This window comes from Patescibacteria group bacterium, from assembly GCA_041662965.1.
In the GTDB taxonomy this organism is placed as follows: Bacteria; Patescibacteriota; Patescibacteriia; order Patescibacteriales; family GWC2-42-12; genus JACPHD01.
Genome location: JBAZRI010000001.1, coordinates 186,669 through 243,919, shown reverse-complemented (window position 1 = coordinate 243,919; position 57,251 = coordinate 186,669). Strand labels below are relative to the sequence as shown.

The following is a 57,251-nucleotide window of genomic DNA, read 5'->3' as shown; positions in this document are numbered from 1 at the left end:
AGTGTTTTTCGTCGTTTAATAATATCTCCGGATTTTTTCTTTTAAATTCTAATAATTTACTGATTAATTTTTTTAATTTAAAATAATTTTCTTTTTTAACCCATAATGGATAATTATTTTCTTTATAATCTATATTTTTATTGCCGTAATCGTAGGCATCATAAGGCTGGATAAAAACCATCGCGCCAATTTCTTTTGCTTTCATGAGCAAGGGGCTTATTTCATCTAAATTTTCATTAGTCAACGTAATGTTAATTTTTAAATTTATATTTTTATATTTATTACCGCTGGATATTTTCATCACTGCCATGGCGTTTTTATAAGCGCCGGGGAATCCGCGCAAGCTGTCATGTAAAATTTCGCCCGCGTCCAAAGACAGTGAAATATGGCCGCCGCCGAAGTTATCATATTTTTCTAAAAATTCTTCGGTTAATAAGCTGCCGTTGGTCGCGAAATGGGTATAGAGACCTTGCTCATTAGCATATTTTAACAGCCTTAATAATTTGTCTTTAAAAATTAAAGGTTCGCCGCCGGAAATTCCAAATTCAAAAATTTTTAATTTTGCCATTTCTTTAATTATCTCTTTAATTCTGTTTTCGCTAATATAACCACTAATATTTTCACCTTCTCCGATTTTCCATTGCGGGCACATTTGACAGCGAAAATTACATTTATTTGACATCAAATAATATAATTTAGTCGGCCGGGGCATAAATAATCCTGTCCTTAAATAAATATTGCCAACAAATATATTCTTTAATTTGGCTAAAGCAATTTTACCGTATTTAATTGTTTTATGTTTATTAAACATATTTTATTGCTTCAATTTACGTTTAATTAACCAAAGCCCTGTTTTTAGCCAGTGTTTTTTTATCCCCGGCTTGGCCGTGCAGACCATCCAGCAGGCAGTCGGACAATTTTTTGTTTTACATCTAATTTTATCAGCCGCCCGGCTTTGCCAAATATTCTTAAAATCTGCCTCAAGTAAATTGCCGGCGATATCGGTTAAAATATTACAGGGATAAATATTGCCCCGCGGATCTATGAAAAATGACCCGCGCATAGCGTCACAATTAACTAACGCTTTCCCCGTCCTGGCATAATAAGCTAAGCCATGCATATAATAGCATTTGCCCAGCTCATTTTTTTTAAACGATTCTATTTTTTCACCAATATAATAATCAGTCTGCTTTTTAATTATTTTATAATCAGGTTTTTCATTATTGTCCGTAGAAAAATAATTTTCCGCGTTATGGGCGATAGTCGCGCCGAAATTTAAGTTATTCTTCTTGGCGAATTCATAGACGGGTAAATACTGATCTTCATTCCCGGAGATAAAAGTAAAACCTAGGCCGATATTATTAAAGCCGATTCTTTTTAATTCGGTTATTGTGTTAATAACCAGTTCAAAAGCATTAACGACTCCCCGGATTTCATTATGCTTTTTGCCTAGAGCGTCCAGAGACAAAGCGATAATAACGCGGTCGGCATAGCTACGCTTTAAGATTATTTTAGCTAGACCGACTATCCGGTCGGTTAAAAAACCGTTGGATGAAATAACCAATCTTTCAGGGTTGCATCTTTTAAAAATACTATCCAATATCTCTAATAAATCATCCCTTAAAAATGGTTCGCCGCCGGTAATATTTATATCATTTAAACTTTTCGGCAATTTTAAATAGTCAGCCGGCTTTAGGCTGTCGGCAATTTTACTTCGCCAGATATTGCACATCCGGCAACGTGAATTGCATCTATAAGTTACGGCTAAAGTCGCGGTGCGAGGTTGTTTATTTATTATTTTCATATTTAAAAAAATCGCAATAGTAACAACGGATATTTAATGATTTATCTTTCTCGCCGTTCTTAAAATACCTTCTGGCGGCGCGGTATTTTTTATTATTCCATATTTGTCTTACGCTACTCTCCTTAATATTCCCAAAATTATTATCTTCCTTATTATAATAATAGCAGCATGGCTGGACTTCGCCGTCCCAACGGAATGCCGGGTGGCCATACAACCAAAAGCATCTTTTACCCGCCGGCCGCGGATTATTATAATAAGAATTTAGATCATCTTTAAAAGTGAAATAATCCGCGCCCAATTTTTCGGCCAGTAATTTAATCTTCTCTTTCTCTTCGCTTGAATAATATGAAAAATTGATTGTTTGTATTTCAACCAACGGATATTTTGATTTTTGTTTATTTTTTTCTATCTGAATTTTTTTTATATTCTCAACAACTTTTTGAAAACTGCCTCCTCGCCTGTATCTCTGATATGTTTCTTCGTTATAGCCGTCAAGACATACTATCAAATGAGTTAATCTATTGGCGACCAGCTCTTCGGCTAATTTATCCGGCAGATAATTAAAATTAGTGCTAATAACACTGCCAATATTTCTATCGGATAAATATTTAACCATCTGACTGATTTGCCCGTTGATTAGAGATTCGCCCTCAAAATAAAGAGAGACTTTTACCAAATACTTTTTCAACTCATCAATTATTTTAGCGAATGCGGAAAAATCCATATCGCCGAAATAGCCGCCTGGCATATGATCTTTTTCCCCAAGCGCTTGCCGGCAGCCGGGGCAACGTAGATTACATTTATTTGTCGGCTCAATCTTTATAAAAAAAGGTTTGGGCCTGATTATTTCCAAACCTATAGCCTCTCCTATTTTTGATAGCAAAATATTTAAAAATTTGCTAATATTTAAATATGGCAGACTAGTCTTAATATGCCTTCTAATAATCGAGATTTTGGAGTAATATTGATTGTATTGGTGTTTCTTCATCTATTTAATTATACATTTTTATGACCTTACATAATAATATATTTTATAAAAAAAGTCAAGGGCAACCAGGCGTGCTAGCAATAAGTTATTTAATATTAGCCTTAATATTGTTTTTTGCCGTTCTCTCGCTTGATGCAACTATTTATATGAAATTAATGCTTGGGTTGCTGCTTGGCCTATCTCCTCTTTTTTTATATAAACCAATATATTTTTTATTCTTCATTTTTTTAATCACGCCGAGTTTAAGAGACATATCGGAAACGATAATCGTGGGCAATTTTAATAATATTTCCTTTAATTTTAACTTTGTTATAGATTTGATGGTTTTAGCCTTCGGCGGTATATTTTTATTAAGAAACATTAAGCCAACAATCGAGTTAATAAAAAAATACAAAGTAATAACTTTATTTTTTTTGTTTTTAATAACCTCCGCTCTAAGCGTCATATATTCAATAGATAAAACATCATCCGCCATAGAATTATCCCGGATCATTATTATTTTTATTTTATTTATTTATTCCATATTGGCGGTAAAAAATAAAAATAATTTTTATCAACTTATCGCGGCAATATTATTCGGCTCTCTATTTCCCTGCTTAATCTCTTTTTATCAATATTTTACCGTTAGCGGGTGGTGGGATAAAACTATAATGGCTTACAGGGTTGATGGCACCTTCTCGCATCCGGCTACTTTAGCCTTTTATCTCATATCTACTCTGCCTATTATTTATGCTTTATTGTCCAATAAAATTAATAAAAGCAAAAAAATTCCCTTGGCTGTTTTACTGCTTTTAAATTTATTTATTGCGCTTATAACTTTAACGCGCGGCGCCTGGATTGGTCTTTTAGCAATGTCTTTAGTCTTCGGCTTATTTAAAAGCCGTAAATTTCTAGTCGCTATTACTGCTTTAATTTTTCTAGCTTATCTTTTCACTCCCGCGATAAATGAACGCGTCAACGACGTTTTTAACCCAAAATATAATAGTTCCCTTATTACCCGGCTTAAAATTATTGAGACTACCTTGCCGGCCTTTACGAACGCCCCGGTTCTCGGCTACGGTTTAGGCAGTTTTAAAAATATAAATTTAAAATATAATGATGAAGCAAAAACTTATGAATCGCTCCAGGCTCATAATGATTACCTCCGCCTCCTGATAGAGTTGGGCATTATCGGCCTGGCAATATATATAAGCATATTTATATCATTATTTATTTTAATCTATAAACTTTATAAAACGGACAGCAAATATATTAGAAATTATCTCTTTAGTTTAATTATTCTTTGGCTGGGCATCTTAGCTATATCATTAGGCGACAATATTCTTCGCACCATGCCTTTGCAATTTTTGATTTGGAGCTACACCGGCGCCGTCATAGCTTACGCGAATTTAAAAGAAGTCTCCTAAAAAAAGAGGGTAACCCGCGTGACTGCAGGTTACCCATTTGGCTTTGCTTCGCAAAGCGATTTATTTCATTTTGGCGGCATGGTAAACGGCCGCCGGAATCCAACCTCCCTTTTTTGCCTCATCAACGACGGAGCGCACGATTTCCCCTTCCAGCTGGAAGAATATCATGTGCTCGCCGTCCGGGTGGGCGTTGTTCGCCCGTGCGAAGAATACTTGGCTGGTCCAGGGCGGACACAGCCAGATTGACCGCTGGTCGTTTACCGACCCGTTGCTCACGGCAACATTAACCGGTTTACCAACCACTGAAGGGTTGACCGCAAAAACATAAACCGCCTTGCCTTCCCCTGCCTTGACATCATAGGACGCACTCTTGGCGTTGCCCTTTTTACCATCCACGACCCAACCGGCCGTGGAGATCAGCGATACGCCCCCTTTTTCCTGGATCCAACTACTAGCATCCGGCCCCGTAAATGGTGCTGACAATTTTGTAAACCTGTCAATAACCGTAACGGTAAAACCCGTCGCAGTTGCCTCAATAATAAAACCGTTTCCTTCCTTGTCAAGATCCCTTAACTCGGCCGCCATTGCCAGGTTTGCACCAACGGCGATGACTGCCAACATTACTGCAATTATCAATAATCTTTTCATGTGCACCTCCCTAATGAATATTTTGCCTTTATTTTTTTCACGGAACATCCGTGAATATTTTTAGGCTTGTTAAAAGAAACGTAATTTTAGATAAATTATTTACCTAAACTTATCTTTCTTCTAGCTTATATTATTAAATATAATTTTTCTTGATTTGTAAAGAAATTGGGTGGGTGGCGATTTCTTTTTAAAGAAATCGCCACCATATATTATAACAGCGTATTAAGCTGATTCTATGCATTGTAATGTGCTACTATTTCCTTTAACAATATTGTCTACTGTTTCGGCTCCGTCTCTTGATTTTAAACCAATGACTCGGCTCGGCCGCCACGTAATTTAAATTACGCAGCTAAGCTCTGAAACTCAACAATATAATTTTCGGAAATTATGACCCTTGCGCCTTAATTTTCTAATAACGCGCCAGGGTCAGTGAAAACATCTCCTCCACCAGCCACCGATGTAGATCCGTAAAGCACGGCATCAGGGTTGATGAAAATGTTCATTTCGGGTTGGGGAATCCCGCTGTCCCAGCCTTTATACTTTAAATAATCATATAGCTGGCCCAGATTAAGCTGCCAAGCAAACCCACTGCCAAAGGCATGACTGCCATTGGTGTTTCGGCCGGTAGCTTGATACCCGATTTTTAAGGAATCGCCCAAGATTCCGAAATATGGGGTCAACTTATAAACCGAATCACCGTCAAACAGAAAATTAACCCAACTCTCAAGCGATAGCGTGACCAGCTTGCGCTTGTCACTAAAAATTCTTATTTCGCTTTTAAATTCCAGCCCGGAAGTTATGTCAGGCTTTTCATTAAGGTTAATCACCTGACCATTTAGACTATTGGTCCAGGTTGAATACCTGCTTGACGACAGCTCGGTAATCAGGGCTACGCCGACCTTAAATCTTGAGAAAAACAATTCGTTAATACGGGAATTGTCGTCGATCTCGGATTCAAACACCAGGGCCTTATAGTTAGTCTCCGTTTGATATCTGCCGTAGATATCGCTTGAAGCGCCAAGATCTTGGCGCGTGCGATAACCGATACGGAAAATATACTCTTGGTTGTCCGGTGTTTGGATTCTATGCTCAACCCCGAAGGTTTCAATTTTCCCTTCAAAATCAAACGTTTTCTTCCAATCACCTTCCCACTTGCTGCCGTTAATATATACGCCGGCTTTGTGGATATTGCCATCCTTATCGGTCCAAACTTGGCACCTAACTGCGGCATATAACCAGGTTGAATAATCTTGCGCGTCATCAGTATAATCCTGATGCACCTTGCCGACTGCTAAATCAAACTCGCAGTTCGGGCAAACCGCCTCCCGATACAAGACCGTTAAAAACCGTTCCAACGGCTTACTGTACAACTCTGGCGGTGGTAATATCGGCGGCATCGGCGGAGGCGGCGGTATTTCCACTTTAGGCGGTGGCGGCGGTATTTCCACTTTAGGCGGTGGCGGCGGCGGAAGCACTTTTTTCACAAGCTGGATAATGACGTTCTTACACTGCTTAGCAAGTGTTGCTAAAGCAGCGTAATTTTCATTAATGCTTGTAATTGTACTTTTGCCCGATACCTCGCCTTTTGCCACAATTTTTGTCCATCCTTGGGCCGACTTGCCATAAGTCGTCGCGGCCACAATTTCACCGTTTAATTGATGAATTGTTTCAGAAGACTCTAGCCCTATAACAACCTTTTGAGCTAAGTCGTCCGGGATGGACATTTTTATATCCGCTTGTCGCAAGCTTTTTTTCAAAGCCGCTACCGCATTGTCCGCGGCTTTTGGCAATGAAACAGTCGTTCGATTAGACACGACCGAAGTTTGCAACATGATTAAGGGTTTATAGATCTTGATTACCTGCCCCGCACGAATGCGGTTCGGATCCTTTATCGCGTTTAATTCTGCCAAACGGCGGCATTTATTCACCGATGGATTCTCGCCATAGTATTTTTTAAAAATACCCCATAACGATTCGCCATATTTTACTCGGTGTTCAGCCGTCGCTCTAACTTCCGGCGTAACCAGCTCATATTGAACCTTGCCTTCATCGGCAAGGGCAAGATGAGAGGTCGCGCAGAGAAATAGAGCCGCAAAAAATAAAATCAATCGTCTCATCTGTCCACCTCTCATCTTTCATTAAGGTTTTTTATTTTCCTCCAGCCGTAACTGGTACTGCTGCTGAAGGGCCTCTTGAGCCTTAAGCACACGATTGTGCTCGGCCAGAATCTTGAGATATTCCCTGACCTGCACCTCATCGCGCTCGGCCATCATGCTCTTTATCGGCGCAATCTCCTCGGCTAATGTTTTTCCGAGGTCGTAGTTCGTGATCACGGATTGCTCCAGATGTGGACCATTAGGCTCTCCTGCACCGGCGATCTCCATGATTACAGGGAAAATTCGTACTCCGAACATAAATATTAGCCCCTCTACTCTGGGTACCAAGCCTAAACCAATGATCAGATCTTGGCTGGTTATAACACCAATCTTTCTTAGCACCCGCTCTGTTAAATTAGGAATATTTAACTTATCAACCTGGGCTGCGATTTTATTCAAGGACTCGCTGATCAACTTATCATTCGCGTCGTCGGGTTGAACTTCCAGCCGGATAACGCCACTTTCCTTAAGGGACTTGATCTTCCCCCAGTTAAAGCGTTCCTCGTACTGCCCATAGACGGTCTTGCCGTCCAGGCCGTATTGACGGAGTTGGCCTGCTTGGTCGCGGGAACCGATATACCCTTTTCTGTCCATATTAATCTTATTATTGAAGTCAGTGACCAGGATATGCAATTTCGTTCCCCAAGGAATCTTAGTGCCAATATAGTTCTCGCCGGAAAGTTTCTCTGGTTTGCTGCCCTTCTCTTCCAGGTACAAATCCTGGCGGATACCGAACCTACTGGCAAACTCCAGAATCGGATTCACAGGAATCAAATAAGCCACATAAGGCTTTTTTTCTGGAACAATCGCCTGTTTTCCCTTTTCGGTCTGAATAAGCACCGAATTCGGGTTAGGGGGCAATTCAAACGACTCTTTTACCGTCATGTTCTTCGCGGCGCAACCTGTAACTAACAGAAGCGCCAACAACAATCCTATAATCTTCTGTGTCTTCTTCATTTTGTTACCTCCTCGCTTCCATTAGTATTGTTTTTGTTTCATCTGCGTCTTTCTCAAAAAGCGGAGACTTAACGCACCTGCGAAGGTGCCCGACGTAATTTTTCCCGCCTACTTCCATTCCGCAGAACGGGCAATTTTTCACGTCTTTTCCGTTCAATTTTTCCAGAAACATCTCCGCGATCTCCGAAAGTTCCCGGGGCCAAACAAGTTTAGCCTTTATGAAAAATTTACGCAAAATCCATATCAGTAAACCAAGAATAGAGCAGAGACCGATTATACCCACGACTATAAAATAAAATCCATACTTGTTGAGTAAATAATCTTTCTGCTCAACCACAACTGCCGGAGCTACCTTAACAGGCGTGTAAATTCTGATCTCCCCGCTCGTGGCATTAACCGACTTGTCGTCGGTATAAGGCATGCCCTTCACTACCCGAATCTTAACTTCAGGCATTACCCCTTTAACCACGCCAGCGATAGTCTCAGATCTTTTTTGAGCCAACGGAATATTAATATCCGCTCGCCCTCTCTCGTCAGTATACCCGTATATTTCTACGATGGAATCCGACTTAATATTGACCAACTTATCCAAAACCTTTTGCTTGTCGACATCAGATTTGCCCACTTGAAAATAGACAAAATGACGCTGGAGATTATTCTCCGCCATTACTATGGCTGTAAAACCAAAGACAATAGCAACCATAACCGCTAATACTAAAAACTGTTTTTTCATCTTTCCCTACCTTTCTCCCTCTAGGGGTTTCAACTCGTCCAGCTCCGGCTCAAAGGCCTGCCTTCAGTAGTCAAAAAAAATGTAAAGAACAAAGCTTGAATCCCAACTTTCTTCCACCCGGAAGAAAATGGCCGGCAATAACCGGAAAAAATTCAGACTCCCAAAATAAGACGATTATTAAAAATCGTCCCGGTTTGGATTTCTGAAAATATTATTTATGCTTCCTTTTATGGAAATATCTTGAGGTTCATTCCCGCCATAATTATTATCCAAATCATCAGAAGATAAAGATTTATAACTAGCGCTTTCTTCGCCGGGTATTTCTAAATCATCGCTATTCAGATTCTCTTCAGTATATTTTTTTGCATCGCCTAAATCTTCCCATTGATTCTTTATATCAGCTGGCTGGACGCTGGATATTTTTTGCTCTTCTATTTTTTTTCTATTCGATCTTGACCATAATCTTAAGTTATACCTATCTTCCGGGAATAAATAAATGTAAGAAAAAGAAATAAGTAGACCAAAAACGATTGCCAGCGCCAGATTAAATATAATATTTGGTCTAACCGGCCATAAAGAAATAATCGGCTTATCAATTATTCTAATCACAACATTGCTTGCCATGCCATGATATTGCCCGTTTTTAGTTTGCAAAACATAATTTACCGCCGAGGCGATCAAGTCTAGCTGTCTTTTATCCGGATGATACGCATTAATTTCAATAATACCGGTATCACCGACAACTTTAGCCTGAACAGTTTCCCGCCATTTCTTCATCTCGCCATTAATATTATTATTCTTTGAAAAATAATTTTTATCAATATGATATCCGGATTCCAAAATATCATCAAAAAATGAACTAGAGGTAACCACGTTAGCTAATATATTGCTTAAATATTCATTAGACTTGGAAATAGCATAAGGGTCGGTATCTACGTCAAAATTTTGAATTACTATAATTCTGGAAGTAGAACCGTATTTTAATGGTTGAATGAACGTTAAAATTAAAGCTAATATTAAAAAAAACATAACAATTAAAAATATTGTCATTTTCTTCCTGCTTATTAGCCCTAAATAATCTTTAAATTCCATAGAGTTCAGATAAAAAATTAATTATAGTTTAACAGCACACCTTAACATTTCTCCTAATTTTTGTCAAGACAGCTATTTTTATAACATATTTTACCAGAAAAAACAAAAAACCGGACTATGCCGGTTAATGTTTTATAGAGTTTTTTCGGGAGATTTTAATTGTTTTTTACCTTAACAATCGTGCCTATTAATTTTTTACTTTGGCTGGCTTCTCCGCCGATAAGCTGTCGCTTTTTAAATAAAATATCAAAATAAAACTCGGTTTTACCGATAATTTCATCTTGCTTTATCCGCTCCACGGTAATCTCCAGCTCCCTGCCCTTGAATTTCTTTTTATAATCTTCAGCCAGCTTAAGGCCAAGCCGCCTTAATTTTTCCGCCCGTTGCGCTTTATTTTTTTCTTTAACTTGGCCGGGGAATTTAGCGGCCGGCGTTTTTTCGTGAGCCGAATATGGAAACACATGCAGACGGCTGAATTTTATCCGCTTAATAAATTTTTCCGTGTCTTTAAAATCTTTCTCGGTCTCGCCCGGGAAGCCGGTAATCACGTCGGTAGTAATGGCAATATCCGGCATAATTTGCCTAATTTTTTTTATCCGGCCAGAAAAATATTTTACATCATATGGCCGATTCATTAATTTTAAAATTTTATCCGAGCCGGACTGCAATGGTATATGCAGATGCTTACAAATTTTATTTGACCCGGCCATTAAATTTATCAGCTCGCTCGATACTTCGGTGATTTCAATTGAACTTAACCTGATCCGGCCGAGATCTTTTATTTTAACTAATTTTTTTAATAATGCCGTCAGCTTGTCATTGCGAGGAGCGCCAGCGACGCGGCAATCTCCGGTTAAGCTCCGAGTACGTGAGATTGCTTCGCTCCCTCCGGTCGCTCGCAATGACAATTGGCTCGTTTTTCCATACAACCCTAAATGGATTCCGGACAGCACGATCTCCCGATATCCGGCTTTTACCGCCCGTTCAATTTCGCGAATAATTTCTTTCTCTCCCCTGCTAATTAATTTGCCGCGCGCGTAAGGGATAACGCAATAACTGCAATACTGCTCGCAGCCGTCCTGAATTTTTATAAAATACCTTGTCCGGCCGGTTAGCGCGAGCTCGGCGATAGCCGGCGTAAAGATCTTATCCTTAAATAGAGAGAAGCGATTCGCAATTTTTTTAATAGCCTCGCCGACCTCGCCTTTGGCAATAATAAAATCAGCGGCAATATTCTTTATTCCATAGGTTTTCGGCCAGCAGCCGGCTAAAACGATTTTAGCTTTGGGGTTTTCTTTTTTAGCCAATTTAACCATGCGGCCGCTTTTAATTATGGCAGTTTTAGTCACGGCGCAGCTATTGATTACGGCTATATCGGCGTTTTTGTCCGCGGTTATAAAGCCGGCCCGAACCAGCTCGCCGGCTAGTTTACCCGAATCATACTGATTAACTTTACAGCCTAAGGTATAAATTTTTATTTTAATATTTTTCATAAAAAAGAGCTCTCTCGCGAAAGCTCTAGGCTATTGTATGTAGCCCTGGTTATCTTTTTTCTGTAATGTGGCCTATTATGCTTAAAAAAGCTAGTCCAACGGCCACATAGAGCAAATCATTAATTGATCTGCCGATTTCCGCCAATGGAGATAAGCCTGGGTTGAGAAAGAAAAAATAATAACCGAATAAAAAAATATAGCTCTCGGTTATCATCTTAGCTTTCCCGAATAGATTAGAGCCATTATGCAAATTTTTCTTAGCCGCCCAATGCCCTAAAATAATAAGAACTGCTTCCAACGCCAACAGACCTAACGAAGTTATAATGATTGAGCGCCAAAGAGACCGTTCAATCAAACCATACGAGCCTGCCAATAAAGAGACAAACAAAGTTAAAGTAACGGCCTTATCCGCTATCGGGTCCAAAATTTTCCCGAATTCGCTAATCTCGCCGTATAGTCGCGCCACATACCCATCTAGAAAATCCGAGATTACCATATAAAAAGCCAGAGCGAATGATATGCTATATTCGCCCATATAATGGTAGATTAGATAGAATGGCAACATCAAAATGCGGGAAGCGCTTATTCTATTGGCTACGGTACTGTTTACATTTTCTAAAATTTCATTTAATGAGCGCATCATCTCTCCTCACCCCCTTATTTAATTGGATTTATATTTATATTTATTTTTTATTTTTCTCAGAGCCGTCTGTCGGATTCGAACCGACGACCTACGGTTTACAAAACCGTTGCTCTACCAGCTGAGCTAAGACGGCAATTTTAACTTTTGATTTAGGACGAAATAAAATGGTGCGCCGTACAGGATTCGAACCTGTGACCTTCTCCTTAAAAGGGAGCTGCTCTACCAGCTGAGCTAACAGCGCAAAATTAAAAAATCCGTGCTGACGGATGTCTTAATTATTATTAAAATAACATATATCTTTAAAAATAGCAAGAAAAACTCCCGCAACTCGCAACCCTGCCCGTATGGCAGGCGGGTCATAACTCACAACTCCTTATTTTGCGGCATTTTTAGTTACGAGTTGCGAGTTATAGGCTATGGGCAGTAGTGGAAAAAACGTGGATGAAAAGTTTAAAAAACGGCAAATTTTACTCTTGCTTAAACCGGCCCTGCAAGGTATTATAAAAATATGGCAGACAATAAAACTTCTATCTTAAAATTACCGCCGCAAAATATTGAGGCCGAGGCCTCTCTTTTAGGCTGTTTAATGATTGATAAAGACGCGATTTTTAAAATCGCCGATACTTTGCGCCCGGAAGATTTTTATAAAGACAGCCACGGCATTGTTTATGAAACCATGCGGGAGCTTTACGCCCGCCATGAGCCGATTGATATTTTAACCTTAACCTCAAAACTTGAAGAAAAAAGCAAATTAGCAGACGTGGGCGGACGGACTTATATAGCCGAATTGGGCAATACTGTGGCCACTTCGGCGCACGTAGTCCATTACTCCGCCATTATCCAGCGCAAAGCCACTTTAAGGCGCCTGTTATCCGCTTCGGCCGAAATAACCGAACTTGGCTACCGCGAAGACGAGGAAATTGAAAAACTGCTTGATGAGGCCGAACAGAAATTATTTGGCGTTTCGCAAAAATATTTAAAAAATGTTTTTCAGCCGATTGATAACTTATTAACCGAAGCTTTTGACAGAATTGACGAACTGCATAAGCAAAGCGGAAAATTGCGCGGCTTGCCTACGGGTTTTCATGATCTTGATAACTTGCTCGCCGGTTTGCAAAAATCGGATTTAATAATTTTAGCCGCCAGGCCGAGCGTGGGAAAAACTTCTTTAGCCCTTGATATCGCCAGACAATCAGCCCTTATCAGCAAAGTTCCGGTCGGCATATTTTCTCTAGAAATGAGCAAAGAGCAATTAGTCGACCGCATGCTTTGCGCCCAGGCTAACGTCAGCTTATGGCGCATGCGCACGGGAAAATTATCGGACAAAGAAGAAGATAATGATTTTTCGCGCATCGGCGACGCTATGGGCCGATTATCCGAAGCGCCGATTTATATTGACGATTCAGCCAGCTCCAATATTATGGAAATAAGAACTAAAGCGCGCCGGCTGCAAGTTGAAAAAGGCTTGGGCTTATTAATTATTGACTACTTGCAATTAATGGAAGGCCGGGGCAAATACGGCGATAACCGCGTGCAGGAAGTTTCGGAAATCACCCGCGGGCTTAAAGGCATCGCCCGCGAACTTAATATACCGGTCTTTGCTTTATCGCAATTATCGCGCGCCGCGGAAATATCCAGGCCGGCCATACCGAAACTATCCCATTTAAGGGAGTCGGGCTCAATTGAGCAGGACGCGGACGTAGTTATGTTTATTTATAGGAAAGCCGCCGACCGAGGCTATAATTACGATGAACTGTCCGAGAGCGAGAAACATCTGGCTGAAATATATATTGCCAAGCATAGAAACGGGCCGACCGGCAAAGTTAATTTATTCTTTGACGAAGATACGGTCAGCTTTAAAAATATGGAAAAAACCGGCCAAGAAGCTCCGCCGGAATACTAATTCAATAAACTAAAAAACATGTTCAACAAATTAAAACAGTTTAAAGACCTAAGAAACCAAGCCAAAACTTTACAGAATGCTTTAGCACAAGAATCGGTTGAGTATGAAAAAAATGGCGTTAAAATAACCATGAACGGCAATATGGAAATTACCAGCCTTTCCCTAAGCGCCGAGATTTCTAAAGAAAAGCTGGAAAATATTTTAACCGACGTCATAAACGAAATTATCAAGCGAGCGCAAAAGCTCATGGCCAAAAAAGTGCAGGACATGGGCGGCATAAGCGGAATGTCAAATTTCCAATGACAAATGACAAATAATTATTTGACATTGGTATTTTGGCATTAATTTGTCATTAGAAATTAATCATTTGTCATTTATTATTTATATGCGCTACCCTTCTTCCATCCAAAACTTAATTGAATATTTTTCCAAACTGCCGACGGTCGGCCCGAAAACCGCCGAACGTTATGTTTTTTATTTATTAAACCAGCATCCGGAATGGCTGCAGCAATTTGCTCAGGCTATCGCCGAAGTTAAAGAAAAAACCGCGGTCTGCCAAACCTGTTTGTCTATCGCCGAAGCCAATCCTTGCCAAATCTGCTCTGACGCGAAAAGAAACCGCTCGGTTATTTGCTTGGTCGCGGATACGCGGGATATGCTGGCCATTGAAGCCACCAAGCAATACAGCGGGCTTTACCATATTTTAGGCGGAGTCATCAATACCATTGAAGGCGTAAAGCCGGACCAGCTGAATATCAAAACTCTGTTAAACCGCTTAAAGCAAAATAGCGCCAAAGAAATTATTCTGGCTTTTAACCCGGATCTAGAAGGCGAAACCACGGCCATGTACATCGTGAAATTATTAAAGCCTTACAAAATAAAAATCACCCGCCTGGCCAAAGGCCTGCCCATGGGCGCGGACCTTGAATACGCGGACGAGATAACTTTATCCAACGCGCTGAAATACAGGAACGAGATGTAATACTTTTGTCATTGCGAGGAGCGATAGCGACGAAGCAATCTCACGGACAATTTAATATAATAAACCTTTGTGTTAAAAACAAATCTATAATTTAATAAAATAGTTCGTTAGATTGCCGCGCTCCTTGCAGTCGCTCGCAATGACAAACAAATTTAAAAATCCCGCTAAGCGCGGGATTTTTGTTATGCAATCTTGGTTATTTCCACTTTGGTATACGGCTGACGATGGCCGACGTTTCTTTTATATCTGGTTTTGTTTTTAAACTTTACCACGCTGACTTTCTTGCCCTTGCCCTGCTCTAAAATTTTGCCTTCAACTATCTCGCCCAATAAAGGCTTGCCCAAGTTAATATTTTCCTCTTCGGCTATAAGCAAAGCCGGAAACTTTAAAACCGCGCCGACTTCGGCGTCAATTTTCTCAATTTTCAAATTCTGCCCTTGGCTAACTTTATATTGCTTGCCGCCGGTTTTAATAACTGCTATTTTTACCCCGTTAGATATCTCATCTTTTTTAATTGCCATATAATTTGATAAACCCCGATTGTTATATTGATAACATTATAATTATCAATTATATCTAACGGGGTGAATAAAAACATTATTTAAAAATAAAAGCTCACGAAAGTGAGGCGTTATGAGATAATATTAAACTACTTTATTCTTTCTGTCAAGATAAGCGAAAAACATAATAACCGATATCATAATAGCCAAGAGCGCGGCTAAGGCCAGCGCCTTGCCTTGGCTTTGCAAAAATAAGGCGGATAAGCCGAAAATAATGGAAACGCCGTAAAAAAGTAAAACTGATTTTTTAACGCCTAGGCCCATATTTAACAAGCGAAAATGCAGATGCTTATTATCCGCGAACCTAAAAGGATTTTTACCGGCAACCAAGCGCCTAATGATAGTCCAGGCCACGTCTAATACCGGTATGCCCATAACCAATAAGGCGATGGCGATTTTACCGCCCGAGATGATTGAAAGCACGCCTAGGGCGTAGCCTAGAAAAAGCGACCCGCCTTCGCCTAAAAATATTTTCGCCGGATGCCAGTTAAAAAATAAAAAGCCGAGCGTCGCGGCCGCTAAAATCAAAGCGGCCAGACCGATGTCGGGCTGATAATATTTCTCGCTCATGGTAAATAAAAAAATCACTAGCGCGCCGATAGCCGTCATGCCACTGACTAAGCCGTCAAGCCCGTCCAAAAGCTTAGTCGTATACATCATGCCTAAGAGCCACAAAGCGATTAAAACAGCCGACAAAGCGCCCAAATAAATAAAACCGCCGAAGGGATTGGTAATTTTTTCAATCTGCACGCCGCCGGCGATAACGCTCACGATCGCCAGCGCCGGCCAAATAATCTGCCAAGCCGGTTTTAAATTATATTTATCGTCCAGCCAGCCGCCGATCATTAAAAAACAGGCGCCGCTAAAAAATCCCAGCCAGTGCCGCGGCAGAAGATCGCCGGTCAGAAGCTTGTCATGGGTAAAATATAAAATAATAAAAAAAGCCGCGAAGATAGCCAAGCCGCCGAGTAGCGGCGTTGCCCGATCATGAATTTTTCTCTCCCGATCAGGCTTGTCAACGATTTTCAGTTTCTTTGCCAGTTTCATAACTAAAAAAGTCAGCCCAACGGTTAGAAGCAAAGTTGTTATGAAAATTTGAAGATAAAACAGCATATATTTAGTTTTCCACAATATAAATTTGCTTTTTTTCTGAAATTAAGCTATAATATATTTTTATGGATAATTTAATTAATTATCCTAATCGCACATAAAAAAGGAGGTGAAAATTAGATTAATTAAGAAAAACGTTGTTGAAAACTTGAAAACACTTACTTTTATTGCAAAACAGGAGGGGTAATAATGAGGATCTCGGCTAATACTGACCTGGGCGGAGCAAAAGTGGCATTTGTAGCAGCTGCTACAGGTAGCAAAGTTGGCGGCAATTTTGGTTTGGTTATGGAAGCGATGGGAAAAATCGCAAGAGAAAACAAAGGCACAAAAGCTGTAATGATAGACCCAGACAAGGCCTTATGTAAATTAAGAAAGCTTAATGGCACCCCCCCGACCGGTCAGAAATTCCTCGAAGTAACAGATGGAGGAAATATTAACGAAATATCCATCAGTTAATATTTCTTCCAAAATTTCCGGGACGACATGGCATATAAATTTTCTTACGTGGAAAATTTATGCCAAGTCGTCCTTTTCTTTTTCCCTTGTTTTTTCTATTATGCAGTTGGTAAAATTATTTATAACTCTCTCCCCTTTTTCACGCTGATTTTAACTTCGCCGTCAATCACTACCGTATCCCTTCTTTTAAGCCCGTCGGCCAAAACTTTATTGGCGATTTCGTTTTCAATTTTTTCCTGAATCAAACGCCTTAAAGGCCGAGCGCCGAATTTAGGGTCAAAGCCTAAAGCGGCGATTTTTTTTATACCGGCTTCATCGCACTCCAAGCCGATGCCTTTGGCTTCCAGCATTTTTCTAACTTTATTTAGCATCAGTTTAGCAATGCTTTCAACTTCCAAAATCTCCAGCGGCTTAAAGACGATTACGCCGTCAAAACGATTTATTAATTCCGGCTTTAAATATTTGTTAAGCTGATCGTTTATGAGCGATTGCTTTATTTGCTCTAAAGCGGCGCCGGCCTTAATTTGGTCCTGGATATAAACCGCGCCGATATTGGAAGTGGCGATAATAATGCTATTAGTAAAATCAATCGTCCGGCCCGATCCGTCGGTTAAGCGGCCGTCGTCCATAACTTGCAAAAATAAATTTAAAATTTCCGGATGCGCTTTTTCCAGCTCATCCAACAATATCAAAGAAAACGGCGCTTTACGCACGGCCTCGGTTAAATAGCCTAAAATTCCGTCCGGCGAACCGATCATTTTTTCTATTGACTCCGGCCGCTGGTATTCGCTCATGTCCAGCCTAACCATATAATCCTCGTCGCCGAAATAAACTTCGGCCACGGTTTTAGCCAATTCGGTTTTACCGACTCCGGTCGGTCCTAAAAATAGAAAATTGGCGATCGGCCGCTTTTGCTCTCTTAACTCGGTGCGCGCCCGCCTTAAACTCGCCGCCACCATATTAACGGCTTCGGCCTGCCCAATCATGCGGTTATGTATTTTTTCTTCCAAATTAAGCAGAACTTCGCTTTCTTTCTCGGTAATTTTCGTCAAAGGGATTTTCGTTTTTTGGCTGATAATTTCCGCCACGTCTTCAACATCAACCAGGCTGTTTAGGCCTTTGGTTTTAGAAACTTTAACCGCGATGGCTTCTAAAATATCAACCGCTTTAGCCGGCAAATATTTATCATAAATATATTTAGCCGATAATTCCACGGCCTTAGCGATGCTTGAATAGGTAAAATAAACTTTATATTTGGCTTCGTAAAATCCGATCTTGCTTTCCAGCATCTGAATGGCTAAATTATTATCCGGTTCTTCGACTTCCACTTTAGCCATGATATTGCCTAAGGGTTTATTCTCAATATATTTGGCATAATTATCCTGGCTGGCGCTAGCCAGACAAATAAGATTATGCCGGCCAACGGCGCTAACTAAAACTTCCGACAGCTCAAAACTCTCTTCGCCGCCGGCCGTAATGCCCATTAAATTTTCAATATCATTAATATATAAAATAATATTGCCGGCGCGGGCCACTTCATCAATTATTACCAAAAGCCTTTCTTCGGCTTTGGCCGCCGAGGCTCCGCTTAAGAGGCGCGTTATGTCTAATTCCAAAAGCCGTTTGTCTCTTAGCATTTTCGGCACGTCTTCCTCCACCATGGCTTTGGCGATTTGCCCGATAATCATTTTTTTACCAACGCCCGCCGGGCCGGAAAGCAAAACTCCATTTTTACCGCTTTCTAAAATTTGAAAAATTTCTTTAACTTCATCTTCCCTGCCAACGCATAATTCCAGCCGGCCCCATTTAGCGGCCAAAGTCAAATCATAAGCGAAATGGTTTAAGATCGGCGTGGCCACGGCCGTATAAGCGCGGTCCATAGAAGTCGCCGGCTTAAAACGCGAAGCTTTGCGGTACAGGCGGTAATTATCCATCAAACGCTCGCCGATAATAAACCATTGGATAACATTATTTATTTTATCATGGTCAATATCCAGATCGTAAAGCAACTCGCTTAAATTTTTATCCCGGGCTAAAATCGGCAAAATAAAATGAGCCGGCTCTACCCTTTTTTGCCCGGAATTCAAAGCGCTGATATAGCTTTCAAAAAAAATCTCTTTAACTTCCGCCGCTATCACGGTTTGTTCGTTTCCCGCCTCTAAAGCCAATAATTGGTTTTTTAATTTAGCGATTAGCTTAGCCGAATCAATATTCAGTCGGGAAAAAATCGCCGCCACCCCCCTGTCTTTAAGTAAACTAAAAAATAAATGGATCGGCCTGACCCGGCCATGCTTAGCGTAATCGGCCAAATTAAAAGCTTGCTCAATCGCCTTAAGCGCGGACAGGCTGAAACCGCTGGAAACTTCAACTTTATATTTGCCCTTTACTTTATTAAATTCAGACCAATTATTCGGAGAATTATATTTTGCCGTTTGATCATACTTAGGCTTGGTTATCTTCCGCCGCGCCGCTTCCGCTTGGCTTAAGCGGTAAATTACAAACATATCAGCCAATAAGCTGATCCAAAAAGTTAAAATCAGCGGGCTTTTCACGCGCCAAAAAGAAAAAGCTTCCAGGGTCTGCGTATGTTCGCTCGCTCGCCAAACCCAATAAGCTAAAGCCATTAAGCCGGCTAAGCCTAAAATATAGGCCAATGAATTCACAACTAAATTTAAGCCATTTTTTAAATGCCGCAATTTTATGGCCGGGACGCTTATAAGCAGATTCCAATAAAAAAATCTGCCGGCGTAAAAAGCTATCACGCCCGCGCCGGAGCAATTTTTGCAAGCCGAACCGGAGCCCGACTTGCCGGCGCCGGCGCAGAAGTCGCAAACTATAAATTGAATTTTTGATTTTTTATTTTCTTCGGGCATGAAAATTTAGCTTAATGCGCAAATACAATTTATAAAAACTGAAAAATAATTTCATAAATAACAAAAACCGGAAATAAAATCCAAAAAATAATAACGGCCAGAGAAAAAATAAGCCATAACAGCATAACAATGCTTCTGAAAATAATCTGCACCAGGCGCATAAAAAAACTGATCAGCATACCCTGCCAATCATATTGAGCGTACATCGGGCGGAAAATATTTTTTACCCAGACGAAAAGCGCCAAAGATTTTTGCTTGTTTATTAAAAAATTCATCACGCCCATGATTATATTTAACAGCCCGCGCGAATACCACCAGGCGGGAAAATATAAAATATCCTGAATCAATTCAATTAATATCTGCAGGCCGTAAAAGATAAAGCTATTTGACATAAATTTTCAATTTCTAATTTCTAATTTCTAAACAATGAATTAATGTTTTAATTTCTAATTAAATTAATTCATTAATAATTATAGCTTTGAAAATTGTTTGAAAATTGAAAATTGAAAATTGAAAATTTCTTAATAATATTATACCATATTTCAGCCAATTAAACCAAGCGCTTGACAGCCTTTTAAGTATTGTGTAAGATATAAACATAAATAAACGCCGCCCGCCAGGGCTGTTTTTTAATAGAACAATATGGATAAAATAATCAATTACATCAAAGCCTCAATTGAAGAAATGAAAAAAGTCGCTTGGCCGACTAAAAAAGAAACCTATAATTATACTTTGCTGGTGATTTTTATCAGCGTGGGAGTGGCTTTGTTTTTGGGCCTTCTAGACCTCATTTTTACCAAAGGCCTGGAATATTTAATTATCAATAAATAATCGTCTCCATATGGCTAAACAAACATTAAATCAAGGCCGGCGCTGGTACGTTTTACACACTTATTCCGGTTATGAAGAAAACGTCTCGCAGAATTTAAAACAAAGAATCGAATCCATGGACATGGAAAATAAGATTTATAATATTTTAATCCCTACGGAAAAAAAGATTAAAATTAAAAACGGCAAACGGAAAATCATTGAAGAAAAAATCTTTCCCGGCTACGTTTTAGTGGAAATGATCGTTAACGACGATTCCTGGTACGTAGTCAGGAATACGCCTAACGTCACCGGCTTTATCGGCACCGGCACTATTCCGACCCCGATCTCGGAACATGAAATAAAAGATCTGCAAAAACGCATGGGCGTTGAAGAGCCTAAATTTAAAATTGACGTTTCAATCAATTCGCCGGTGCGGATCATTGACGGGCCGTTTAAAAATTTAGAAGGCAAAGTGGCCGACATTGACGAGGCTAAAGGCAAAATCAAAGTCGTGGTTTCCATGTTCGGCCGAGAAACTCCGGTGGAGCTTGATTTCTTACAAATTAAGAAAATATAAATCCCACAAATCAACGAATCTGCTACGAATCTACAAATCAAGCTTCTTAATATTTGTAGTATTTGTAGTTAATTTGTAGATTCGTCGGGGTTGGAAGATTATTAAATAATAAAAACTAACCAGTATGGCCAAGAAAATATTAACCAAAATAAAATTGCAAATTCCGGCCGGCCAGGCTAATCCCGCGCCTCCGGTAGGTCCGGCTTTAGGCCAGCACGGCTTAAATATCGCGCAATTCTGCCAAGCTTTCAACGAAAAAACCAAAGATAAAATGGGCGATATCACGCCGGTGGAAATTACTGTTTTTGAAGATAGAACTTATACTTTTATCCTAAAAACTCCTCCAGCTTCGGAATTAATCAAAAAATTGGCAAAAATCCCCAAAGGCTCGGGCAAGCCTTTAACGGAAAAAGTCGGTTCAATCACCAAGGCCCAGCTTAAAGAAATCGCCGAGATTAAAATGCCCGACCTTAACGCCAATGATATTGAAGCGGCCATGAAAATTATCGCCGGCACGGCCAGGCAGATGGGCGTAGAAATAAAATAATTGAAAATTTAATCACTAATTTGTGGGAGCCCCGCAAACGCGGGGCGCTAATACCACGAAAAAAATTATGACAAAAAAAACTAAAGCCACGGTTGAATATGACGTCAATAAAGCTTATCCGATCGCGGAAGCCGTTGAATTGACCAAAAAATTATCTAAAACAAAATTTGACGCTTCGCTGGAAATCCATTTCCGCTTGGGCATTGACACTAAAAAAGGCGAACAGCAAGTCAGACTGGCCGTTTCCCTGCCTAACGGCACGGGCAAAACCATTAAAGTGGCGGCTTTTGTCACCCCGGCCAAAGAAGAAGAAACCCGTAAGGCCGGCGCTGATTATGTCGGCGGCGAAGAATTGATTAACGAAATTAAAAAAACCGAGAAAACCGATTTCCAGGTAGCCGTAGCTGAACCGGCCATGATGAAAAATTTATCATCAATCGCTAAAATTTTAGGCACCCGCGGCCTGATGCCTTCGCCTAAAAACGAAACTGTTACGCCTAACCCGGCTAAAGCCGTTCTGGAACTGAAAAAAGGCAAAATAAGCTTAAAAAATGACGATACCGGCAATGTGCACGTGGCTATCGGCAAAATTTCTTTTGAGACCGGCAAATTAACGCAAAATTTTGAAACGCTTTTAGAAGCGATCAGAAAAGCCAAACCGGCGACTTCCAAGGGCATCTATATCAAAAAAGCTTACATCAGCTCAACTATGGGTCCGGGGATAAAAATCGCTTTATAAAAATCTCACATAAAAAAACGCTCCGCGATTCGCGGAGCGTTTTTTATTTTAATAATCTGCTAATTATTATTTTGGCGTTGAAGTCGCGGTTAAGGGCGCGGCCGGACGCAATTGAATGGACTGCGCGGTTAGACTGCCGTCCGAATTAGCGCTGCCGGTTATCATAACATTTTCCCCCATCTCCAAGTCAACCAAAGAACCATCAACCGATTTCATTATTTGCGTCGCGCCTGATAAAAAAACTATTTTTGATCCGCCATCAGCCGATTTAACCGTTACGCTTTTATCATCTTTGGCGATAATATCGCCATTAACAAACCCGCCGCCGGCTACTCTGCCTTGACGATTAAATTGCCCGCCTTGAGCCGGCCCGGCGCCTTGCCCAAATCTTTGTTGGCGCGCAGCATTATTCTGGGCGCTAGTTTGATTTTTGCCATACTGCATGCCGCCATAAAAAGAGCCGGCTCCAACTACGACTACTGCGATGATAAAACCAATTAACATTTTATTCTGCATAAAAATATTGTAAATTATTATTCAAACCTTAAAGCTTCAATCGGATTTAATTTTGACGCCCGGCGGGCCGGATAATAGCCGAAAATCAAACCGATAGCCGCCGACACGCCAAAAGCTAAAATAATCGACATCGTCGAAACCACAGTAGCTAAACCGGCAAAACTGGATACGGCCAAAGAAATCAGCCAACCCAGAGAAATGCCAATAATGCCGCCCAATAACGTCAGCATAATGGCTTCAACTAAAAATTGGCTGCTAATATCCTGCCTGGACGCGCCGATGGCTTTGCGCAAGCCGATTTCTTTGGTCCGCTCGGTAACGGTCGTCAGCATCATATTCATAATGCCGATACCGCCGACGATCAAAGAAATCCCGGCGATAGCGGCGAGCAGCATAGTAAGAGTGCCGGTAACGCTTGAAGCCGTGGCCACGATATCCGATTGGTTTAAAATATTAAAATCAACCGACGACGCATCGGAAATTTTATGCCTGGCCATAAGCAAACTGTTAACCTGCTCTTGAACCGTAGCCATGTCATCGGAATTTTCAGCCTCAATGCTGATAGTGGAAACATAATCGGCGCCGGCTAAATATCTCTGCATAGTGGATAAAGGTATATAAATTATATCATCTTGGTTGGAGAAACCGCTGCCGCCCTTAGCTTGCGTAATGCCGATAACCTTAAATTCAATTTTATTAATTTTAATCGCCTGACCGATTACATTGGCGGCATTGGCGCCGAACAGATCATCGCGCGTAGTCGGGCCTAAAACCGCGACCTTAGATAAACCGGAATTATTTTGATCGGTTATAAATGAGCCTTGCTCTATCTTTACGCTTCTGACTTCCGCGTAAGCGGCAGTCACGCCGTCAACCGAAGTATTGCTATTAGTGCCTTTAGCCGTGATCTGATATCTTTGGGATAAATCCGGAGCAACCGCTTTAACTGAAACAACTTCTTTTTTAATAGCGTCAGCGTCAGCCTGCTTTAAAGATTGGGCGCTGCCTCGAGCCGAGCTGGCGCCGCCGCCGAAACCGCGCTGGGCGCCCGGCATAACCATAATCAAATTTGAACCGATGGATTGGATGCTGGACTCAATTGAGGCTTGAGAACCCTGGCCGATGGAAACCATGGCGATAACCGAAGCCACGCCGATAACTATGCCTAAAATAGTCAGGCTTGACCTAATTTTATTGCTTGATAAAGCCAGAAAACTTTCTTGGAATAAATCGTAAATCAACATATATTTTTTATTTTATGCCATTTATTCTCCTGTGATCATTCTTTCTGTCGCTCACAATCATCCCGTCCTTAATCATAATTATCCTATCCGCGTGCTCGGCCACGTATTGTTCATGGGTAATTAATATAATCGTCCGGCCTTGCGCGTTTAAACTGCGAAAAGTTTCCAAAACCACATCGCCGGTTTTTGAATCCAAATTGCCGGTCGGCTCGTCGGCTAAAATTATAGCCGGATTATTGACTAAAGCCCGGGCAATAGCCACTCTTTGCATTTGCCCGCCGGACAGCTGGTTGGAAAGATGGCTGAAATGCGATTCAGCCAAACCGGCTTGCGTTAAAGCTTCTCTAGCCTTTTTTTCGCGCTGTTCGGCCGGTATCTCGGCGTAAACCAAAGGCAGCATGACATTGCGCAACACCGTCGCGCGGGATAATAAATTAAAGGCTTGAAAAACAAAGCCGATTTTTTCTTTTCTTATCCGCGCCAACTCATCTTCGGATAAAGCCGAAACGTCTTTGCCGCCTAAATAATATTTGCCGCTGGTCGGAATATCCAGCGCGCCTAGAATATGCATTAAAGTTGACTTGCCTGAACCGGACGGACCGATAATGGCGATAAATTCGCCGTCATTAATAGAAAAAGAAACATCTTTAAGAACTTCGGTTTCAACGCCGCCGGTGCTATATGATTTGTATATATTTTCACATTTAATCATTGGCTTTAATTTGAATAAATTAATCGCGAACCTAAAGCCGCTTTGCCTTAACGGCCGCCGCCGATGCCCGGTATTCTTATGCCTCCGCCATTGCCGGTTTGTGCTGTCGTGGTTTTAGCCGCGCCGGAAGTTATTGTCTGGGTGATAACTTTATCGCCTTCATTCAAGCCGCTGATTATTTCCGTATTAGCATCATTGGCCAGGCCGATCTGAACCGTAATGTTCTGCGGCTGGCCGGCTGAATCAAGCGTCTGAACATAACTGCCACCGTTAGCATCGGTTTTAACCGCCGAGTTAGGCGCCATCAAAACGTCGGTTTTAACGCCTGTAATAATAGTCGCGTTAACGCTCATGCCTGACTTAACGCGGTCGTCTTGCGTGTCAAAAACAATTTTTACATTATAGGTAACCACGCCCTGGGTTACCGTGCCCAGCGAATCAATTTCCGCGGCTTGGCCGCTGATGCTAAGTCCGTCAAGCGCGTCAAAAGTAAGCGTCGCCTTATCGCCTATTTTTATCTTAGCCGCGTCAACTTCATTTAAAGAAATTTCCGCGATGCGCTGCTTAGTCATAATCGTAGCGATGGCGCCTGACGCCGAATCGCCCGCTTTTAAATTAACCGCGGCGATTATGCCGTCAAACGGAGCTTTAACGGCATAATCGGCTAAAGCAATTTGCGCGTCATAAAGCGCGTTGCGTTTTTGCTGGAGCGACAATTCCTGCGATTTGATATCCAACGGATCGGCGCCGCCTTTCAATTCAGCCAGCGCGGCTTGTTTTTCTCTTAAGCTATTTTCAGAGGCGGCTAAATCCAAAGGCTGATTTTGGGTTAATGTTTTTAAATTATTGTTAGCCGCGGCGATGGCGTCTTTATAAGTTTTAATAGCCGCCTGCGCCGACAACAAATTTGATAAAAATGTATTAGTCTGGCCGGCGTAGGCCGCCAAATCAGTTTTATAGGCAGTAACTTGAGTAAAAACAGACTGGTCCCTTAGAACGCGAAAGTCGGACCAAGTGGTTAAATAATTGTTTTCGCTCTTGACCGCTTGGGCAATCGCTTTAGCGGCCGTGAATGTTTTATCCAGCAGATTTTCCACGGCTTGAGGCGCTGAATAAATACTGGCATTTTTAAAATCTTGATAAGCCAGATCGTAAACCTTAAGAGCCGCCGCGTAATCATTTTCCGCGCCTGCCTGATATGATATAATTTTTGACCGATCGATTCCATATTCAAAAGTTGAATTTAAAAGCACGGCGGTATTTATTTGCCCGATGTCTAAAGAAGCCTCGCTGGCGCTTATTTCCTCGCTATGAAGAATATCATCCAGCGAAACAACCATGTCGGGCAAACTTAAAAAAGTATTAGAAATATCATTAAAAGCGTCGCTATAGGCTTTACCTAAATTAGTTTGGGCATTTTGCAAAGAATCTTTGCCGTTTTGATAATCAATCGGCTGGGACAATTTAAGTTTATCCAAGCTGGTTTGGGCGCTGGCAACCGAATTCTCGGCTTGCGAAAGGGAATTAGCGCTAGCCGCCTGCTTTAATTTATCCATGGCCAATTGAGCGCTTTGCAAACTGGATTGAGCGTCTCTAACCGTTTTATAAGCGTCTCTAGCGTCAATCTGCGCGATTAGCCCTCCGCTCTTAACTTCCTGTCCGCTGACGACGGCAATTTTAGCAATATCGCCGGAAACTTTGGCTTTAACATCAACTTGGTTGGAAGCGGAAATCTGGCCGCTGGAAGAAACCGAGGTGATTAAAGTGCCTTGCTCAACGGCTGAAGTAATATAGCTTGGCTGGATATTGCCAGCCTTATATTTATTATAGCCGTAATAACCGCCGCCGCTAATTATTAAAATCATAAAAAAAGCGATTATTTTATGATTCTTAATAGCGCTAAAAATTCTTTGTGTCATATTTTTATTTATATAATAAAGAATGGCCAATATTAAATTGAGCCATCCTTTATCATGCCATATATATTTTTATGATATATGCCCATTATTTTAATTTATTGCCGTAATCGCCCGAAGCCGGACATTCCCCCGCCTCCGCCTAAACAGCCGGCGCCTCTGTTAACGCCTAATTCTTGCCTGATGGCATCCGCTTGCTGCTCCAGCTTATAAGCTTCTACGAAACGATTGAAATTAGCGACGTTAATCTGTTTTAAGATCGGCGCGTTTTCGCCTACCGCCTTAACCCAGGCATTATAGTCGCCGGCGTTTAAAGCCGCTCTGACCGCGTCAACTTTAGTTTGAGCCTCGGCTTGCTTAGCCGTTTTCTGTTCAGCGGTTAAATTGGCGTTTTGCCCCCTGTTTTTCCAAAATCCGCCGAAATTCCCATTAGCGTTGCCGGCCGCCGAAGCGATTGAAACCGCGCTGGCGGCCGCGGCGAAGATGATTAAAGCGGCTACTCCGGAAATAATATAAGATTTTTTCATGATTTTATTGTCTAAAGCTATAAGCCGTTTGGCTTCCCCATTACCCAAGGCGGCATATAGCGGATAGAAATTATTGATTTATTAGAAATCTCCGGGCTTGGCCATCCCCTATTGACTATTACGCAAGAGAAAAAAATTTCTTCAAAAAATCATTAAAATTTCTCCGGCATTCCATTGTATTTTTGGCAATCGCCAAAACGGTCGGCGTTTTCAGCCGCCGGGCAGGGAAATCTCCGCTTCATCAATCCGGCTTTTTCAAAAAAGCCCTTGCCCGGCATCATGGGTAAAATTTCAGTAGCGCTAAATTCGCGTTCGGCCTGAATCTTGCCGATAAAGCGCGCCGGCCGGCCGACTTTTAATTCAACCGCCTCGGCGCCCGGCACCGGCTTCGCGCCCTTAGTCAGCACTTTCCATTCCTGCCTTTCCCTATTGGCTAAAATATAAATGTCATCATCAACTCGCGAAATTATCATGCCCATCAGCCTGCCCTCTTCCGGCTGCGACCAGAAATCAATCCGCGGATTAATCAGGCGGTCGTAAAATGGCGCGTGCCGGCTAAAACTATCGTCTATTTTTTCGCCAAAACCAACGGCGTAAAAAATTCCTCCGAAAATTACGCTGGCCGCTATTATTCCCAAAATAATTAAAAACAGCGGATAGCGATAGCCTTTTTTAGTATGTTTAACATTATAAATAACCGCCAGCGCGAAAATAGCCAGACAGGCAAGCCAAAAAATCGGGATTAACAATAATAATTTCTCCCAAAGCCGGCCGCCGGACCGGCCGTAAACTTCCAAATCATTATAGCGGCTCATATAAAATATCAGCGACACGGAAATCGCCCCGAAGAAAAGCGCTAAAATACCCGCGCCCCAGACAGCATAATTTTTTAATAAAAACCGCCATCTCGGCTTAGGCTGAATTTTTTCAGCTTCAATTTTATGGAGGAATTCTTCCTCAAAATTTTTGTCCAAGGCCATATATTTATAATTTAATATTCTGCCCGATTAATTTTTTCCTAAACTCCGCTTTAGCTCTATTCATCAGCGAGCCGACCGTGCCGACCGGCCGCTTGATAATATCGGAAATTTCCCGATAATCTTTTTCTTCAAAAAATTTCAATATTAAGATTTCGCGGTATTTTCCGTCCAGCTTATCTAAAATCTTTAAAATATTCTCTCTTAAATAGCCCGTGTCCATGTCTTTTTTAATGTCAAAATCAGACATGATTTCTTTAAAATTTTTATCATCAATCGCCACCGCGTGCCCCTCGGCCCTGACTTTAAGCTTGCGATAATGGCTGATCGTTTGGTTGCGGGCGATCGCGTAAATCCAGGAGGAAAATTTTAAATCTTCGTCAAAATCATTAAGATTCAAATAAACTTTCAAAAAAATTTCCTGCAATAAATCGTCCGCGTCTTCAGAACTTATATTAGACAGCCGCCGGACATATCTTAACAATTTTTCTTTATAGCGGTTGATAATCAATAAAAAATAATCCCGATTTTCCAGGCTTAACCGCGCGATTTCTTCGTCGCTTAATTTTTGCGCTTGCTCATTATTAATCATAAGCTGTCTCGTCTAAGCTCTTACTTAGTAATACGCAGAAAAACAAACTTTCTTCACGGCCGCTTAAGAGCCTTTATTTTAACCAATTAACCGCTTATTGGCAAGCGGCTTAATCTTTAAACAAGGCGGCTATCCGCCATATCGCAAGAATTGCTTTTTTAATTATCTTCTGCTAATATTAAGCTATTATTAATTTACTTGTCCTCCGAAGTTCTAGCGAAGGAGGATTAAATTTAAAATTTATGCCATCATTATTGTATGTCCTGTTTTTTATCATCGTCTTCATTGTTTTGCCAGGTTTTAAAGTGGTCCAGCAGTATGAAAAAGGCGTGGTATTTTTCCTGGGAAAAATTATCTCGGTCAGAGAGCCGGGCTTAAACTGGATCATCCCGTATTTTCAATGGATGCGCAAAGTTGATTTCAGGACCATGACCATGCCGATCCCGCCGCAAAAAATCATTACTAAAGACAACGTCTCGGTGGATATCTCGGCTGTGGCTTATTTTAAAGTTATTGACGCCATAAAAAGCATCGTGGCCATAGAAAACGTGCGCCAGGCCATTGACCAAATCGCGCAAACCACGGTCAGAAATATTGTCGGACGCTTTCAATTGGACGAAGTTTTATCCGAGCGAGACGCCATCAATAAAGAAATCCGCATAGTTTTAGACGCCCATACCGAACCTTGGGGCGTAGTCGTAGAACTCGTAGAAATAAAAGATATTGAACTGCCGGAAAACATGCAGCGCGCCATGGCTAAACAGGCCGAAGCCGAAAGAGAAAAGCGCTCTAAAATCATCGCGGCCGAAGGCGAACTCTTAGCCTCGGAAAAATTAGGCCAAGCCGCCGACATTATGGCCGAGCACCCGATCGCCCTGCAATTAAGGAACTTACAGACTCTGGCCGAAATCAGCATTGAAAAAAATTCCACCATCATTTTCCCGGCGCAGCTAATGAACACGGTTGAAGACATAAAAAAATTCATCGTCAAAGAGCAAGCGACGAAAAATTAACACTTACATAGCAAAAACACCCTGCCTTTGCAGGGTGTTTTTTAATGTTTGACAAGCGGTCTTTCGCGTGATAATCTAATATGTTATTGGTAAATATTACCTTAATCTGCATTTCGCAGAAAAATTGTTCTTTATAAAAAAATTTGACTAACAGGAGGATATCATGACAGAAGTAAGAGCAAGAAAAAATTTAAAAATTTCAGACAAGCAGGCTCTAGTTTCAAAATTAATAAACATGATTTTCGGTATTTTGCGTAATAACCCTAAATGTTTAGGATTAAGCAATAAAGACGCGCGGCTAATTCTCAATAACGAGGTGCGTGCTAAGTACTTACTAAACAGCTTACTTTATTTCCCGCTAAGAGATGTTGCTGAAGACTTACGAGAAGATGCTAAAAATGTATTTAGAAGGTTATCTAAACCAAATTATAATCAAACGGCGCAGAAAATGTTCTCTTTTTTCAGGAAAAATGGTTGGGAGATTGAATTCGATGATGATGTGATTTCGACTATGCCGAAAAATAAAAAAATCAAGATTCCTGTTGAATTTTTCCATAAGGGTGTCAGCCTGCGTTATAACGTAGCTGAAGTTGAGCTTAAAAGCCGTGGCTATAAACGGTGGGCCAATCCTTACGAAGTGGTCGACATACTTAAAAAAAATCCTTCTATTTTTCAGAAAGCGCGCATCATTGATGTTCTCTGGAAAGATGCCAATGGTCGTTTGTGTTTTATTTCGTTCGGGGAATATCATGATGGTAAAAAAATTAAAGCTTACCGCCCAGCAGATCCCGAATATAAAGGTGGCAGCGCAGTTTGGCTCGCGGCTGTCCGCTAGCCCTTTCTAAAAAACTATTAAATTTCAAAACCCACCAAAAAACGGTGGGTATTTTTTTACTACATTAAATAACGCTTTGCGCTGATTTTCTTAAAAAAATTATTTAACTGGGTGAATTTGCCCTATTCTGAATGATTTGGTAAAATGTAATAACGCTTAATACTTATTCACAGACAAAACCATGACTCAATTTGACCAAAAATATAAGGAAGCTATTTGGGAAATAATGAATAACGGCTATGAAGAATATAACGAAAGAACCGGCCATAAAACAAAAATCGTCCCGGGCATTACTTTGCATTTAGATGATGGTTTTCCCCTCTTAACCTTAAGAAAAATACCCATAAAAATTTTTGTAGCCGAACAAATTTGGTTTTTAACAGGTTCCAATCGTCCGGATGAATTTTTAAAAAAATATACTAAAATTTGGGATGATTTTACCGAAGAAGACGGCACGGTGGCCGCGGCTTACGGCTATAGATGGCGTAAACATTTCGGCCGCGACCAAATTGATTCCTTAATTAAGCATTTGCAAGAGCAGCCTGGTTCCCGCCATGCCGTAATTATCACTTGGGATCCGTCCGACGACGGCCTAGGCTCGGGCAACAAAAAGAAAAATGTCCCCTGTCCTTACACGTTTACCGTCAATATTATAGGCAACCGATTGCATATTCATTCCATCGTCCGCTCCAACGACATGATATTAGGTTGTCCGCATGACGTAGCCGGTTTTGCTTTACTGCAATACATTCTGGCGGCTAAACTTGGCGTTAAGCCGGGCCGGCTAACCCACTCCATCAGCAACGCCCACATATATGATATTCATTATAAAGCCGCCTGGGAAATATTGGAACGGGATAACCAGCATCCGAAAATTTCGCTTGAGCCTCAAGAAAATTGGTTTGAGCGGGCGGAAAAAGCCGATGATTCTTTAGTTGAAGAAATTGTCGGTAAATTAACCGCTCAATACCAACCGTTGCCGCCGATTCAGGGTTTAAAAATCGTGCTTTAAATCTTAATTTAAAAATATGTCGCTACTTAGCAAACAGGAAATTTTGGATTATTTAAAAAATAATAAAATCATTTTTGACCCCCGGCTTGACCAATACCAAATCCAGCCTCATGCCGTTGACTTGCGCCTAGGCTACAGTTTTTATATACCAAAAAAATGGAAACTTTCCGAAAACGGCCGGATTGCCATTAACTTTGATTATTTTAACGCTAAAGAATCGGCCCAAGATAATTTTGACTTGGTTAAATTAAAACCCGGGCAATATTTTGAACTGTTGCCTAAAGAATTTATAATTGCTTCATCATTGGAAAAAATAACTTTGAAAGACGATCAAATCATGGCCCAGCTTAATGCCCGCAGCTCTCTTTTAAGGAGAGGCCTGTTTATCGCTAATGGCACGATTGACGTAAAATACCAGGGCACGCTTACCTTCCCTATCGTCAACAATACCGATACGCAAATTATTAAATTATATCCGGGCGAAAGAATTTCTCATCTGACTTTCCAGACTCTATCATCTCCGATTTCCGATGAAGACGCCAAAAAACACGGCTTAAAAGACGCTAAATATTTTGAATCTACACCTTACGGCTTAGAAAGCCGCTCCGACAGCGAAGAAGAAATGGATTTAATCAAACAAGGCCAGTTAGACCAGCTTAAAGAAAAATATAAAATTTAAAAATATGACCGAACCAATAAAATATCCTTATCTCCCCGAAGGTAAAGTCATCCAATTCGTCGCCGAAGATAATCAGTTTATGATTGAAGCGAAAAAAATGGCCGAGACTACCGGCTGTTCTAAACAGCCTACCGGCGCTGTTATAGTAAAAAATGGAATAATTATCGGCCGTGGCTGTAATGCCGGTAAAAAAATAGAAGTTTGCCCGCGAGTTTTAAATGGCAGTAAAACCGGAGAGGACTATCATTATTGCAAAGAGGTATGCTTACAAACTGGACACAGCGAAGTAACTTCAACCAATAACGCTAAAGCTAACGGACAAGATAGTAAAGATGCAGATTTATATTTATACGGTCACTGGTGGTGCTGTAAAAATTGCTGGGACACGATAATTAAAGCGCGTATAAAAAATGTTTATTTGGTTAAAAATTCTTATAATAAATTTAATTTTTCCTCATCCGTGGGAAAAATATACATTAGCGGCGCGCTCACCAACGAAACAAATTCGGCCCATAGGGAAACTTACCAAAAAATCGCCGCAATTTGCTCTAAAATTTGCTCTAATGTTTATGTGCCTCATCTTGGTGGAACTGATCCGATAAAAAACCCCCGGGTCTCGCCTCTGGCGGTCTGGAAAAAAGATCATCATGAAGTCGCCAGCGCGGATTTAATAATCGCTTATGTCGGCTTACCCAGCCTGGGTGTTGGCGCTGAATTAGAAATCGCCAGAATTACAGCTTCTGATATTATCTTATGGTGGTATCAGGGAGAAAAAGTCAGCCGTATGGCGCGTGGTAACCCGGCTGCCGTAAAACAAATCGAGGCCAAAGATGAAAACGACCTGCTTAAACAATTGGATTTATTCTTAAAAAATTATAATAAATAAATGATTTCCGTAACCTTAATGATGGCCATAACGGCCGACGGTAAAATCGCCAAAACCAGCGGCCACTTCCCCGATTGGACGTCCAAAGAAGACAAAAAACTGTTCGCCGAAATTTCTAAACAGCACGGCGCGGTTATGATGGGCGAAAAAACCTTCGCCACTTTCCCCTCGCCTCTTAAAGATCGGCTGAATGTTGTTTTTACTTTAGAAAAAAATCCGCCGGAACGGGCCGGAGTAAAATGGGTGTCGGGCGAGATTGAGCCGGTTTTAGCTGAACTGGAAAAAATGGGCTATGCTTCGGCCTTGCTCGGCGGCGGCGCTTTTTTAAATACCCTGTTTCTAGAAAAAAAATTAATCAGCGAAATAATTTTAACGGTTGAGCCGAAAATCTTCGGCGCCGGCCTGGGATTATTCAATGGAGATTTTAATATTAATTTAGAGCTAAAAGAAATAAAAAAAATAAACGATAACGCTATAATGCTAAAATACAAAATATTATATTAAATGAAAAAATCAAAAAATAAAACAAAAATAGTTGTCTGCCGCGACATAAACGGCAAGCTATATAAAGTAGATGCTAAAAAATTAACTTTTCGCCCATCAATTTACGGAATTTTAATAGAAAAAAATAAAATATTGCTTTCAAAACAATGGGACGGCTATGACTTTCCCGGTGGTGGCGCCGAACTTCATGAAACCATTGAAGATACTTTAAAAAGAGAATTTTGGGAAGAAACCGGATTTAAAGTTAAACGGGGTAAAATTATCTACGTCGGCAGCTCTCTTTTTCATTCAACCATGAGAAAAAAATATTGGAATTGCCAATTATTTTATTTTTTAGTTAAAAAAACCGGCGGCAAATTATCAAAAGATAATTTTGATGAATATGAAAAAAAATATACCGATATGGCCGAATGGATTGATATAAAAAAGCTTAACCGGATAAAATTTTATAATCTCCTAGGCAACCGCGGCAGCGGCAAATTAATAAAAAACGCTTTAAAAAATAAATAATTATGGAAAATAAAAAAATTATTCTCGGCTTCGTCGGGCTATTGGCCGCGGGCAAAGGAACAACAGTTAAATATTTAAAAGAAAAACATGGCGCCAGCCCCTACCGGTTTTCTACCATGCTCAGAGACGTGCTGAAACGGCTTTATATCCCGGACGCCAGGGAAAATATGCAATTTATTTCTACGGCTCTAAGGCAATATTTCGGCGAAGATATTATCGCTAAAGTTATGGCCAGCGACGTAGCCAATGATAAAAATAAAATTGTCGCGGTTGACGGAGTAAGAAGGCTGGTGGACATAAAATATTTAGCTGAAATGGGAAATTTTAAATTAGTCCGCATCGCGGCCGATCCGAAAATAAGATATCAAAGAATTGTTTTACGCAAAGAAAATCCCGACGACGCTGATAAAACTTTTGAACAATTTTTAGAAGACCATAATAAAGAAGCCGACGCCGAAATTCCGATGGTAATGGCTAAGGCCGACCTGGAAATAAATAATAATGGCAGCCTGGAGGATTTATACAAGCAGATTGACCAAATCATTTTAAACAGCTAGATTATAATCAGGATATTTAATAAAGGAGGAGTGCTTAAAAAGCGCTCTTTTCTTATCTAAAAACATGGAAAAACAACGCGGAAAATTTATCGTTATAGACGGCACCGACGGCTCGGGCAAAGCCACGCAAACCCAGCTTTTAGCTGAAAAACTCTGGCGGGCCGGTTTTAACGTGGCTATCGCCGATTTTCCCCAATATAACACTAAATCTGCCGGCATGGTTGAGGAATATCTTTCCGGAAAATACGGCAGTCCGGAAGAAGTCGGGCCGTACCGGGCTTCTATTTTTTACGCTTGCGACCGCTATGACGCCAGCTTTAAAATAAAAACCTGGTTGGCCGAAGGCAAAATAGTCATTTCCAACCGCTACGTTACGGCCAATATGGGGCACCAAGGGGGTAAAATTTCTAACGATCTGGAAAGAAAACATTATTTTGATTGGCTCTATCAGCTTGAATATGAAATTTTTGATATCCCTAAGCCGGATTTAAATATCATCCTCCATGTGGACGCGGAGATTTCCCAGCAACTGGCCCAAAGCAGGCTAAAGCAAGACTGGAACGGCAAAACCAACGACATCCACCAAAACGACCTTAACCACTTGAAAAAAGCCGAACAAACTTATTCGCAAATAGCGCAAAATTTCCCGAATTTTACCTTGATTGAATGCGTTGCCGACGGGCGAATGCTAAGCCGCGAAGATATCAGCAATTTAATCTGGGAAAAAATTATCAGGCTTTTTAAACCCGCGCCCTATTCGGCCAACTTTAAAGAATTACACAATAGCATATCGCCGACCGGCGCCGAAGAAAACATTTTAAAACTTAAAGTTGAAAAAATATCTTCCTGGGCTAAATTGCCGACCCGCGCTTACGAATACGACGCCGGGCTGGATTTATATTCGGCCGACTATCATTCTTTAACTCCGGGAAAATACGCCATAATAAAAACCGGAATAAAAATCGCCCTGCCTAAAGGGTTTGTTGGTTTAGTCTGGGATAAAGGCGGATTGGCGAAAAACGGCATCCACTCTTTAGCCGGAGTGATTGACGCCGGCTTCAGAGGCGAAGTTACCGTAGAGCTCATAAATTTAGGCCAAGATATTTTCCACATCGCGCCCGGACAGAAAATCGCCCAATTATTAATTCAAAAGATTGAATTGCCGGAAATAGTTGAAGGGCGCGTCGCGGATGAAACCGACAGAAAAGACGGCTGCTTTGGCAGTTCGGGGCTGTTTTAATTTTTCTTCATTTTACTTTTGTTAATAATTTAGGTAAAATTACTATATAAATTCAATATGTATGGATTGGAGAAAAAAATTATTAACTATAGCAAAAACTGAATTAGATAACTTGGACGTAGCTCATCGAGCAGACCATGGCTTAAGGATTTATGAAATCTGCAAAATAATCTCTAAAAGTTATAAAAAGGCTAATCTTGATATTTTATATGCCGCTGCCCTGCTCCATGATATCGGCTATATAAATAAAACTCATAATGAGCACAGCCATGAATCGGTTAAATTAGCCTTTAAAATTTTAACTAAAATAAAATTTCCGAAAAATAATATACCTATAGTTTTAAAAATTATTAAAGAACATGATAATTACTGCTGGGTTAAGAATCATTGTAAACATAAGCCAAAAGAATTAGAAATAAAAATTTTCCAAGATGCCGATAGGATAGAATCTCTTGGAGCAATCGGCGTTGGCAGAAATTTTATCTGGGCTGGAAAATATAACAAAACGATGTGGAATAAAAATATTAAATTCAGCCCCCATATTATTTTCGGGGGAAATTTCAGCGTTTTACATACTTTAAATTTTGAATTGTCGGCTTATAAACATTTAAACACTAAAGTCGCCAAAAAAATTGCTAAAGATAAATATTTATTTACTAAATTATTTATCAAACAATTTATTAAAGAATGGAAATAATTAAATATGGAATACGACGTCATTATCGGCCTGGAAATACACGCCGAGCTAAAAACCAAATCAAAAATGTTCTGCTCGTGCGATAACGACGCGCAGAACAAAAAGCCCAATACGACCGTCTGCCCGATCTGCCTAGCGCATCCCGGCACTCTGCCTCTGCCTAATAAGCAAGCCATTGAATGGACTATTTTAATCGGCCTGGCTTTAAATTGCAAAATCAATAAACTTTCCAAGTTTGACCGCAAAAACTATTTTTATCCCGACCTGCCCAAAGGCTACCAAATCTCCCAATATGATTTGCCGATCGCTTACGACGGCTTTTTGGAAGTTGACGATAAGCCGGTTTTAGTGACCAGAATCCATCTTGAAGAAGACACGGGCAAATTAATCCATCCGGCCGGAAAAAAATATTCTTTAGTGGATTACAACCGCGCCGGCACGCCTTTGATTGAATTAGTTACCGAGCCGGTTATAAAAGACGCGGCCACGGCTAAAAAATTCGCCCAAAGCTATCAGCAAATTTTAAGATTCCTGAATATCTCTAACGCCGATATGGAAAAAGGCGAGATGAGATGCGAGGCCAATATCAGCCTGCAGGCAAAAGGCAAATGGAAATATACCAACGGGCAAATCATGCCCATCGGCGATTATAAATTAAATCCCAAGGTTGAGCTGAAAAATATAAATTCTTTTAAGTACATGGAAAAAGCCGTTGATTACGAAATCAAGCGGCAAATTAAAGCTTTAACGGACGGCGGCAAGCTGATTCAGGAAACGCGCGGCTGGAATAATGACAAAGGCATAACTTTCAGCCAGCGGATAAAAGAAACCTCGGCTGATTACCGCTATTTTCCCGAGCCGGATATTCCGCCTTTAAAAATCAGCCAAAAATGGATTGATAAAATAAAAGCCGAGATGGCCGAATTGCCGGCGCAAAAAATAAAAAGGTTTAAAGAGGAATATTGTTTTTCCGATTATGAAGCGGAAATCCTGGCTTCGGACAAAGCTTTGGCCGGCTACGCCGAAAAAGTAATTTCCGAACTGCGCGCCTGGATTAAATCTTCGGGCGATGACTGGGAAAGGCAAAAGCATAAATTAGCCAAAGCCGCGGCCAACTGGCTGATTAACGAGCTGTTTAAACATTTAAAAAATGATAATCTAAGCATTAAAGACAATAAAATCACGCCGGAAAATTTCGCCGAATTCATTTGCCTGGTCTATCAGGATAAAATCAATTCTTCGGCCGCCCAAACCATTTTAGCTAAAATGTATAAAAACGGCGGCGACCCGTCAGAGATAATGGCGGATTTAGGCCTGGAGCAACTTGACGACCGGGAAGCTTTGGAAAAAATCATCGCCGAAGTGTTATTTAAAAACCAGAAGCAAGCCGGCGAGTACAAGGCCGGAAAAACCAATGTCTTACAGTTTCTGGTCGGCCAGGTTATGGCCGCCACGCGCGGTAAAGCCAACCCCAAACTATTAATTGAGATATTGAAGGAGATATTAAAAAAATAAATAAATTCATATAATTTTGCTTTAATAAATTAATAAAAAAATATGCAACAAGAAAAAATTACAGAGATGCTTCCCTGGGACAAAAGAATACCAAATATGGCCAAAGAAAAAGTTATAGAAAAAATTAAATCAGCCGGAATAAATGAAAAAGTTAAAGAAGAAGCATTAAAAACAGTTGAAGAAATTTTTAACGATCAAAGTTTTCCTGACGCAAAACAAATCAACGAATGGGGAAAAATTTTAGCTAAAATCGAACCAGAAAAGGTGGATGATACGGAAAAAGAAATGGCAGAACAATTCGCCCTCATGGGGGTCAAAGATGAACTAAAAAAACGCGGCATTAGCCTGATTATTTAATATATATTTTAAAAATAAAAAATGGGAGCCCTTTATAAATGGCTCCCTTTTAATTTTTGGCTGTCGTGTCATCGTGGACTTGGCAAAAGACAAAAAATATCTTTTCCAAATCTAATGATGAAATACTTTCGCCCAAAGCTGCTTCGGCGATTAACTTTGGGTACATTTTCTTAAAATCGCCGGTAAGAAAATCGGCGTTTAAACTAAGCTCTGAACCAAATTTGGTGATCGCCATTTCCTTAATAATGTGTGCGACATCTTGTTCTTTTATATCACTTTTTAAGCACATGCGCGACATAAAAAATTTTTGTAAGAACAATTGTACTTCGTGACTGATTAAACCTTCTCTGACCATCGCAGTCAACATTCTATTAATATTTTCCATCGCTTTTCCCTCCCACCCACCCGTATTTAAATTATTAAATCAATCAACTATAAACCTTAACTTCTTTATTATAATTTGTCAAGAAAAAAAATACAAAATATTTTTATATTATCAATTTATCACTAATATTAGCTTATTTGACAAATATTTATAATATGCTAGAATAATGACAATGCAAAAAAATAATCGCCTGAAAAAAGAATTTTCATATATGAACTTGGGCTCATGCCCGAGGCAGAAAATTATTTTCTAAAAAAATTCCCCGTTCCAAATAACGGGGAATTTTTTTAGGAGGTAAAATAAAACAAAATACATATTTATTAACTGATCTTTTAAAAAAGGAGGAAATATGAACGGATGCGATAACTGTTCAGTTAAAAAAAACTGTAAAGAACTCTTTAAGGATGCGCCATCGGCAGGCAGATTTTGCAATAGATGGAGAAATCAAGAGGGCCAAACCAGAGAACAAGAATCAATGGAGTATTCAAAAAATAATAATAAAAACAAATAACGATGTTCTTTTGAGGAGAGAAAAAATATGCAAAATTCTATTTGTTACCAAGCTCTTGGTTGCGGACTATTCGGCCTATCGTGTACCAACGAAAGGAGGCTAGTAGATTGCGGAGGCCCCATCAGAGGAATCCCAGTAACACATGCAATTGATATACTGAATGAACTGCTACCCATACCCAAAATAGGAATTTGCAAAATATGCTCGGTAGGAGTTGCCCCAGTTTATGCAGTTAATGGATCATATGATGCCTGCATTAAATGTTTTATCGAATTTATATTGCAGAATCGTCCTATGCCAGAACTAAGCAGGTGTTGTGTCATTCAACAAAAAACCCAAATTAGCGCATAACCTTTATATGTGGCTAACAACAAAGCCGGATGAATTTAACATCCGGCCTTTTTTTATTCTAAAAATCCGCTAACAACTTTTACTGCTTGTCCTGTATTTTTTACCCAATTAATCTTCCTGCCCTGCCTTTGCCAGCGCCTAAACCAGGACAGCTGGCGGCCGGCGAACTGATTAATGGCTATATTCAATTTTTCCGCCGTCTCATCATATCGCAGTTCGCCCTGCAAATACAAAGCGATGAATTTATACTCTAAACCGAAAGCTTCAAGCTTCTTAAAGCTTAAGCCCCGGCCGCGCAAGCGCTTAACCTCGTCCACCATTTTTTCTTTTTCCAATCTATATATCAATCTCTTATAAATTCTCTTTTTCAGCGCCTCGCGGGAGCAGGCCGGACCAATGATTAAAAATTCATATTTTTCTTCGGCTTTCCCGCTTTTAAAATTTTTATCCGATAATAAAATTTCCAGATAGCGGATTAAGCGGCGCTTGTTTTTACTGTCGCTATCATTTATTTTCGCCGCCATTTTAGGCGACAATTTTTTTATTTCAGCGCCAAGCCGGCTAACGCCTAATTTTTCCAATTTTTTTCTTAAATCTAAATCCGGCTTACTGTTTGACAGCTGAAAATTATCAACCACGGCCTGTAGGTATAAACCGCTGCCGCCGGCCAGAATCGGCAGTTTGCCGCGCCGTAAAATACCGTCAATGGCTTTAAAGGCTAATTTTTGATATTTAGCCACATTAAACCTAGCCTTAGGGTTGGCTATGTCTATCAAATGATACGGTATGATTTTTTTGCCGGCTTTATATTCGGCCAAATCTTTGCCTGTGCCGATATCCATGCCGCGATAAACCTGCCTTGAATCCGCGCTGATGATTTCGCCGTTAAATTTATTCGCGAGCTCAACCGCCAATTTGGTTTTTCCGCTGGAGGTCGGCCCGAGAATTACGATGATTTTTTTATTGCCCTGGCGCATAATTGCTTATTGATTATTCAGCCGCGGCTCCAATTAAGCCGAAATCCCGCGCTTTAGTAATTTTAACATTTACAAATTTTCCAATTAGCCCGTCTTTTTTATTTGCCATAGAAAATTTAACATTTTTTTCCGTGGCCGTCTTGCCGAACAGCTCCCCCGCCTTATTCCCGCCTTCAACCAACACTTTTAAAATCCTGTCGATATATTTTTTATTATTATCAAACGCCGTCTTTTTCAGTATCTTCGTCAACTTTTCTTCGCGCCTTTTTTTCTCCGCTTGCGGCACATTATCGGCCAATTTAAACGCCGCCGTGCCCGGACGCGGGCTGTAGCGAACGATATAAGCTAAATCAAATTTAATTTTTTTCATTAATTCGGCCGAATTTTTAAATTGTTTCTCGGTTTCCCCGGGAAAGCCGACGATAATATCCGTAGTTATGCTGACGTCAGGCATGGCGCGCCTGATTTTTTTTATTAAATTCGCGTAATGCTTGATTGAATATTTCCGATTCATCATTTTTAAAATTTTATCGTCGCCGACCTGGGCCGGCAGATGGATATGGCGGCAGACTTTTTTAGAGCCGGCTATGGCTTTTATCAATTTATCCGACATATCTTTAGGATGGCTGGTTATAAACCTAAGCCAAAAATCTCCCTTGATATTATTTACTAGCTTAAGCAAGCCGGCGAAATCAGTTTTGCCTGATTTATAGCTGTTAACGTTTTGCGCGATTAGAACAATCTCTTTATAATTTTTTTCAGCCAGACTTTTAACTTCGCCTAAAATGTCTTTAACCGGCCGATAAACTTCCCGCCCCCTGGCATACGGCACGACGCAATAAGAGCAGAAATTATCGCAGCCGTTGCCAATCGGCACATAAGCGGAAAATTTAGACTCGTATTTCGGCTTTATTTTTAAATAGTCATTTCCGCGTTTCGCCTTTGTTTGAAAATTCGTAATTTCACTAATCGGCAGCCAGACATCCACGTAATTTTTTAATCTATTTCTTACGTCTTTTCTGTTTGCCAGACAGCCGGTTAAAATTATTTTTACTTTTTTATTGGCTTTTTTTATATCCGGGATCAAGCCGTAAATCCTATCCTCGGCCATTTGCCTGACGCCGCAAGTGTTAACCACCGCTAAGTCGGCCCGATATTTATTATCGGTTTTTTTATAGCCTTGTTTTTCCAGCACACCGGCTAACCGTTCACTGTCAGACTTGTTCATTTGGCAGCCGATGGTGATAATATGGTAAGTTTTCATGATAAATTTTAAGCCCCCAATTCTTTTAATAATTCTTTCTGCTTGCGGCTTAACCCGGCCGGAGTTTTAACAATCACCTCAACTAAATGATTGCCGCGGCCGCGGCCGTTTAAATAAGGCACGCCTTTATCGCGCAAGATAAAAATTTTGCCTGACTGCGTGCCCTCGGGAATTTTTAAATCAACCGGCCCGTCAACCGTAACGATTTCAATTTTATCGCCTAGAGCGGCCTGGGAAAAGCCGATTTCCGCGCGGGATTTTATATTAGCGCCGTCGCGCTGGAAGCGCCTGTCCGGGTTAACCCTTATTTTTAAATACAGATCGCCGGCCTGGCCGCCTTTGGCCGCGGCTTCGCCCTGGCCGGATAATCTTATGGTTTCATTATTATCAATGCCGGCCGGAATTTTAACTTTTAAATTGACTATTTCCTGGACTAAGCCGGCGCCGCGGCAGGCCGAGCATTTTTCTTTAAAGCTTTTGCCTTCGCCGCCGCAATCCTCGCAAGCCATCTGCACCTGCATATTGCCGAGAATCGTCCGCTGAACCCTAATAACGCGCCCTTTGCCGCCGCAAGTTTTGCACGTTATAACTTCCGAGCCCGGCTCCCGGCCCTCGCCCTGGCATTTAGAGCATTTAACGGTTTTTTTCAGGCTGATTTCTTTTTCCACGCCAAAAACCGCTTCGTTAAAATTAATGGCTAAAAGCACCTGGATATCACTGCCCCGCCTGGCGCTTCGCGACCGCTGACCCTGGCCTCCGCCGAAGCCGAAAACATCGCCCAGCCCGCTAAAAATATCGCCCAAATCATCCATATTGACGTTAAACCCGCCGGAAAAATCACCGAAGCCGCCAAAGCCTTGCGCGCCGCCGGCCTGGCCATGCTCAAAAGCCGAACCGAATTGATCGTATTGGGATCGTTTTTTAGAGTCGCTTAAAACCTGATAAGCTTCGTTAAGCTCCTTGAATTTTCTTTCGTCTCCGCCCTGCTTATCCGGATGGCATTGATGCGCCTTTTGCCGAAAAGACTTTTTGATTTCCTCGGCCGAAGCATTCTTATCCACGCCTAAAACTTTATAATAATCCTTATTCATAATATTACTCCCTCTCCTTGATAAGGAGAGGGTTGGGGTGAGGTCTGGTTTTTAATTCACTTTCTCTTTTTTCACATTGACTATTTATTTCAGTTAAAACACCATCAATCTCATAATAAATGTCAAAATTGATAAACCTAATTATTTTAACGCCAAACCGATTAATAAAATTTTCTTTTCCAATATCTTTTTTTATTTCAATTTTATTGCCATGAGTTGCTCCATCAACTTCAATGCCTAATTTAACTTTCGGACAATAGAAATCAAGCACATATCTGCCGACGCTGTATTGTCTTCTAAATTTATATTTTAGTTGTTTATTTCTAATTTTATTCCACAACACTTTTTCAGCGGGAATATCTTGCTGCCTTAATTTTTTTCTTATGCTTTTTAGACAAGGCTGATTATAAACTAAATTGTTTTTTGCCTTTTCCATGCCACCTCCCCTAGCCCCTCCTTAGCAAGGAGGGGAAAATGTCATTTACTTTATTTCTTTTCCGTAAATTCGCCTTCAATCGGCGGTTCTTCTTTTTTCGGCTCGCCGGCTCCAGGTTGTTCGGCGCCAGACTGTGCGCCAGCTTGATTTGCTTGGCTCGCCGAAGCTTCAGCGGAGGCGGCCTGATACATAGCCGCGCCGATCTTTTGCGCTATGGCGTTAACTTCTTCAAGCTTTTTCTTAATGCCGTCAAGATTGTCAGTATCTTTTATTTTCTTCAAATCTTCAATTTTATTCTGCAACTCTTTTAATTCTTCGGGTTTAATTTTATCGCCCGCGTCTTTAATTAATTTTTCGGTCTGAAAAATTACCGCCTCGGCCTGATTTTTAGTTTCCACCTGCTCTTTTTTCTTTTTATCTTCCTCGGCGTGGAGTTCGGCTTCTTTTTTCATTTTTTCCACTTCTTCTTTAGATAAGCCGGAAGAGGCCGTTATGGTGATTTTTTGCTCTTTACTCGTCGCTTTGTCTTTGGCCTTAACATTAAGAATGCCGTTGGCGTCTATGTCAAAGCTTACTTCAACCTGCGGCACGCCGCGCGGCGCCGGCGGAATGCCGTCTAAGATGAAGCGGCCCAAAGTTTTATTGTCGGCCGCCATCGGGCGCTCGCCTTGCAGAACATGAATTTCCACGCTGGTTTGGCCTTCGGCCGCGGTGGAAAAAATCTGCGACTTTGAGGTCGGGATAGTGGTATTGCGTTCAATTAAAGCCGTAGCCACACCGCCCAGAGTTTCTATGCCTAAAGTCAAAGGCGTAACGTCTAAAAGCAAAACATCTTTAACGTCGCCTTGCAAAACTCCGGCTTGCACGGCCGCGCCTAGAGCCACGACTTCATCCGGGTTAACGGTTAAATTCGGCTCTTTGCCGCCGAAAAACTCTTTAACTTTTTTCTGGACTAAGGGCATGCGCGTCATGCCGCCGACTAAAATTATTTCCTGAATATCTTTAATGGTAAAGCCCGCGTCTTTTAGAGCCGACTGGCAGGGCGCGATGGTTTTTTCAACCAAATCCCCGACCAGTTCCTCAAGTTTGGCGCGCGTCATTTTCATGACTAAATGTTTCGGCCCGTTAGCGTCGGTCGTGATAAACGGCTGATTGATTTCCGTTTCCATGGTAGTGGAAAGCTCAATTTTAGCCTTTTCCGCGGCTTCTTTTATCCTTTGCAGAGACAAAGTGTCTTTAGATAAATCAATGCCTTGGTCTTTTCTGAATTCTTCAATGATCCAATTAATAATTCTTTGGTCAAAATCTTCGCCGCCCAGATGAGTATCGCCGTTGGTTGATTTTACTTCAACCGTATCGGCCGATACGTCTAAGATGGAAATATCAAAAGTACCGCCGCCTAAATCGTAGACCGCGATCTGCTCGCCTTTCTTTTTTTCAAAGCCGTAGGCGAGTGCCGCGGCCGTTGGTTCGTTGATTATTCTTTTTACATCTAAGCCAGCGATACGCCCAGCGTCTTTAGTCGCCTGCCTTTGCGAATCGTCAAAATAAGCCGGCACGGTAATAATGGCTTCAGTAATTTTTTCGCCCAACTTAGCTTCGGCATCGGCTTTAAGTTTAGCTAAAATCATAGCCGAAACTTCTTGGGGCGTAAATTCTTTATCTCCCATTTTTATTTTAACGCCGCCGTTAGCCTTAACTATTTTATAAGGCGAAATTTTAATGTCGCGCTGAACTTCGTCCGACTCAAAACTGCGTCCGATTAAGCGCTTGACCGCGTAGACCGTATTTTCCGGATTGGTCACGGCCTGCCGTTTAGCGGTTAAGCCGACTAATCTTTCGCCGTTTTTAGAAATCGCCACGATAGAAGGCGTAGTCCGGTTGCCTTCGGCATTTTCTAAAATTTTCGGCTGCCCGCCTTCAATAATGGCCATAGCCGAATTAGTAGTTCCCAAATCAATACCTAGTATTTTTGACATAATATTTTATATTAATTTAAATTATTTATTAATTTATTTTTTGCTAGTTTTTATCTTAATCGTTTTCGGCTTGGTGCCCAGCGCTTTCGGAACGACAATTTTTAAAATTCCGTTAATCGCTTCGGCCGAGGCCTTTTCGCCTAAAACCTGCGACGGTAAAGGCACGCTCCTATAGAAACTGCCGCGCCTGATTTCCTTCCGGTAATAATTTTTGTCTTCAACTTCACTTTTCTTTTCGCTTTCGCCCTTAATGGTTAAAACATTATTATTGATGGAAATATCAACTTTTTCCGGATCAATCCCTGCCAATTGCGTTTCAATATAGACTTTATCCTTATCCTGATAAACGTCTATGGCCGGAACATAGCCGGCGAAACCGGCGCGAGTCGGCATGTAATCTTCAAACATTTTATCCATATCCTCGAAAGATTCAAGGGATGGCATCCATTTTATGATTGGTGACATATATTTATTCTCCTTTTTCTGTCATTGCGAGCCCAGCGTTTGGGGGCGAAGCAATCTCTGGTAAAAATCCACGTACGTGCCGTTTAACCGGAGATTGCTTCGTCGCTGATGCTCCTCGCAATGACAAATTAAAAATTATTTTAATTTATAAACTATTACTTTTGCCGGCTCAATCACTTTCCCGTTCAGCTTGTAGCCGGCTTTTACCTGCTTGGCCACTTTCCCGTCCAAGCTTTCATCTTCAGTCTCTTCGTTGCTTAAGGCTTCCATTAAATTATGGTCAAACTTTTTTTCAGCCGTAATTTCTTCCACACCGATTTTTTCTAAAACATCTTTAAACTGCTTGACGACGAACTTCACTCCGGTCAGCCATTCATCTTTTGACTCTTCACTGTGATGCTCAATGGCCATTTTTAAATGATCATACACCGGTAAAATTTCTCTTAGCATCTGCTCGTTGGCATAAACCGCGAATTCCATTTTTTCTTTGGCCGTCTGCTTAAGCAAATTCTGGTAATCGGCTAGAGCGCGCTTATAAAGATTTTCACAATCCTTCTTTGGCAAAAATTCATTTAAATAATATCCGATTATTTCTCTTGTTGCTGGATAGACATCTTTTTCTTTAAACCATTCTTCGGGCTTGCGCCAGTCAAATTCGCTATGTTCATCATTCAATTTAACGTCATCGTCGTCGGCCGTTGCAATAAATTCATTAACCACCATATGTAAATTAGGCCTTTCTTCAGTTCTATTAAGTTCTATGGTTGTTAAATATTCTATATTGCTTATATCTAAATTTAATTCCTCCTTCATTTCACGTTTAAGAGTTTGTTCCATACTTTCACCGAAATCTACTTTACCTCCCGGTACTACCCATAAATTACCCCATTTCGGCGACCTAGTTAAAAGTAATTTGCCATCTTTATTAAAAATAAACGCGCTGACTCCGGTAATAGCATATTTACATCCGAAATTATCAATCTCTTTTTCTTCACTCATAACATTATATCTGATTATTATTTATAAAATACTTAATCATCGGCTCAACGGACGAATCGGTAACTTCTTCTTTTTGCTTTAGCCATTCTTCGACAGTCTGCCACTTGAAACTACTACCTTCTTTATTTAATATAACTTTTTGGTCTCCTTTGGCTCTTACCTTATAGAGGAAAGATACTAAATGATTTACCGGACCGGTAAATTTAGTCTTTAAATTATTCATATTTTCAAAATCCAAAAATTCTATGTCTTTTATGTCTAAGTTAGTTTCTTCTTTAACTTCCCGCTTAACCGTTTCTTCAAATTTTTCTCCGATTTCAACATGACCGCCCGGTATGGTAAATTTATTCTGCCAATACCTATGAGCCATTAAAAAAAGTTCCGACTTATCATTAAAAATAAACACGCCAACGACTACTTTAGGATATTTTTTCTCTTCACTCATAATATTACTTCTCCATTAATATATTATTTAGAAACTTTATCAAAGCCAGATTTTTTTCATAATCCATCCGCATGGGCCCTAAAATTCCAAACAAGCCGATATCGTCCTTAAATTTATACTTAGACAAAATCGTGCCGCAAAAATCTCCGAAAGGATTATCGGCGCCTAAAAATATCTGCGGGCCGGCTTCCAGCTTATTGTAAATATTATCTATTATTTCATCCACCCGATCAATAATTTGCGAAATGTCATAAATTAATTTAGTCTCATTAAACTCCGGCTGGGACAATAAATTAGAAATGCCGGTATAATATAAATTATTCCGGTGGAAAGCCCAGAAAACCGCGTTGCCGGAAACCTTAGCCAGCTCTTTGGCCGCCTGTTTAAAACTTATTTCGTCTTTATCTTTTAACAGCCTGGAAAAACTTTTAATTTCCGCGGCGCCTAATTTTTTTTCAGCCAAATTTTCAATATATAAATTATAAGCCTTTTCGGTCGGGATGCGGCCGGCCGAAGTATGCGGCTGGGCGATAAAGCCGGACTGTTCCAATTCAGCCATTTCGTTTCTGACCGTGGCCGAAGAAATATCCAATTTATATTTATCAACCAAAACTTCCGACCCTACGGGAGCGCCGGTTTTTATATGCTCTATAACGATGGTCTTTAAAATTAAAGCCTTTCTTTCGTCCATATTTTTTACACAAAATTTCACTATATTTTACATTTTACACCACTTAGCACTCCTATGTCAAGAGTGCTAATTTTGATATCAAAAAACACTCGTGCCTGCCCCGTAGCGAGCCTGGCGAGCGTACGGGGTCAAGAGAGAGTGCTAAAATATGAGCGGCAGACGTCCGACGTCTCGGAGACGTCGGACGTCTTAGGGTTATTTTTCATGCTCCTGCCGCTTACTTCTGGATCCCGGGTCAAGCCCGGGATGACGAAAATTTAACAAGGCTGGAAAAAATTATTTTTATCGCGCATACGAAATTGTAGCGACCGTAGGGAGCACAAATTTCGTCTAAGCAGAAAAAATAATTTTTTCCAGCCTTAACGTAGCTATTTCTTTTGATTAAAATACCAAGTTAAAACTTCATTAGCGATGGGCACGGCTACGCTTGAACCTTCGCCCCCCTGCTCAATTAAAATAGTTATGACTATTTCCGGCTTATCGTAAGGCGCGAAGCCGGTAAACCAGGCATGGGTCGGCTTGGTGCTTGACCACTGCGCCGTGCCGGTTTTTCCGGCTACGGCTACCGGCACTGATTGCAAACTGCGCGCGCTGCCGGCCGTAACCGTCTGCCTCATGCCTTCCCTAATAATATTTATATTTTTAGAGCTTACAATATTGGCTTTAATCGGCTTATTATCAACTTCACCGATTAATTGATCTTGGCTGTTTAATACCTGCTTGATTAAATGCGGCCGATACAAAGAGCCGCCGTTGGCGAACACGGCCGTATAATCCGCGACCTGCAAGGGCGTGACTAAAGTATCTCCCTGGCCGATTGAGAGATGATAAGTATCGCCGATATACCAAACTTCGCCTTTGGTTTCTTTTTTCCATTCCGCGGTCGGTAAAAATCCGCCGGCTTCACCCGGCAGATCAACTCCGGTTTGCGCGTCCAGCCCGAATAATTTTTCGTATTTTACCATGCGTTCTAAGCCAAGGCCTTTAAAATCCTGATAACCGCCGCCGATATAATAAAAAAAAGTATTAATTGATTCGGCTAACGCCCGTTTAACATTGGTGGTGCCGTGCCCGCCGGCTTTCCAGTCAGGAAAAAACCACTGGCCGATTCTTATGCCGCCCGTACTTAAAAAGCTGGTATTTTCATTGATAATATTTTCTTCAAGCGCCGCGGCCGCGATGACCGGCTTAATAACCGAGCCGGACGGATATTCTCCGGAAATACAGCGATTAATAAAAGGCTTGTCCGGATGATTGGCGATTTTGTCATATTCCGCCTGTGTCAGGCCGCGGGCAAAGTCATTATTATTGTATGAAGGAAAGCTCACCATGGCTAAAATTTCGCCGTTATTCGGATCCAAAGCGATGGCGCAAGCCTTATTAAGATGAACTTTTTGCAGAGCGGCTATAACCGCTTCTTCTAATTTTTTCTGCAAAGTTATATCAATCGATAAAACCAAATTATGCCCGTCTTCTCCGGCTTCCTGATTAATAATCTTTTTTTCTTTGCCTAAGGCGTCAACTTCAATTTGTTTTTTGCCGTTAGCGCCTTTCATTTCATTTTCCCAAAAATTTTCTATGCCTGATTTTCCGATATAATCAATCGGCAGATATTCCGAGCCGAATTTTGCCAACTCTTTATCATTAATTTTCCCCGTATAGCCTAAAATATGGGATAGCGACAAGCTGTATAAATTATATTCCCGCCTGGTTTTATTGGTTATAACCACTCCGGGCATCTTATCGGACTCCAGATAAAGCGCCATGGCTTTATCATAATCAATGTTATCGGCGATAAACAGCGGCTGATATGATTCAAGCGAACCCGGTTTAATTCCGGACAGCAAATTTAAAATATCCTCGGGCTGTAAATCGGCTAAATTTTCGCTGACTCTTTGAATAATGGCTTGGCGCGCCAAACCGTCTTTAGGCAAATCAGCCGGCACGAAATACAATAAAAAATTAGCCGAATTCCTAACCAGCGGCCGATAAGCGCGGTCATAAATCACGCCCCTTTTAGCTTCCAGCCTTTCAACCCTGATGCGGTTGCCTTCGGCCAATTCATAATAGTAGCTTCCCTTAACTACCTGCAGCCAGGCGGCGCGGCTTAAAATAACGCCGATGAAAAAAAGCAAAGCCAAATTTATTTTAAAAATTTTATTGATGTTAAAATTTTTGCCGATAGTTTCTTCGGTGCTTGAAGTCTGCTCCAGCCAGTCCTCGGCCGAACCTCTGTTTAATTTACCAAGCTTAACATCTCCTTCTTTTATGGTAAAAGGGTGGCTTTTTTTATATTGTCTTCTAAATATGGAAGCCATGTTAATATTTTTTTACCCCGTTAAATCCGGCCTTGCCGGAGCGAAGCTATTTAACAGGACGAACTAAAAACACCGGGCTTAAACTTCTGCCTAAAAAATAAATTATATAATAAATAATAAAAGTGAATAAAAGATTCAGGCCGATTTTTTCCAGGAGCGAAAGCCAAAAATTGCTTTGCGTCACCAAAGCGGACGAGCTTGCCTCCGCGAAAATTAAAACGAAAGAATTAATTGCCAATTCATAGATAACGGTTGCCAAAGCGGCTAGAGCCAAAAATGAATAGAGCGAACGGTTAGTCAGAGAATAATTTAACAGCCAATTGGCAATAACGACCGTCAGGCTTAAGCTAATAAGATAAGCGCCAAAGGGCAAGAAGGAAAAAACTTCAAATAAAAATCCCAGGCCGACCGCCCACCAGGCAGTAAAATTAAAACCGGAAAAACCTAAAATGAAAATTAAAACCACCAGGGCCAGATTTAAACTGCCGGCCAGGCCGGGCAAACCGCTAATCAAAGAAATCTGCACGATTCCCAGGCTGATTATTAATATAATATTGGTAATTATTTTTATCGCCATATTGATAAGATATTTTAATATATCTTAACAAAAAAACCATAAAAAAGCCATGCGCGTAAAAAAAGAAGGACAAGCGATGTTTGCTTGTCCTCTTGGCCTCACCCTTAGCGGGTAAAACTCCGAAAAAAGTTTGGCCGTTGTTCTATGGCATTTAGATAAAATTTTTACTGGCCTATTTTTTAAGGCGCTTTTATCTAATTGCCATAGTGCGTACTAGAGAATTTCCACAGGCTTGCTGATTCTTTCAACGCAACCATCGGCCATAAACTCGCCGATTTCATAATATAATATCTGTGGATTTTTCCCTGCGACTCCTATCCCGAGAGGAGTATTAACTGTTTCGACATTAATTATCCCTTCACAGGTTTTAATAAATTCTTTCATTTTTTCAGGCGGAGTTTTTTCGTCTAAAAATATAACTACGCCTCTACCGTCGGGACTTCTCCCGAATCTTACATCGACTTCGCTTTCGTTCATTTTTCACCCCTTTTTGTTTTTTAATTGTTTTGTTTAATTCTGCTATCACCACACATCTATTTTTAAAGACCACCCCCTTTCAAAGATTGAAAAAACACTCTCTACTTAAAACATTCTAATATACCTTAATTTATTAAATTTGTCAAGCGCCGCTATTTTATATCGCCGACGCGCTGAAGATTTAATAATTTATTATATAAGCCGCTTTGCATTTTAGATAATTCATAATGGCTGCCCTGCTCGGCCACTTTTCCGTCTTCCAGGACAATAATTTTGTCAGCCCGCTTAATCGTGCTTAGGCGATGGGCGATTATAACCACCGTCCGGTCTTTACTGATTTTTCCCAAGGCTTCTTGAATTAATTTTTCGCTTGATGAATCAAGATTAGAAGTGGCTTCATCAAAAATCAAAATTTTCGGATTGGCTAAAATCGCCCGGGCGATGCCGAGCCTCTGCCTTTGCCCGCCGGAAAGCTTAACGCCGCGCTCGCCGACTATAGTATCATAGCCTTGCTTTAATTTATTGATATATTCCTCGGCGTTGGCGATTTTAGCCGCCGCTTTAATTTCCGCGAAGCTTACGCCCTTATTAGCGTAAGAAATATTATCTTTAATGCTGGTATTGAAAATTTCCACTTCCTGGGGCACGATGGCTAGGAATCTCCTAAAACTATACAAATCATAATCTTTCAAATCCTTGCCATCAAGCAAAATTTTTCCTTCCGTCGGATCATAATGGCGGTAAATCAGGCGCGCCACCGTGGTTTTCCCGCCGCCGGACGGGCCGACTAAAGCCGTAGTGCAGCCGGAATTTATCTGAAAATTCACTTTATTAAGCGCCTTAACGCTGCTATCTTTATAAACAAACCTCACATTTTTAAACTCAATCTGGCCGCTTAAGCTTTTCACTTTTAAGCCCGCAGCCGGATTAATAATATCCAGGCCCTGATTTTCCAGTTTATACAGGCGATTAATAGCTTCGCTTGAATCCATAATCCGGTCATACAGCCGGGAGATTCTGAACAAAGAAATCAAAGCTTTTTCCGAAATCGTAATTATAAAAACCAGGCTGCCGATAGTAAGGCCGCCGGTCCAAACCAAATAAACGCCCAGGAGCAGAATAAAAATCCGGCCGCCGGTTATAACCGAGCTTCTGAAATAATTATATTTCAACAATTTAAAAAATTCCAATAAAGCGACTTTCTTGGTTTCTTCTTTTATTTCCTTGAATTCCCTGACCTCGCGGTTTTCCTGGACGAAAGATTTTACCGTATTGATATTAATGATCGTCTGAGCCATTTTCCCGGCGGCGTCTTCATACATGTCATGGCGCAAGCGGCGCCAAGGAGATATTTTTTTGTTCAGGCTGGAAGTCAGCAAGATAAAAATCGGGGTAAAAAAAATAAACACCAAGCCGAAGCGCCAATCCATAATAAATAATATCGCGGCCGTGAATATGGTCTGGATTATCGTCGGCCCGACGTCCCAAAAAAAGTTGCCTAAAAGATCGGTTATTTTATCTATGCCTCTTTGGATTTTAAAAATTTTATTGCCGGTATTCTCTTTTTCATGGTAGCTTAAGCCCAAAGCCACCATTTTTTTCTGGGCGTTAACCGATAAATATTTTTCCACATCAACGATAATTCTGAATATTTTTTTGTCGGCGAAATAATCAATCGTATAAACGACAAAATCGGAAACTAAAATCAAGCCGATAAAAATCAGAATATCTTTTATATGCTCGGGCTTAAAATCGGTAATTAGATCTATAATCCGCTTTAAGAAATACGGCCCGATGAATTTTGACAGCTCAAAAAATATTATCAAAACAAACAAATTAATAATTTGCTTATGCGAAGCCGCGATTAATTGCCATAATCTTAACCAGAATTGGCGCATATTAATCGACTTTTTATTTAATTTTAGCTTTAATTCCGCATCGGTCATAAATATAAAAAAACAGGAATATAATATACCTCTTTATAAATAATACGTAAAATTAGAAAAAATATTACAGACAGATTGAGTTTTATTCTTTCACTAAATTTTCCCCTATCCTGAATATATCGCCGGCGCCCATTAGCGCTACGACATCACCTCTCTCAATCCGGCCGCGCAAATATTTTTCGCATTCCGCCAATGTTGAAATATATTTTACCGCCTGCTTAACGCCGGCTAGCTGATTATTGCTTTTTATTTTTTCCACTAAATCCCGGCTGTGCGCCCCGCCTTGCCGCTCGCGCGCCGAACCATAGATATCTATAATAATCAATTCATCAACGCCGCTGAAACTTTCAGCAAAATCATTGAATAGAGCCTTGGTGCGGCTAAAAGTATGCGGGTGAAAAACCACGATTAAATTTCTATCGCCGTATTTCTGCCGCACCGCCTCTACGGTGGCTTTTATTTCCGTCGGATGATGAGCGTAGTCGTCCACTACGACTGCGCCCTTAAATTCGCCTAAGACCTGCATTCGCCTGGCCGTGCCGGTAAATTCTTCCAGATATTTTCTGATTTTGAATAGCTCCACATTTAATTCCACGCAGGTAGCGATTACGGCCAAAGCGTTTAAAATATTATGCCGGCCGGCGAGCTGGATAGAAAAATCGCCTAGCTCCTCGGCGCTTATTTCATCGCCGTCGTCATCAATAGCTTCAACACCCAATTTTACTTTAAAATACTGTTGGCCGTTGTTATTTTTAATGTCATAGGCCACGTAATCGGCCGCTTCGTTGATCGCGTAGGTTATAACCTTGCCTTTGCAATTCACTTGAGCGGTTTTTCTGATTATCGGGTCGTCAAAATTCGCCACTAAAAATCCTTTGCCCGGAATTTTTTTTATGAATTCAATGAAAACGTTTTCATAATCTTCGGGCGTGGGAAAAAAATCCGGATGATCGTAGTCAATATTATTTAAAATTACGGCTTTAGGCTGATAATTGGCCAGCTTGTTTTGATATTCATCGGCTTCTATAACCAAATAATCAGAGCCGCCGATTAAAGAACAGCCGTCAAACTGCGGCACTCGCGCGCCCACCATGACGTTTGGTAGAAGCTCGGCCATTTTCATAACATAGCCCAGCCAGGCCGTGGTCGTGGTTTTACCGTGCGAACCCACCACGGCGATGCCGTATTTCTGGTTGAATATTTCACCCAAGGCTTGAGCATAAGTTAACACCTTCACTGCCGCCTTGGCCGCCGAAGCTTTAGCGAAGGCGGCGGCCACCTCAACGTTGGTTTCCGCGTTATAGGCGGTTGAATAAATTATCAGGTCGGCAGCGCGAGGAATATTCAAGGCGTCAAAATGCTCAATGACTTTTATGCCGGCTTTGGCTAAAACCGCGTCAGTCATATATTTTTCCGGCCCGTCCGAACCGCTGATTTTTATGCGACCGCCTTCGCCAAGGCTATGGCGCGCCGAAGCGGCCAAAAACTGCCCGAGCATAGTCATGCCCACGCCCTTAACCCCGATCATATAAATTTTTTTGATTTTAGAAAAATCCATACTCTTATATTTTAAACTCCCCCGCCTGCTTTAATATTTTTTCTTCATCCAACGTCTTAACTTCCCTATTTTCCATAATAACTTTTCCATTTACAACCACATTCTCCACATCCTCGCCATTAACGCAATAAACCAAATGCGAATATGGATCATAAATCGGCGTTAGATGCGGCTTATTTAAATTTATCGTGATTATATCGGCTTTTTTTCCGATTTCCAGCGAACCGATTTCTTTTTCCCTGCCTAATACTTTAGCTCCATCAATAGTCGCCATTTTAATCACTTCTTTAGCGCTGACCGCCGTCGGGTCGTAATTATTTACTTTATGCAGTAAGGCGCAAGCGCGCATATCGGAAAATAAATCTAAAGTGTTGTTGCTGGCCGCGCCGTCCGTGCCCAGACCGACGGTTATTCCCATTTCCAGCATCCGCTTAAGCGGAGCCGCGCCCGAGGCTAATTTCATATTGCTGATCGGGCAATGCGCGACTTTTACTCCCCGGTTTTTATAAATTTCCAAATCACTGCCCGAAAGCCAAACGCTGTGCGCGGCGATTAATTTTTCCGACAGCAGGCCCAGCTCGTCTAAATATTCAACCGGCGATTTACCGTTATTTTTCAGGCAATCGTCAACTTCTTTTTTAGTTTCGCTGACATGAATATGAACGCGCAGATTTTCCGCTTCGGCCGCGGCTTTAATTTTTAATAAATTATCTTTTGAGCAAGTATAAATGGCGTGCGGCGCCAAAACAATTTTTATAAATTCGTTATTTTTATATTGCTTTGATAGCTTGACCGCTTCTTCCAGGGCGCTATCAGGATCTTTAAAATCTATTCCTGTAATACCGATTAAAGCTCTTAGGTTAGACTTCTCGGCCGGCTCGGCCATGGCTTGGCCGAAAAAATACATATCATTATAGCTTGTCACGCCGGCTTTCAGCATTTCCAAGCAAGCCAGCTCGCCGGCCTGTTTGACGAATTCAGCGTTAACATATTTAGCCTCGGCCGGCCAAATATGCTTATTCAACCAAATATCCAAAGGCAAATCGTCGGCCAGCCCGCGAAAATAAGTCATGGCCGCGTGCGTATGGGTATTTATCAAGCCGGGCATGATAATGGAATTGCCGGCGTCAATTATTTCTTTGGTCTTAAAATCTTTCATTTCCGCAACCGCGCCCACGGCCGATATTTTATTTTTTGACACGGCAACAAAACCGTCTTTTATGACGGATAATTTATCATCCATGGGCAGAATATATTTTCCTTTGATAATTAAATCGCAATTTTTCATAAACTACTACAGTTTGTCATTGCGAGCGACCGGAGGGAGCGAAGCCTGCCTACCGGTAGGCAGGCAATCTCACGTACTCGGAACTTAACCAAAGATTGCCGCGTCGTCTCGAGTACGAGACTCCTCGCAATGACAATTAATTTTTATTTAAACAAACTTTTAATAATTTTTACCATTTCCTCGCTCGCCCCTTGTTTCATGGCGTTTTTCATGTTTACCGCCAGCCGGCCGCGCAATTTTTCATCAGACAGCAGATCTTTTATCATGTGGGTAAAGCTTTCGGCGGTTAAATATTTCTGATCAACCACAATCGCGGCTTTTTTACTTTTAAAAAACTCGGCGTTGGCTTCCTGATGCGAATCCGGCATGGGAATAATTATAGACGGCTTGCCTAAATAAGACAACTCGGATAAAAACCCCAGCCCGGCGCGCGTCACCACCAAATCCGCCGCATTCAGTACGCCCGCCATTTTTTCGGCGTCAAGAAATTCGTATTTTTTGTAATTCGCAATATTATCATTCAATACCCCCTTGTCTTTGCCTGTTATGTGAATAATCTGGCAAAACTTCGTAAATTCATCTAGGCTTTCGAACGCTAGATTATTAATTGCTTCCGCTCCAGTTCCGCCACCCACAATTAATACAACAGGCAAATTAGCATTTAATTGAAAATTGAAAATTGCTTGTCCTGCCTTGTGCAGGGAAAATTGAAAATTTTTTCTAGTCG

General features: G+C 41.0%; 60 protein-coding genes and 2 tRNA genes (2 of these 62 cut by a window edge). 21 read left to right on the top strand and 41 right to left on the bottom strand.

Features of this window, described 5'->3' with window-relative positions:
* From WC639_01030 to WC639_01015, 4 genes are all read right to left on the bottom strand, one after another.
* Window positions 1-811: the 5' portion of a radical SAM protein gene (locus WC639_01030; protein MFA6306378.1), read on the bottom strand. 293 nt of this gene lie to the left of the window's left edge; the window shows 811 of its 1,104 coding nt (coding positions 1-811); the start codon lies at window positions 809-811; its stop codon lies beyond the left edge, outside the window.
* 3 nt (window positions 812-814) lie between these two features.
* Entirely contained in the window at window positions 815-1,804 is a 990-nt protein-coding gene (locus WC639_01025; GenBank protein ID MFA6306377.1) for a radical SAM protein, read from the bottom strand.
* Window positions 1,788-2,792, bottom strand: a complete 1,005-nt coding sequence (locus tag WC639_01020) for a radical SAM protein (protein MFA6306376.1) — start codon at window positions 2,790-2,792, stop codon at window positions 1,788-1,790. The genes WC639_01025 and WC639_01020 overlap by 17 nt, the downstream gene beginning before the upstream one ends.
* 142 nt (window positions 2,793-2,934) lie before the next feature.
* A complete protein-coding gene (locus WC639_01015) occupies window positions 2,935-3,285 on the bottom strand; it encodes a hypothetical protein (GenBank protein ID MFA6306375.1) in 351 nt (116 codons plus the stop codon).
* A gap of 157 nt (window positions 3,286-3,442) precedes the next feature.
* Here WC639_01015 and WC639_01010 point away from each other — a divergent pair, with 157 nt between their 5' ends.
* Complete coding sequence (locus WC639_01010) at window positions 3,443-4,198, top strand: O-antigen ligase family protein (GenBank protein ID MFA6306374.1); 756 nt, start codon at window positions 3,443-3,445, stop codon at window positions 4,196-4,198.
* A 60-nt stretch (window positions 4,199-4,258) separates the two neighbouring features.
* On the opposite strand, the gene WC639_01005 is transcribed toward WC639_01010, so the two are convergent.
* The 9 genes from WC639_01005 to WC639_00965 all read right to left on the bottom strand — a co-directional run bounded on the left by WC639_01005 (window position 4,259) and on the right by WC639_00965 (window position 12,161).
* Window positions 4,259-4,894: a hypothetical protein gene (locus WC639_01005; protein ID MFA6306373.1), complete on the bottom strand. Its 636-nt coding sequence runs from the start codon at window positions 4,892-4,894 to the stop codon at window positions 4,259-4,261.
* A 353-nt stretch (window positions 4,895-5,247) separates the two neighbouring features.
* Window positions 5,248-6,963 carry a LysM domain-containing protein gene (locus WC639_01000; protein MFA6306372.1) on the bottom strand — a complete coding sequence of 572 codons (1,716 nt, stop codon included), beginning with the start codon at window positions 6,961-6,963 and terminating at the stop codon, window positions 5,248-5,250.
* 21 nt (window positions 6,964-6,984) lie between these two features.
* Window positions 6,985-7,959, bottom strand: a complete 975-nt coding sequence (locus WC639_00995) for a hypothetical protein (protein ID MFA6306371.1) — start codon at window positions 7,957-7,959, stop codon at window positions 6,985-6,987.
* A 4-nt stretch (window positions 7,960-7,963) separates the two neighbouring features.
* Entirely contained in the window at window positions 7,964-8,692 is a 729-nt protein-coding gene (locus WC639_00990) for a hypothetical protein (protein ID MFA6306370.1), read from the bottom strand.
* A 177-nt stretch (window positions 8,693-8,869) separates the two neighbouring features.
* Window positions 8,870-9,784, bottom strand: coding sequence for a Wzz/FepE/Etk N-terminal domain-containing protein (locus tag WC639_00985; GenBank protein MFA6306369.1), 915 nt, complete (start codon window positions 9,782-9,784; stop codon window positions 8,870-8,872).
* 155 nt (window positions 9,785-9,939) lie between these two features.
* The gene (locus WC639_00980) at window positions 9,940-11,277 is read right to left on the bottom strand and encodes a MiaB/RimO family radical SAM methylthiotransferase (protein MFA6306368.1); all 1,338 of its coding nucleotides are present in this window, start codon (window positions 11,275-11,277) and stop codon (window positions 9,940-9,942) included.
* Between the two features lie 49 nt (window positions 11,278-11,326).
* On the bottom strand, window positions 11,327-11,920 hold the full coding sequence (locus WC639_00975; GenBank protein ID MFA6306367.1) for a CDP-alcohol phosphatidyltransferase family protein: 594 nt from the start codon (window positions 11,918-11,920) through the stop codon (window positions 11,327-11,329).
* Window positions 11,921-11,980: 60 nt separating this feature from the next.
* Window positions 11,981-12,053, bottom strand: a tRNA-Thr gene (locus WC639_00970).
* Between the two features lie 32 nt (window positions 12,054-12,085).
* Window positions 12,086-12,161 (bottom strand) — tRNA-Lys (locus WC639_00965).
* 267 nt (window positions 12,162-12,428) lie between these two features.
* On the opposite strand from WC639_00965, the gene dnaB reads away from it, so the two are divergent.
* The 3 genes from dnaB to recR all read left to right on the top strand — a co-directional run bounded on the left by dnaB (window position 12,429) and on the right by recR (window position 14,805).
* Window positions 12,429-13,823 (top strand): replicative DNA helicase, encoded by a 1,395-nt coding sequence (dnaB, locus tag WC639_00960; GenBank protein MFA6306366.1) that lies wholly within the window; start codon window positions 12,429-12,431, stop codon window positions 13,821-13,823.
* Window positions 13,824-13,841: 18 nt separating this feature from the next.
* Window positions 13,842-14,126 carry a YbaB/EbfC family nucleoid-associated protein gene (locus WC639_00955; protein MFA6306365.1) on the top strand — a complete coding sequence of 95 codons (285 nt, stop codon included), beginning with the start codon at window positions 13,842-13,844 and terminating at the stop codon, window positions 14,124-14,126.
* An 82-nt stretch (window positions 14,127-14,208) separates the two neighbouring features.
* A complete protein-coding gene (gene recR, locus WC639_00950) occupies window positions 14,209-14,805 on the top strand; it encodes a recombination mediator RecR (protein MFA6306364.1) in 597 nt (198 codons plus the stop codon).
* 182 nt (window positions 14,806-14,987) lie between these two features.
* Here recR and rplU read toward each other — a convergent pair whose 3' ends face one another.
* Both rplU and WC639_00940 read right to left on the bottom strand, forming a co-directional pair.
* Complete coding sequence (rplU, locus tag WC639_00945) at window positions 14,988-15,326, bottom strand: 50S ribosomal protein L21 (protein ID MFA6306363.1); 339 nt, start codon at window positions 15,324-15,326, stop codon at window positions 14,988-14,990.
* 123 nt (window positions 15,327-15,449) lie between these two features.
* On the bottom strand, window positions 15,450-16,478 hold the full coding sequence (locus WC639_00940; GenBank protein MFA6306362.1) for an MraY family glycosyltransferase: 1,029 nt from the start codon (window positions 16,476-16,478) through the stop codon (window positions 15,450-15,452).
* Window positions 16,479-16,664: 186 nt separating this feature from the next.
* Between WC639_00940 and WC639_00935 the strand changes: the two genes are divergently transcribed.
* On the top strand, window positions 16,665-16,931 hold the full coding sequence (locus WC639_00935; GenBank protein ID MFA6306361.1) for a hypothetical protein: 267 nt from the start codon (window positions 16,665-16,667) through the stop codon (window positions 16,929-16,931).
* Window positions 16,932-17,050: 119 nt separating this feature from the next.
* On the opposite strand, the gene WC639_00930 is transcribed toward WC639_00935, so the two are convergent.
* Window positions 17,051-19,804, bottom strand: coding sequence for an ATP-dependent Clp protease ATP-binding subunit (locus tag WC639_00930; GenBank protein ID MFA6306360.1), 2,754 nt, complete (start codon window positions 19,802-19,804; stop codon window positions 17,051-17,053).
* A 29-nt stretch (window positions 19,805-19,833) separates the two neighbouring features.
* The gene (locus tag WC639_00925; GenBank protein ID MFA6306359.1) at window positions 19,834-20,196 is read right to left on the bottom strand and encodes a hypothetical protein; all 363 of its coding nucleotides are present in this window, start codon (window positions 20,194-20,196) and stop codon (window positions 19,834-19,836) included.
* Between the two features lie 250 nt (window positions 20,197-20,446).
* Here WC639_00925 and secE point away from each other — a divergent pair, with 250 nt between their 5' ends.
* From secE to rplA, 4 genes are all read left to right on the top strand, one after another.
* Window positions 20,447-20,635 (top strand): preprotein translocase subunit SecE, encoded by a 189-nt coding sequence (gene secE, locus WC639_00920; protein ID MFA6306358.1) that lies wholly within the window; start codon window positions 20,447-20,449, stop codon window positions 20,633-20,635.
* A gap of 10 nt (window positions 20,636-20,645) precedes the next feature.
* A complete protein-coding gene (gene nusG, locus WC639_00915; GenBank protein MFA6306357.1) occupies window positions 20,646-21,191 on the top strand; it encodes a transcription termination/antitermination protein NusG in 546 nt (181 codons plus the stop codon).
* A 124-nt stretch (window positions 21,192-21,315) separates the two neighbouring features.
* The gene (rplK, locus tag WC639_00910) at window positions 21,316-21,738 is read left to right on the top strand and encodes a 50S ribosomal protein L11 (GenBank protein MFA6306356.1); all 423 of its coding nucleotides are present in this window, start codon (window positions 21,316-21,318) and stop codon (window positions 21,736-21,738) included.
* A 67-nt stretch (window positions 21,739-21,805) separates the two neighbouring features.
* Window positions 21,806-22,477 (top strand): 50S ribosomal protein L1, encoded by a 672-nt coding sequence (gene rplA / locus WC639_00905; GenBank protein ID MFA6306355.1) that lies wholly within the window; start codon window positions 21,806-21,808, stop codon window positions 22,475-22,477.
* Window positions 22,478-22,543: 66 nt separating this feature from the next.
* Here the strand turns inward: rplA and WC639_00900 are convergent, their stop codons facing one another.
* From WC639_00900 to WC639_00870, 7 genes are all read right to left on the bottom strand, one after another.
* Complete coding sequence (locus WC639_00900) at window positions 22,544-22,993, bottom strand: hypothetical protein (protein MFA6306354.1); 450 nt, start codon at window positions 22,991-22,993, stop codon at window positions 22,544-22,546.
* 17 nt (window positions 22,994-23,010) lie between these two features.
* Entirely contained in the window at window positions 23,011-24,237 is a 1,227-nt protein-coding gene (locus tag WC639_00895) for an ABC transporter permease (GenBank protein ID MFA6306353.1), read from the bottom strand.
* Between the two features lie 7 nt (window positions 24,238-24,244).
* The gene (locus WC639_00890) at window positions 24,245-24,949 is read right to left on the bottom strand and encodes an ABC transporter ATP-binding protein (GenBank protein MFA6306352.1); all 705 of its coding nucleotides are present in this window, start codon (window positions 24,947-24,949) and stop codon (window positions 24,245-24,247) included.
* 47 nt (window positions 24,950-24,996) lie between these two features.
* Complete coding sequence (locus tag WC639_00885) at window positions 24,997-26,868, bottom strand: efflux RND transporter periplasmic adaptor subunit (GenBank protein ID MFA6306351.1); 1,872 nt, start codon at window positions 26,866-26,868, stop codon at window positions 24,997-24,999.
* Between the two features lie 95 nt (window positions 26,869-26,963).
* Window positions 26,964-27,392, bottom strand: a complete 429-nt coding sequence (locus WC639_00880) for a hypothetical protein (GenBank protein ID MFA6306350.1) — start codon at window positions 27,390-27,392, stop codon at window positions 26,964-26,966.
* 152 nt (window positions 27,393-27,544) lie between these two features.
* Window positions 27,545-28,372 carry a hypothetical protein gene (locus WC639_00875; GenBank protein ID MFA6306349.1) on the bottom strand — a complete coding sequence of 276 codons (828 nt, stop codon included), beginning with the start codon at window positions 28,370-28,372 and terminating at the stop codon, window positions 27,545-27,547.
* Between the two features lie 4 nt (window positions 28,373-28,376).
* Entirely contained in the window at window positions 28,377-28,961 is a 585-nt protein-coding gene (locus WC639_00870; protein ID MFA6306348.1) for an RNA polymerase sigma factor, read from the bottom strand.
* A 242-nt stretch (window positions 28,962-29,203) separates the two neighbouring features.
* Here WC639_00870 and WC639_00865 point away from each other — a divergent pair, with 242 nt between their 5' ends.
* The 12 genes from WC639_00865 (at window position 29,204) to WC639_00810 (ending at window position 38,766) form a co-directional block, all read left to right on the top strand.
* Window positions 29,204-29,974: a slipin family protein gene (locus WC639_00865; GenBank protein MFA6306347.1), complete on the top strand. Its 771-nt coding sequence runs from the start codon at window positions 29,204-29,206 to the stop codon at window positions 29,972-29,974.
* A gap of 163 nt (window positions 29,975-30,137) precedes the next feature.
* On the top strand, window positions 30,138-30,809 hold the full coding sequence (locus tag WC639_00860; GenBank protein ID MFA6306346.1) for a hypothetical protein: 672 nt from the start codon (window positions 30,138-30,140) through the stop codon (window positions 30,807-30,809).
* Window positions 30,810-30,990: 181 nt separating this feature from the next.
* Window positions 30,991-31,821, top strand: coding sequence for a thymidylate synthase (locus WC639_00855; GenBank protein ID MFA6306345.1), 831 nt, complete (start codon window positions 30,991-30,993; stop codon window positions 31,819-31,821).
* Between the two features lie 16 nt (window positions 31,822-31,837).
* Window positions 31,838-32,500, top strand: coding sequence for a dCTP deaminase (dcd, locus tag WC639_00850; protein MFA6306344.1), 663 nt, complete (start codon window positions 31,838-31,840; stop codon window positions 32,498-32,500).
* A gap of 4 nt (window positions 32,501-32,504) precedes the next feature.
* Window positions 32,505-33,386, top strand: coding sequence for a deaminase (locus WC639_00845; protein ID MFA6306343.1), 882 nt, complete (start codon window positions 32,505-32,507; stop codon window positions 33,384-33,386).
* The gene (locus tag WC639_00840; GenBank protein ID MFA6306342.1) at window positions 33,387-33,890 is read left to right on the top strand and encodes a dihydrofolate reductase family protein; all 504 of its coding nucleotides are present in this window, start codon (window positions 33,387-33,389) and stop codon (window positions 33,888-33,890) included.
* Window positions 33,891-34,400, top strand: coding sequence for an NUDIX domain-containing protein (locus WC639_00835; GenBank protein ID MFA6306341.1), 510 nt, complete (start codon window positions 33,891-33,893; stop codon window positions 34,398-34,400). It abuts the gene before it with no gap.
* Window positions 34,401-34,402: 2 nt separating this feature from the next.
* A complete protein-coding gene (locus tag WC639_00830) occupies window positions 34,403-34,957 on the top strand; it encodes an AAA family ATPase (GenBank protein ID MFA6306340.1) in 555 nt (184 codons plus the stop codon).
* Window positions 34,958-35,021: 64 nt separating this feature from the next.
* Window positions 35,022-36,197 (top strand): dUTP diphosphatase, encoded by a 1,176-nt coding sequence (gene dut, locus WC639_00825; protein MFA6306339.1) that lies wholly within the window; start codon window positions 35,022-35,024, stop codon window positions 36,195-36,197.
* A 61-nt stretch (window positions 36,198-36,258) separates the two neighbouring features.
* Window positions 36,259-36,894, top strand: a complete 636-nt coding sequence (locus WC639_00820; protein ID MFA6306338.1) for an HD domain-containing protein — start codon at window positions 36,259-36,261, stop codon at window positions 36,892-36,894.
* A 6-nt stretch (window positions 36,895-36,900) separates the two neighbouring features.
* Complete coding sequence (gatB, locus tag WC639_00815; GenBank protein MFA6306337.1) at window positions 36,901-38,409, top strand: Asp-tRNA(Asn)/Glu-tRNA(Gln) amidotransferase subunit GatB; 1,509 nt, start codon at window positions 36,901-36,903, stop codon at window positions 38,407-38,409.
* A gap of 42 nt (window positions 38,410-38,451) precedes the next feature.
* Window positions 38,452-38,766, top strand: a complete 315-nt coding sequence (locus tag WC639_00810; GenBank protein MFA6306336.1) for a hypothetical protein — start codon at window positions 38,452-38,454, stop codon at window positions 38,764-38,766.
* A gap of 49 nt (window positions 38,767-38,815) precedes the next feature.
* Here the strand turns inward: WC639_00810 and WC639_00805 are convergent, their stop codons facing one another.
* The 17 genes from WC639_00805 to murG form a co-directional block, all read right to left on the bottom strand.
* The gene (locus WC639_00805; protein MFA6306335.1) at window positions 38,816-39,151 is read right to left on the bottom strand and encodes a hypothetical protein; all 336 of its coding nucleotides are present in this window, start codon (window positions 39,149-39,151) and stop codon (window positions 38,816-38,818) included.
* Window positions 39,152-40,066: 915 nt separating this feature from the next.
* A complete protein-coding gene (miaA, locus tag WC639_00800; protein MFA6306334.1) occupies window positions 40,067-40,990 on the bottom strand; it encodes a tRNA (adenosine(37)-N6)-dimethylallyltransferase MiaA in 924 nt (307 codons plus the stop codon).
* A 13-nt stretch (window positions 40,991-41,003) separates the two neighbouring features.
* A complete protein-coding gene (miaB, locus tag WC639_00795; protein MFA6306333.1) occupies window positions 41,004-42,254 on the bottom strand; it encodes a tRNA (N6-isopentenyl adenosine(37)-C2)-methylthiotransferase MiaB in 1,251 nt (416 codons plus the stop codon).
* A gap of 8 nt (window positions 42,255-42,262) precedes the next feature.
* On the bottom strand, window positions 42,263-43,345 hold the full coding sequence (gene dnaJ / locus WC639_00790; protein MFA6306332.1) for a molecular chaperone DnaJ: 1,083 nt from the start codon (window positions 43,343-43,345) through the stop codon (window positions 42,263-42,265).
* Between the two features lie 4 nt (window positions 43,346-43,349).
* Complete coding sequence (locus WC639_00785) at window positions 43,350-43,781, bottom strand: DUF559 domain-containing protein (GenBank protein ID MFA6306331.1); 432 nt, start codon at window positions 43,779-43,781, stop codon at window positions 43,350-43,352.
* 50 nt (window positions 43,782-43,831) lie between these two features.
* Window positions 43,832-45,760 (bottom strand): molecular chaperone DnaK, encoded by a 1,929-nt coding sequence (gene dnaK / locus WC639_00780; protein MFA6306330.1) that lies wholly within the window; start codon window positions 45,758-45,760, stop codon window positions 43,832-43,834.
* Window positions 45,761-45,793: 33 nt separating this feature from the next.
* On the bottom strand, window positions 45,794-46,225 hold the full coding sequence (locus WC639_00775) for an Hsp20/alpha crystallin family protein (GenBank protein MFA6306329.1): 432 nt from the start codon (window positions 46,223-46,225) through the stop codon (window positions 45,794-45,796).
* A 135-nt stretch (window positions 46,226-46,360) separates the two neighbouring features.
* The gene (gene grpE, locus WC639_00770; protein MFA6306328.1) at window positions 46,361-47,224 is read right to left on the bottom strand and encodes a nucleotide exchange factor GrpE; all 864 of its coding nucleotides are present in this window, start codon (window positions 47,222-47,224) and stop codon (window positions 46,361-46,363) included.
* Between the two features lie 4 nt (window positions 47,225-47,228).
* Window positions 47,229-47,669 (bottom strand): NUDIX hydrolase, encoded by a 441-nt coding sequence (locus WC639_00765; protein ID MFA6306327.1) that lies wholly within the window; start codon window positions 47,667-47,669, stop codon window positions 47,229-47,231.
* A 4-nt stretch (window positions 47,670-47,673) separates the two neighbouring features.
* Window positions 47,674-48,360, bottom strand: coding sequence for a hypothetical protein (locus WC639_00760; protein MFA6306326.1), 687 nt, complete (start codon window positions 48,358-48,360; stop codon window positions 47,674-47,676).
* Window positions 48,361-48,728: 368 nt separating this feature from the next.
* The gene (gene mrdA, locus WC639_00755) at window positions 48,729-50,678 is read right to left on the bottom strand and encodes a penicillin-binding protein 2 (GenBank protein ID MFA6306325.1); all 1,950 of its coding nucleotides are present in this window, start codon (window positions 50,676-50,678) and stop codon (window positions 48,729-48,731) included.
* A gap of 46 nt (window positions 50,679-50,724) precedes the next feature.
* On the bottom strand, window positions 50,725-51,255 hold the full coding sequence (locus tag WC639_00750; GenBank protein ID MFA6306324.1) for a hypothetical protein: 531 nt from the start codon (window positions 51,253-51,255) through the stop codon (window positions 50,725-50,727).
* A gap of 213 nt (window positions 51,256-51,468) precedes the next feature.
* Window positions 51,469-51,732 carry a hypothetical protein gene (locus WC639_00745; protein MFA6306323.1) on the bottom strand — a complete coding sequence of 88 codons (264 nt, stop codon included), beginning with the start codon at window positions 51,730-51,732 and terminating at the stop codon, window positions 51,469-51,471.
* A gap of 152 nt (window positions 51,733-51,884) precedes the next feature.
* Entirely contained in the window at window positions 51,885-53,678 is a 1,794-nt protein-coding gene (locus WC639_00740; GenBank protein MFA6306322.1) for an ABC transporter ATP-binding protein, read from the bottom strand.
* A gap of 82 nt (window positions 53,679-53,760) precedes the next feature.
* Window positions 53,761-55,236 carry a UDP-N-acetylmuramate--L-alanine ligase gene (gene murC, locus WC639_00735; protein ID MFA6306321.1) on the bottom strand — a complete coding sequence of 492 codons (1,476 nt, stop codon included), beginning with the start codon at window positions 55,234-55,236 and terminating at the stop codon, window positions 53,761-53,763.
* A gap of 4 nt (window positions 55,237-55,240) precedes the next feature.
* Window positions 55,241-56,524: an amidohydrolase gene (locus WC639_00730; GenBank protein ID MFA6306320.1), complete on the bottom strand. Its 1,284-nt coding sequence runs from the start codon at window positions 56,522-56,524 to the stop codon at window positions 55,241-55,243.
* 143 nt (window positions 56,525-56,667) lie between these two features.
* Window positions 56,668-57,251, bottom strand: the 3' portion of a protein-coding gene (gene murG / locus WC639_00725) for an undecaprenyldiphospho-muramoylpentapeptide beta-N-acetylglucosaminyltransferase (protein MFA6306319.1). It continues 538 nt past the right edge of the window; the window shows 584 of its 1,122 coding nt (coding positions 539-1,122); its start codon lies beyond the right edge, outside the window — the gene reads right to left on this strand; the stop codon is at window positions 56,668-56,670.

What these genes read in the sequence shown, in the direction of transcription:
- WC639_01025 (MFA6306377.1), bottom strand. Translation starts at nt 1,804, where the DNA reads ATGAAAATAATAAATAAACAACCTCGCACCGCGACTTTAGCCGTAACT.
- WC639_01020 (MFA6306376.1), bottom strand. Translation starts at nt 2,792, where the DNA reads ATGAAGAAACACCAATACAATCAATATTACTCCAAAATCTCGATTATT.
- WC639_01015 (MFA6306375.1), bottom strand. Translation starts at nt 3,285, where the DNA reads ATGATCCGGGATAATTCTATGGCGGATGATGTTTTATCTATTGAATAT.
- WC639_01010 (MFA6306374.1), top strand. Translation starts at nt 3,443, where the DNA reads ATGGCTTACAGGGTTGATGGCACCTTCTCGCATCCGGCTACTTTAGCC.
- WC639_01005 (MFA6306373.1), bottom strand. Translation starts at nt 4,894, where the DNA reads ATGTTCCGTGAAAAAAATAAAGGCAAAATATTCATTAGGGAGGTGCAC.
- WC639_01000 (MFA6306372.1), bottom strand. Translation starts at nt 6,963, where the DNA reads ATGAGACGATTGATTTTATTTTTTGCGGCTCTATTTCTCTGCGCGACC.
- WC639_00995 (MFA6306371.1), bottom strand. Translation starts at nt 7,959, where the DNA reads ATGAAGAAGACACAGAAGATTATAGGATTGTTGTTGGCGCTTCTGTTA.
- WC639_00990 (MFA6306370.1), bottom strand. Translation starts at nt 8,692, where the DNA reads ATGAAAAAACAGTTTTTAGTATTAGCGGTTATGGTTGCTATTGTCTTT.
- WC639_00985 (MFA6306369.1), bottom strand. Translation starts at nt 9,784, where the DNA reads ATGGAATTTAAAGATTATTTAGGGCTAATAAGCAGGAAGAAAATGACA.
- WC639_00980 (MFA6306368.1), bottom strand. Translation starts at nt 11,277, where the DNA reads ATGAAAAATATTAAAATAAAAATTTATACCTTAGGCTGTAAAGTTAAT.
- WC639_00975 (MFA6306367.1), bottom strand. Translation starts at nt 11,920, where the DNA reads ATGATGCGCTCATTAAATGAAATTTTAGAAAATGTAAACAGTACCGTA.
- dnaB (MFA6306366.1), top strand. Translation starts at nt 12,429, where the DNA reads ATGGCAGACAATAAAACTTCTATCTTAAAATTACCGCCGCAAAATATT.
- WC639_00955 (MFA6306365.1), top strand. Translation starts at nt 13,842, where the DNA reads ATGTTCAACAAATTAAAACAGTTTAAAGACCTAAGAAACCAAGCCAAA.
- recR (MFA6306364.1), top strand. Translation starts at nt 14,209, where the DNA reads ATGCGCTACCCTTCTTCCATCCAAAACTTAATTGAATATTTTTCCAAA.
- rplU (MFA6306363.1), bottom strand. Translation starts at nt 15,326, where the DNA reads ATGGCAATTAAAAAAGATGAGATATCTAACGGGGTAAAAATAGCAGTT.
- WC639_00940 (MFA6306362.1), bottom strand. Translation starts at nt 16,478, where the DNA reads ATGCTGTTTTATCTTCAAATTTTCATAACAACTTTGCTTCTAACCGTT.
- WC639_00935 (MFA6306361.1), top strand. Translation starts at nt 16,665, where the DNA reads ATGAGGATCTCGGCTAATACTGACCTGGGCGGAGCAAAAGTGGCATTT.
- WC639_00930 (MFA6306360.1), bottom strand. Translation starts at nt 19,804, where the DNA reads ATGCCCGAAGAAAATAAAAAATCAAAAATTCAATTTATAGTTTGCGAC.
- WC639_00925 (MFA6306359.1), bottom strand. Translation starts at nt 20,196, where the DNA reads ATGTCAAATAGCTTTATCTTTTACGGCCTGCAGATATTAATTGAATTG.
- secE (MFA6306358.1), top strand. Translation starts at nt 20,447, where the DNA reads ATGGATAAAATAATCAATTACATCAAAGCCTCAATTGAAGAAATGAAA.
- nusG (MFA6306357.1), top strand. Translation starts at nt 20,646, where the DNA reads ATGGCTAAACAAACATTAAATCAAGGCCGGCGCTGGTACGTTTTACAC.
- rplK (MFA6306356.1), top strand. Translation starts at nt 21,316, where the DNA reads ATGGCCAAGAAAATATTAACCAAAATAAAATTGCAAATTCCGGCCGGC.
- rplA (MFA6306355.1), top strand. Translation starts at nt 21,806, where the DNA reads ATGACAAAAAAAACTAAAGCCACGGTTGAATATGACGTCAATAAAGCT.
- WC639_00900 (MFA6306354.1), bottom strand. Translation starts at nt 22,993, where the DNA reads ATGCAGAATAAAATGTTAATTGGTTTTATCATCGCAGTAGTCGTAGTT.
- WC639_00895 (MFA6306353.1), bottom strand. Translation starts at nt 24,237, where the DNA reads ATGTTGATTTACGATTTATTCCAAGAAAGTTTTCTGGCTTTATCAAGC.
- WC639_00890 (MFA6306352.1), bottom strand. Translation starts at nt 24,949, where the DNA reads ATGATTAAATGTGAAAATATATACAAATCATATAGCACCGGCGGCGTT.
- WC639_00885 (MFA6306351.1), bottom strand. Translation starts at nt 26,868, where the DNA reads ATGACACAAAGAATTTTTAGCGCTATTAAGAATCATAAAATAATCGCT.
- WC639_00880 (MFA6306350.1), bottom strand. Translation starts at nt 27,392, where the DNA reads ATGAAAAAATCTTATATTATTTCCGGAGTAGCCGCTTTAATCATCTTC.
- WC639_00875 (MFA6306349.1), bottom strand. Translation starts at nt 28,372, where the DNA reads ATGGCCTTGGACAAAAATTTTGAGGAAGAATTCCTCCATAAAATTGAA.
- WC639_00870 (MFA6306348.1), bottom strand. Translation starts at nt 28,961, where the DNA reads ATGATTAATAATGAGCAAGCGCAAAAATTAAGCGACGAAGAAATCGCG.
- WC639_00865 (MFA6306347.1), top strand. Translation starts at nt 29,204, where the DNA reads ATGCCATCATTATTGTATGTCCTGTTTTTTATCATCGTCTTCATTGTT.
- WC639_00860 (MFA6306346.1), top strand. Translation starts at nt 30,138, where the DNA reads ATGACAGAAGTAAGAGCAAGAAAAAATTTAAAAATTTCAGACAAGCAG.
- WC639_00855 (MFA6306345.1), top strand. Translation starts at nt 30,991, where the DNA reads ATGACTCAATTTGACCAAAAATATAAGGAAGCTATTTGGGAAATAATG.
- dcd (MFA6306344.1), top strand. Translation starts at nt 31,838, where the DNA reads ATGTCGCTACTTAGCAAACAGGAAATTTTGGATTATTTAAAAAATAAT.
- WC639_00845 (MFA6306343.1), top strand. Translation starts at nt 32,505, where the DNA reads ATGACCGAACCAATAAAATATCCTTATCTCCCCGAAGGTAAAGTCATC.
- WC639_00840 (MFA6306342.1), top strand. Translation starts at nt 33,387, where the DNA reads ATGATTTCCGTAACCTTAATGATGGCCATAACGGCCGACGGTAAAATC.
- WC639_00835 (MFA6306341.1), top strand. Translation starts at nt 33,891, where the DNA reads ATGAAAAAATCAAAAAATAAAACAAAAATAGTTGTCTGCCGCGACATA.
- WC639_00830 (MFA6306340.1), top strand. Translation starts at nt 34,403, where the DNA reads ATGGAAAATAAAAAAATTATTCTCGGCTTCGTCGGGCTATTGGCCGCG.
- dut (MFA6306339.1), top strand. Translation starts at nt 35,022, where the DNA reads ATGGAAAAACAACGCGGAAAATTTATCGTTATAGACGGCACCGACGGC.
- WC639_00820 (MFA6306338.1), top strand. Translation starts at nt 36,259, where the DNA reads ATGGATTGGAGAAAAAAATTATTAACTATAGCAAAAACTGAATTAGAT.
- gatB (MFA6306337.1), top strand. Translation starts at nt 36,901, where the DNA reads ATGGAATACGACGTCATTATCGGCCTGGAAATACACGCCGAGCTAAAA.
- WC639_00810 (MFA6306336.1), top strand. Translation starts at nt 38,452, where the DNA reads ATGCAACAAGAAAAAATTACAGAGATGCTTCCCTGGGACAAAAGAATA.
- WC639_00805 (MFA6306335.1), bottom strand. Translation starts at nt 39,151, where the DNA reads ATGGAAAATATTAATAGAATGTTGACTGCGATGGTCAGAGAAGGTTTA.
- miaA (MFA6306334.1), bottom strand. Translation starts at nt 40,990, where the DNA reads ATGCGCCAGGGCAATAAAAAAATCATCGTAATTCTCGGGCCGACCTCC.
- miaB (MFA6306333.1), bottom strand. Translation starts at nt 42,254, where the DNA reads ATGAAAACTTACCATATTATCACCATCGGCTGCCAAATGAACAAGTCT.
- dnaJ (MFA6306332.1), bottom strand. Translation starts at nt 43,345, where the DNA reads ATGAATAAGGATTATTATAAAGTTTTAGGCGTGGATAAGAATGCTTCG.
- WC639_00785 (MFA6306331.1), bottom strand. Translation starts at nt 43,781, where the DNA reads ATGGAAAAGGCAAAAAACAATTTAGTTTATAATCAGCCTTGTCTAAAA.
- dnaK (MFA6306330.1), bottom strand. Translation starts at nt 45,760, where the DNA reads ATGTCAAAAATACTAGGTATTGATTTGGGAACTACTAATTCGGCTATG.
- WC639_00775 (MFA6306329.1), bottom strand. Translation starts at nt 46,225, where the DNA reads ATGTCACCAATCATAAAATGGATGCCATCCCTTGAATCTTTCGAGGAT.
- grpE (MFA6306328.1), bottom strand. Translation starts at nt 47,224, where the DNA reads ATGAGTGAAGAAAAAGAGATTGATAATTTCGGATGTAAATATGCTATT.
- WC639_00765 (MFA6306327.1), bottom strand. Translation starts at nt 47,669, where the DNA reads ATGAGTGAAGAGAAAAAATATCCTAAAGTAGTCGTTGGCGTGTTTATT.
- WC639_00760 (MFA6306326.1), bottom strand. Translation starts at nt 48,360, where the DNA reads ATGGACGAAAGAAAGGCTTTAATTTTAAAGACCATCGTTATAGAGCAT.
- mrdA (MFA6306325.1), bottom strand. Translation starts at nt 50,678, where the DNA reads ATGGCTTCCATATTTAGAAGACAATATAAAAAAAGCCACCCTTTTACC.
- WC639_00750 (MFA6306324.1), bottom strand. Translation starts at nt 51,255, where the DNA reads ATGGCGATAAAAATAATTACCAATATTATATTAATAATCAGCCTGGGA.
- WC639_00745 (MFA6306323.1), bottom strand. Translation starts at nt 51,732, where the DNA reads ATGAACGAAAGCGAAGTCGATGTAAGATTCGGGAGAAGTCCCGACGGT.
- WC639_00740 (MFA6306322.1), bottom strand. Translation starts at nt 53,678, where the DNA reads ATGACCGATGCGGAATTAAAGCTAAAATTAAATAAAAAGTCGATTAAT.
- murC (MFA6306321.1), bottom strand. Translation starts at nt 55,236, where the DNA reads ATGGATTTTTCTAAAATCAAAAAAATTTATATGATCGGGGTTAAGGGC.
- WC639_00730 (MFA6306320.1), bottom strand. Translation starts at nt 56,524, where the DNA reads ATGAAAAATTGCGATTTAATTATCAAAGGAAAATATATTCTGCCCATG.